This is a genomic window from Pseudarthrobacter sp. NPDC058196 (assembly GCF_042882685.1).
Classification (GTDB): Bacteria; Actinomycetota; Actinomycetes; order Actinomycetales; family Micrococcaceae; genus Arthrobacter.
This window is the reverse complement of record NZ_JBHVVN010000014.1, coordinates 33,726-90,686: the sequence shown is the minus strand read 5'-3', so window position 1 is coordinate 90,686 and position 56,961 is coordinate 33,726. Positions and strand designations below refer to the sequence as shown.

The following is a 56,961-nucleotide window of genomic DNA, read 5'->3' as shown; positions in this document are numbered from 1 at the left end:
GGACATCCTTGCCGCTGTCGAGGCCGGGGCCAGCGGGTACATGCTGAAGGACGCGCCCCCGGAACAGCTGCGGCAGGCGGTGCTGCAGGCCGCGGCCGGCGGCACGGCCTTGGCGCCGCGGGCGGCAGCGCTGCTGATGGACCGGATCAGCAATCCGGGAACCTCGCTGACACCGCGGGAAGTCCAGCTGCTCGAACTGTTGGCCACCGGCCTGTCCAACCGGGCCATCGCCAGGCAGGTTTTCATCTCGGAAGCCACGGTCAAGACCCACCTGGTACACATCTACGGCAAGCTCGGCGTGGACAACCGCACCGCCGCCATCGCCGCAGCCACCCAGCGGCGCATCATCCGGCCGCCGGGCGCCAGGGGCTGAGCTGCAGTACGTTTATTCCACTGTGTTTACGGAGGGCACTGTTAACGTGGGCTGCCAGTCCCGTGCCACGCTGCTCAAAGGAGAACGAATGTCCCGTCCGGTTCCAGCCGTTGATGCCCTTCTTGCCACCTACGGCGCGGCCGATGCCTGCGCAGCGGAGCTCCTGTGCGACACCCACGATCCCGGCGCCGTTGCCTTTACGGTGATTGCAGCGGACCTCTCCGCGGAGGACATCACCTACGGGGAGCTCCGGCAGCGTTCGGAACGGGGAGCCGCCGCCTTGGCGGAACTGGGGATCGGGCCCGGAGGCGCCGTGGCCACCCTGATGGGAAAGTCGGCAGACCTGGTGGTCATGCTCCTGGCCATCTGGCGGCGCGGGGCAGTCCACGTGCCGCTGTTCACGGCCTTCGCGTGGCCAGCCATCGAACTTCGCCTCACGGCGTCCGGTGCCAAGGCGGTGATCACCGACGCCGACCAGCGGACGAAGATCCAGGAAACCGGGGCCGCCGTGGTGGTGGCCGGTGCGGAGGCCTCCCTTCCCGACGTGGCGCTCAGCCCCCTCCTGGCCAGGCAACAACCGGGCATCGCCGCCGAAGCCGTGGGCGGTGACGGTACCCTGGTGCTGATCTTCACGTCCGGGACCACCGGCGCCCCCAAGGGCGTGCCGGTGCCGCTCCGGGCGCTGGCCGCCTTCCGCCAGTACGTCGAACTGGGCCTGGACGTCAGCGAGGATGATGTGTTCTGGAATGCCGCGGACCCCGGCTGGGCCTATGGCCTGTACTACGGGATCCTCGGCCCCATGGCGGCGGGGCGGCGGAACCTGCTGCTGCGCCCCGGGTTCTCCCCGGACCTCAGCTTCAAGGTGGTGGAGGCGTTTTCCGTCACCAACTTCGCCGCGGCTCCCACGGTGTACCGCACCATGCGCGCGAAAGCCGGCGCCGGAACAGGTCCTTTCCACCTCCGGCGCGCCTCGTCCGCCGGCGAACCGTTGACCCCGGAGGTGATCAGCTGGGCCCGGGAAATGCTTGGGGTTCCGGTGCGGGACCACTACGGACAGACCGAACACGGGATGATGATCATCAACGCCTGGCAGGACGACGTCAGGACGGAGCTGCGGCCCGGTTCCATGGGCCGGCCCCTGCCGGGGTGGAGCTGCGCGGTCCTCAAGGACAACGCTGACGAACCGGCCGCGCCGGGTGAGCTGGGCCGCGTTGCCGTAGACGTCGCGGGGAGTCCCATGATGTGGTTCCGGGGGTACCAGGACGCGCCGGAGAAGACGGCCGAAAGATTCACTGCGGACGGCAAGTGGTACCTGACCGGTGATGCGGGCATGGTGGACCAGGACGGCTTCTACTTCTTCTCCTCCCGGGATGACGACGTGATCATCATGGCCGGATACCGGATTGGTCCGTTCGAGGTGGAGAGCGTCCTGTCCACGCATCCGGCCGTGGCGGAAAGCGCCGTGGTGGGCGCCCCCGACGAACTGCGCGGAGAAGTCCTGGAAGCCTACGTTGTCCTGGCCGGCGGGACCACCGGAAGTGACGCCCTGGTGGCCGAACTCCAGGCCCTGGTCAAGACGCAATTCGCCGCCCACGCGTATCCGCGCCGCATCCACTTCGTCGAGGACCTGCCCAAGACGCCGTCCGGAAAGCTGCAGCGCTACATCCTGCGGCAGCAGCGGGCCGCTTCCCCCGGCAGCTAGCAGGACCCGAACGGACGACGACGGCGGCACGGAACCCGTGGCTGGGAACCATGGGAGCCGCACACCGCCGTCGTGGTTTCCTTGCGGTCCCCTCAGCGTTCCCGCTCGCCCTGCCCCGTCAGGCGGCGCCGGGGAGCAGGCCCTGCCTGGCGAGGTCGCCGGCGACGAGCCGGGCCAGTTCGCCGGCGCCGGCCCGGTTGGGGTGCAAGGTGTCGCCGGTCATGAACAGCGCCAGCGTTGCCTCGGGACCGATTTCCGTGAAGTACGCGGAGGACAGGACGTTGAGGTCCACCAGCGGGACGTTCTCCTCTTGGGCGAGGGCCACCGTGGAATGCCGGTACCAACGGTCCACCGCAGAGTGGACGCCGTCCACGAAGTCCGTGGCACGTCCTTGGGGCGTGACCAGGACCGGGGTGGCGCCGGTGGCCGCCACCTGGCGGACCATGTCCCTCATGATCTCCTTGAACTCGGCCTCTGTGGTCGCGTTCTTGGCGGCGGTATCGTTGATGCCCATCTCCAGCAGGAACAGGTCGCCGGGCTTGATGTACGTCAGGATGGCCTCGAGCTGGCCGTCGTTGCGGAAGCCGCGGGCGATCTGGCCGCCGGTTGCCATGTTCCGGATGTCGAAGGCCGCCGGGTCAGCGTACTGCGGGAGCAGCTGGCCCCAGCCGCCCTGGACACTGGACTCCAGGGGGTAGTAGTTGGCCACCGTCGAGTCGCCGCCCACCCAGATGGTTGGGTCCATGGCCGGGTGGCGGGACACCTTCTCGATCTCCAGTGAGCTGAGCGTGAAAGCTGTCCCCGCCTTGCCCTCGGTGACCAGGAGGTTCAGCTGGCCGTCGGTCACGGGGATCTCGAAGGAATCGGTGGCCCCGTTGCCGGTCATGTTCATGACCTGGAAGACGCCTTCGGCGGCGACGCTGGCCCGTGCCGTGTCGCCCAGGGTGACCGTGACCTTATAAAGGCCTTCCTTCAGGTCCACATTGAAGGTGTTGGTGCTTTTGGTGCCGTATTCAAGGAAGCGCACGGCGTCGCTGCCGGCGCCGGTTCCCTTGGCCGGGACGTTGGCCATGTGTTCCGGGGTGTTGAAGCCGTACCGCTTCCCAGGGCTGTATGCGTCAGTTGCGCTGACACCGGTGTATCCCTGTTCCACCGAGCCGCCGCTAAAGTCGAAGCGGTAGTTGCTGGGCTCCGCGTTCGCGGCCGGGGCAACGAAGGTCAACCCGGCGCCTGCCGCGAGGACCGCCGCCGCAATGCCGCCGGCCCAGGTGCGTTTCGCCGTCGAACCTCTCCGATCACCTTTGTTGGCGTTCACAGGCATGGTCATCTCCCTTGATGAGCGTGATGGATGGGCGCCGGCGCACGATTCGGATTTGTATCGATTCAACCGGCGTGTTACAGCAGTTGTAACAGTGTTCGCCAAGATTCGTCAAGGCCCTGCGCCCTGCTGCCCCTGCAGTCGTTGCCGACTGATGTGACGGGCTCGTTTCTCAAGAAATCAACGCGCTACCGGCGGAAATTTCCCTTATTACGCGGTCTTCTTGACTCAACATTGCAGTTTCGTTTCCGCTTCTTTGCCGCTCATTTGAGGTCCGGTTGGAACACTCAAAGAAACCGATTCAACGAATATTGGGGTGGTCGAATTGATGTGCCTTGCGGCGAAATCCAGGGGAATAGGCAGCCCGTGGCTTTCCCGGCAGATGGTGATTGCGTGATTACCGTCATAATTCCAGCCCACAATGAAGAAGCGGGTATTGGCGAAACCCTTAGGTCGCTCCGGAACCAGACGGTTGTTCCGCACCGGGTCATTGTCGTGGCGGATAACTGCACCGACGCCACCGAGGAAATATCCCTGGCTGCAGGTGCGGAGGTGGTCAAGACCAAAGGCAACACTGACAAGAAAGCCGGAGCGTTGAACTTCGTTCTGGCGGGCTTGCTGCCGGACGCAGCGGCGGAGGATCTGATCCTGGTACAGGACGCGGACTCGCAGCTGAGTCCGTACTTCATTGAACGCTCCGTGGGCTATCTGTCGGCGGATCCGCGGCTCGGCGCGGTGGGCGGCGTCTTCAGCGGCGGCAGCGGCGGTGGCTTCGTGGGGCACCTCCAGCGCAATGAATACGCCCGTTATGCCCGGGACGTCCGCCGCTTGAAAGGAAAATGCCTGGTGGTCACGGGCACGGCGGCCCTGTTCCGGGTGCGGACCCTGCGCGACGTGGTGCAGGGTCGCCTGGCAGGTGTCCTGCCGCCGGGAAACGGCAGGGGCGGCGTGTATGACACCTCCGTCCTGACGGAGGACAACGAACTGTCCTTTGCGCTGCTCACCCTCAAGTACCGCATCCGTTCCCCGGCGGACTGCACCCTGGTCACGGAAGTCATGCCCACGTGGCGTGAACTGTGGGCCCAGCGGCTGCGCTGGAAGCGCGGCGCCGTGGAGAACTGCGTCCAGTATGGGTGGACCCGGGTCACCCGCCCGTATTGGGGGCGGCAGTTCCTCTCGGCGGTCGGCGTCGTGGTGACGATCGCCTATCTCAGTACGGTGGCGGTTGCACTGGCCACGGGCGCGGGAATGCAGATTCAGCCTTTCTGGCTCGCCGTGACCGGTGTCTTCGTGATCGAACGTGTAGTGACTGTGCGCCTGCGGGGGTGGCGGTACATGCTTGCCGCCCTCACCATGTACGAGCTGGTCATCGACCTGTTCCTGCAGGCAGTCCACGCGAAGGCCTATGCAGATGCAGTATTCAACAACAAGAAAGCGTGGTAACCCATGTACAACAATCCAGCCATTCCCGCGGCAGCCGGTGCCGGGTCCGGAACCCTGGCCATGACCGGCGCGGGCGATGTGTTCTGGTTCGCCCTGGCAGCCTTTGCGCTCCTGGCACTCGGCATCGCCATCAAGAGGATCCTTCCCGTCCGCAGTTCCAGGTAGTCGCCGCTGCCGCGGGCCATTGGACCTGCGACATCGTTCCACCCGGCGGAGCCGCGGACACCGGTCACGGGAAATGCGGCATACCCTCGCGGTGCGCCGCATTTTCCGTGCCAGGGCATGGGACACGGCGGAACTGCACGCCTACGTGGTGACGCTGACCGGGCTGGAACACGCTGAGGGGTCGCAGATCTTGTAGGTGGTGGTGATGCCGCCCTTGACGCTGGTGGTGTAGCTCCCCGTATTGGGAACGGGCTTCTGCGTGTTGTTGGTCCACAGGGTGACGTTGGCGCCCGCCGCTCCGCTCCATGCCAGGGTGGTGGACCTGGCGGACTTGGACTTGGTGGTGGAGGCGCTGAGTTTGATGGCAGATACGGGCGCCAAGGGTGCAGGCGCTGCGGCGGCGGTGAAGGAAAAGTCCCGGACCACAACGCTCTCCGGCTTCACGTGGGCGGGATCGCCGCCCCCTCCGCCGGTTACCCAAAGGTTGAAGTGGATCTGTTCCTTGGCCGGGACCGGCACGGTGGGGCCCTCGAGGACCGTATGCTTCAGGAGCGGGCCCGTGTAGCCTTCGCCGGCAAACGTGTCGAACGTAATCCGCCCCGGTTCCCAGACCATCCGGTGCGTGGTGATGGGGCTGTTCGTTACGCCGAAGGTGACGGTGTTGTTGCCCTGGCCTGCCGGTTTGGTGGCATCAAACCAGTAGCCGTGCCCCTGCGTCACCGGCCAGGACTGGCCGTAGGCCGCTCCTCCACCCCAGGCCGACGCCTCGCACAGGTCAATTTCGTTGTAGCCCGGAGCCGCGAGGGGGTCATACGTGAAAAGGCAGCCCCAGACGACCTCCTTTTGAAGCGAGGTCAGGTCCTTTGCCACCGTTGTGCTGTAGGTGCCGTAGCCAAACCCCTGCCGGGTGGACTGGAACTCCGCCCCGACCGGTGCATCCCCGGTGGGATTCGTGAGGTTCAGCGTGACGTAGCCATTCGCGTCAGGGTTGCTGACGTTGGCTGCGGCGAAAAGCTTGTTGTACTGGGGCGCACCGCCCCAGAATCGCTTTTCCCAGTTGAAGCCCTTCCACGTGAAGTTGCCGGCAGGCCCCGGGTTGGGATCGAGCGGGGTGGTGTCCGCGGCCTGCGTGGGAGCCATGCCTGCCACTGTAGCCAGGGCAACAGCCGCGAGCACTGTCCATGCTTTGCCGCGGCGGGCGGGACGGGAGGAGGAAAAGCGGAGACAAGTCATGCGAACGCCCCTATCAGATGCTCCCAGCGAGCAACTTTGCGCCCCCAGTTGAGCACAGGTTGATCATCAGGCACCCGCTCGGATAAAGGCAATAGTCAGTCCCAAATTTCCAGGGCAGCCTTATTCTCAGCAAAGACGCATTTCTCAATCAAGATCAAGATGCGCGCACAGTATCCGAAAGAATGGCAATTCAGCCAGACGATTGGGTAATCTCCTTGGAGACGCAATGGCGCGATTCGCCGGCCATCCACACATCATTTGACTCCGAATTAATTCTGGCTGTTTGTTTTACTGCATCAGGGGCATGCCTTGGGCTGCTGCCCGGTGAGCACCGAAAGGCGCCGAGGAGTGCGGTGCACGCAGAACCCGGCCGGCAATCACAACTTTTTAATGGGGGCATGGATGGTTGAGCGCGGCGTTGCCGTGGTGGTGGAAGACGACGACGATGTGCGCACCGTTTTGGCGGACGTCCTGTTGCAGTCGGGATTCGCTGTCAAAACCGCATCCACGGGAAAGGATGGAGTGGAGGCCGTGCGGAGCCGCCATCCGGACATCGTCCTGATGGACGTGGGCTTACCCGACTTTGACGGCTTTGAGGCGTCGCGTCGGATCCGGACCTTCAGCGACGCCTACCTGATCATCATCACCGGCCGGGTGGATGAGGCGGATGCCTTGATGGGTTTTGAAGCCGGCGCGGACGACTACCTGCTGAAGCCGTTCCGGCCCAGGGAACTCCGCGCCAGGATCGGTGCCATGCTTCGCCGGCCCAGGAGCCTGGGGCCATCCGCGCCGGAAGCACCTGCTCCTGAAGTCCGCCCGCCGGCCGGCCATCCGGACCCGGCGCCGTCCCTCCCGGCACCCGGCGGACCTGCAGGTGCGGGCAAGCCCGCGAACCAGCGTTACGACTTCGCGCACAAGGGCCTGACCCTGCACGAGGACTCGCGGCAGGCGGCCATCAACAGTGTGCCCGTTGAACTCACCCGTACCCAGTTCGACCTGCTGCTGGTCCTCATGGAAAACGGCCGGACGGTCCAGACCAAGGCCGACCTCGTTCGAAGGCTGCGGAACGAGCCGTACAACACTGGTTCGTTCGTCACCGCGGGCGAGGAACGGACGGTGGAGGTTCATCTTGGCAACCTTCGACGGCGGCTGGGCGACAGTTCACGCCGGCCCCGATGGGTGGAGACCGTCCGTGGTGTCGGGTACCGCCTCACGAGCGAGTGAATTCTTGCCCTGTCCCGGCGGGACGCATCAGCGCAGCCGCTCAAGGTTGGCTCAAGATTGGCCAAAGAAGTCCGGGACACGGGTTGGGGCCGCCCGCCGGCCGGTAATTCTTAAGAGCTTCCAGGCCAGTTCCCCGGCAGGAAGTACTGGAAGCCCCCGCGCTGGAGCGAGACTCGCGCGGGGGCTGTCCCAATGTTCCTGACCTCACTGTCCTGCGGAGGACACCGCCACGAAGTGCTCCACCACGGGAAACGGCTGGTAGAAGTGGTGCAGCAGCTGGCGCCATTGCTGGTACTCGGGGGATCCACGGAAGCCGAGGGTATGGTCCTCCAGGGTCTCCCACTCAACGAGGAGCAGGTAAGTGCCAGGCGACTCAACCGACCGGGAAAGCGACAGCGTCCGGAAACCGGGCATTGAAACGATAATCGCCCGGGCCTGGCCGAAAGCGGCCTCGAATTCCTCTTCCCGGCCCGGCAGGACCGGAAGCAGGGCGTGTTCGGTAATCACCGGGCAAGCCTGGCAGAACCTGCCGTCTCTCCGGTGCCGATCCAATAGCGCCGTTTGCCGCTGCGGGAGTCCTCGTAGCGGCCGCCGTTCTTTTCGATCGTTGCCTGTGACCCGGCGTTGTCCTCGTCGCAGGTCAGGAGAACCCGTTCGATTCCGAGCGCCCTGGCCACCGGGAGGGCATCAGCCAACGCCTTCGCAGCGTGCCCGTGGCGCCTTGCCGACGGCCGGACGCTGTAACCGATATGGCCGCCCTCATTGAGGAGGTAGTCGTTGAGTTCATGCCGGATGGCCAGTGAGCCAATGACCGTAGCACCGTCCACGATCCACAGGTAGGTGCAGGGGACGTACCCGGGTTTGCGCACTGTTTCCGGTTTGGCGTCGTTTGCCAGTGCTTGGACCAGCTGCGCAAAAACGGTGGGGTCCTTGAAGTCCTCCAGCTCCCAGCCGTCAAGGCCGGCGCCATCCATGCGGGCTCCGTCGAATTCCGTGGCGGCCTCCAGCCAGGAAGCTTGCAGGCCGGTGTCAGGGCTGGTGAGATGGGCCATTCAACGATCGTAGCCGAGCCGCAGGGGCGGGTGCGGTGGGCCCGGAGCAACGGGCCGGGCACGCCTGCATTCACCATGGACAACAGAACGCGCCGAATTTTAAAATTGAGAGCTGGGACCCCCGAGAAGAATGACGGAAAGGGTTCGAGATGGGAATTGAAGAAGACGCGGCAGTGGTGCGGCGCGGTTACGAAGCCTTCAACACAGGCGACGTGGAAACCCTCAAGGGGCTGTTCGCCCCTGATGCCGTCTACCGGGTTGGCGGCAACGGCGGCCTTGCGGGTGACAAGCATGGCCAGCAGGAAGTCATGGGCTATTTCGGCGAACTGTTTTCCCGGTCCGGCGGAACGGTCAAAGTTGAGTTGCGGGACGTGATTGCCGGTGAACACCACACCATTGGCCTGCAGACCGCTGAAGCGCAACGCAACGGGCAATCGATGAAGCAGGACGGCGTCCTGGTCTTCACCTTGAAGGACGGGAAAGTCACGGAGGTGAGCGAGTTCCAGGAGGACACCGCCACCGCCTCGGAGTTCTGGTCCTGAACCTTCGCAGCCGCCCAGAAACCGGCCGTAGTTCCGGGCCGGCCGCACCGGCGGCCGGCCCGGAACACGGGCCCATCAGTTCAGGTCGAAGCGGTCCAGCTCCATGACCTTCGCCCAGGCGGCAACGAAGTCGTTGACGAACTTTTCCCCGGCGTCCTCGCTCGCATAGACCTCGGCCAGGGCCCGCAGCTGCGAGTTGGAACCGAAGACCAGGTCCACCGCGGTGGCGGTCCACTTCAGCTCACCGGTTGCGGCATCCGTGATCTCGTAGGCGTTTTCCTCCGATTCTGAGGCCTTCCATTTAGTGCCGGGCGAGAGCAGGTTGACGAAGAAGTCGTTGGTCAGCACCTGTGGCCTGTCGGTCAGCACGCCGTGGCTGGAGCCGCCCACGTTGGTGCCCAGGGCACGCATGCCACCCACCAAAGCCGTCATCTCCGGCGCGGAGAGGTCCAGCATGTACGCCTTGTCCAGCAGCAGCGTCTCCGGCTGGAGCTTGACGCCGGCACGCAGGTAGTTGCGGAAGCCGTCTGCCCTGGGCTGCAGGTACTGGAAGGATTCGACGTCGGTCTGCTCCTGGGCGGCGTCGGTGCGGCCGGGCCGGAACGGCACCGTGACGGGGAACCCGGCGTCGGCTGCTGCTTTTTCCACGGCGGCGGCGCCGCCGAGGACGATCAGGTCCGCGAGGGAGACCTTCTTGCTGCCGGTTTGTGCCGCGTTGAACTCCTCCTGCACGCGCTCCAGCACGGGGAGGACGGTGGCCAGCTGCTCCGGTTCGCCGGCTTCCCAGCTGCGCTGCGGTTCCAGCCGGATGCGGGCCCCGTTGGCGCCGCCGCGCTTGTCGGTCTTCCGGAACGTCGCAGCGGAGGACCACGCCGTTCCGGCCAGCTGCGGAATGGTCAGGCCCGAATCCAGGAGCTCGGCCTTGAGCTGGGCGATGTCCTGTCCGTTGACCAGTTCATGGTCGACGGCGGGAACAGGATCCTGCCACAGCTGCGGCTCCGGAACCCACGGGCCAAGCATGTGCGGACCCACGGGCCCCATGTCGCGGTGCAGCAGTTTGTACCAGGCCTTGGCGAACGCCAGCGCAAACTCGTCCGGGTTCGCCAGGAAGCGCCGTCCGATCTGCTCGTAGGCGGGGTCGAAACGAAGCGACAGGTCCGTGGTCAGCATGGTGGGGCGGTGCTTCTTGTGCGGATCGTGGGCATCCGGGATGATCTCCGGGGCATCCTTGGCAACCCACTGGTGGGCGCCGCCCGGGCTCTTGACCAGTTCCCACTCGTATTCGAACAGGATCTCAAGGAACCGGTTGCTCCACTGCGTGGGCTTGTCCGTCCAGGTGACCTCCAGTCCTGAGGTGATGGTGTCGCCACCGTTGCCGCTGCCGTAGGTGCTGAGCCAGCCCAGGCCCTGCGACTCCAGGTCGGCCGCTTCCGGTTCAGGGCCAACATGGGCGTCGGCGGGGCCGGCACCGTGGGTCTTTCCGAAGGTGTGGCCCCCGGCGATCAGCGCGAAGGTCTCTTCATCGTTCATCGCCATCCGCTTGAACGTCTCGCGGATGAACGAGGCCGCAGCCACCGGGTCCGGGTTGCCCCGGGGACCTTCAGGGTTGACGTAGATCAGTCCCATTTCGGTGGAGCCGACGTCCTCGGCCATCGTGGCGTCGCCCGTGTACCGCTCGTCGCCCAGCCAGGCGTCCTCCGGCCCCCAGAAGATCTGCTCAGGCTCCCACACGTCCTCCCGGCCGAAGGCGAACCCGAACGTCGTGAAACCCATGGACTCGAGGGCCACGTTGCCGGCCAGGACCAGCAGGTCCGCCCAGGACACCTTCTGGCCGTACTTTTGCTTAACCGGCCACAGCAGCCGCCGGGCCTTGTCCAGGTTGGCGTTGTCCGGCCAGCTGTTCAGCGGGGCGAACCGCTGGCCGCCGTCGCCTGCCCCGCCGCGGCCGTCGTGGACGCGGTAGGTACCGGCGGCGTGCCAGCTCATCCGGATCATCAGGCCGCCGTAGTGGCCGAAGTCCGCCGGCCACCAATCCTGCGAGGTGGTCAGGACCCCGGTGATGTCCCGCTTGAGGGCCTCGACGTCGAGCTTTTCGAATTCCTCGCGGTAGCTGAACGAGGATCCCAGCGGGTTGCTGGCCCGCCCGTGGGCGTGGAGAACGGAAAGGTCCAGCTGGTTGGGCCACCAGTCCTGGTTGGTCCGCGGCCGGGTTCCCTTGGGCTGGGGTGTGTCGATTGCAGGGTTTTCACTTTCGCTGCCCTGGGCCGTGGCGCTTCCATGGGCCACCGGGCACCCGTCGCCGGCATTCTGCTCCGGGCTTTGGGCGCTTCCGGGAGCGGGTACCGGGGGATGGTCTGGGCGTTCGGTCATGTGCTTCTTCCTTCCGTGGGGCCGAGGCCGCGGTTGGACTCGGGCAGCCGGTGCAACCCTCCCATTGGAACATAGACGCAGGAGAGGAGAAGCCCCTTTTTTGCCGGGATATGGCTCCGCCCGGGAGCATCCGTAACAGTTGGTCAACCGGTTGTGGGACATCCGCCGCCTTATTTCATAATTAAAAGCGCGGATTCCGGGGGGCAGATCCGCGCGCCAGCCATCCGGTCCCACCTATTGCCTGCGGACTTTCAAAATTTCAGGAAACAACTCCATGGACGGTTCAAGCCTTGTAGCCCTCTTCCTTGCGAGGAGCGACGATACTGCCACCAGCGCGTTGCCGCGTGCGCCCAAGAGGGTCCGGGTGAAGAAACCGGGCCTGTCGCGCTGGTCCGTCCTGCGCGGCCGGCTGGCGAGTGCACTGCACCGGATTGCCTGGGCGGTCGAGCCCGACACGAAGGGCACCTTCTAAGCCCTGCCCGTCTACCTGCGGATGGCGTGGCCGGGGGACTCGGACAACCCGGCCCTGCCGCCGGTCATCGCGCTCGCCGAACGGGTCTGGCCCGATGCCCCCGGAACAGCTGCCGGCTAGGGACGGAATATCTGCCGGAGGCTGCGGCTTGTCGCAAGAGGGCCGTCGTCGGCACAAGCATGCCGGCCCAACCTCCCGGCGCGATGCAGCGCGCGGGCCTTCCGCCACAGCGGAAGGCCGCGCTGGCGCGCGGAGACTCCCGGTACCTAGAGAAGGAGCACCATGACCATCGGATCAGGAACAACGGCAGGCAACGGACGGACCGCCCTGGTGGTGGGTGCCACCGGCATCGCAGGGTCCGCACTGGAGGATACCTTGGTGGGCGAAGGCTGGACAGTCCTCGCCTTGTCCCGCAGGCCCGGAGCCGAGCGCCCCGGCGTCCGGTGGCTCTCTGCAGACCTGACCTCGGCTTCATCGTTGGCCGCTGTACTCGGTCCGGAAAACCCGTCCCACGTCTACTTCACCGCCTGGTCGCGCCGGGCCACCGAGGAAGAGAACATTGCCGTCAACGCGGGCATGGTGCGTGACCTCCTCGCGGCGCTCCGGGGAAAGGACGTGGCCCACGTCGCCCTGATGACCGGACTCAAGCACTACCTGGGGCCGTTCGAGGCATACGCCGCAGGGGAAATGCCGGACACGCCCTTCCACGAGGAGGAACCGCGCCTTCCGGTACGGAACTTCTATTACGCCCAGGAGGACGAGCTCTGGGCGGCAGCGGCCCGGCAGGGATTCACCTGGTCCGTGCACCGCGCGCACACAGTGATCGGGCACGCGGTGGGCAACGCCATGAACATGGGCCTCACCCTGGCGGCGCAGGCCACGCTCTGCCGGGACAGTGGGGAGCCGTTCGTCTTCCCGGGCTCCGAGACGCAGTGGAACGGCCTGACCGACATGACGGATGCGGGCCTGCTTGCCGAGCACATGCTCTGGGCTTCCACCACCCCGGCGGCGGCCAACGAGGCCTTCAACATCGTGAACGGCGATGTGTTCCGCTGGCGCTGGATGTGGCCGAAACTCGCGGCGTACTTCGGTATGGAGTGGGAGGGCTACCAGGATGCGCCCCGTCCGCTCGAGCAGTCCATGGCGGGACGGGCGGACCAATGGCGGAAAATTGCCGCTGACCACAACCTCAGCGAACCGGAACTGGACCGGGTGGCGTCCTGGTGGCACACGGACGGTGACCTGGGGCGCGGCATCGAAGTGGTCACGGACATGGGCAAGAGCAGGGATGCCGGCTTCACGGGATACCGGCGGACGCTGGATTCCTTCACGGCACTGTTTGACCGTTACCGCGCCGACAATCTGATTCCCTGAGCGGGACGAAAGGGCTCACAAAACGGCCTGCCGTACGCCGTCAGTGAACCCTGAAAGTTCTGGCGAATACCCCCGGTCAAGTCCCAGTTTCCGGACGTACACTGACTGTCGCACCACGTTTGTGGACACACCGTCAGGTTGGAGCCGCCCATGCTCTGGAAGCTACTCGTTGAATACCTCCGGCCGCACCGGCCGCTGCTGGCCGCCGTCGTGGTTTTCCAGCTGGCGCAGTCCATTGCGTCGCTTTACCTGCCCACGCTGAACGCGGACATCATCGACCAGGGCGTGGCCCGGGGCGATACCGGCTACATCCTGTCCACCGGCAGCTTCATGCTGCTGATCACGCTCGCGCAGATCGTGTGTGCCGTCATCGCCGTGTACTTCGGCGCCAAGGCGGCGATGGGCCTGGGCCGGGACCTGCGCGGCGCCATTTTCGAACGGGTGGGTGAGTTCTCCGAGCAGGAAGTCACCAAGTTCGGTGCTCCCAGCCTCATCACCCGCTCCACCAACGACGTCCAGCAGGTCCAGCAGCTGGTGCTGATGTCCGCCACGCTGATGGTTGCCGCGCCCATGCTCAGCATCGGCGGGGTGATCATGGCCATCCGGCAGGACGCCCAACTGTCGTGGCTCATTGCGGTGTGCGTCCCGGTGCTGCTGATCGCCGTCGGGCTCATTGTCATCCGGATGGTGCCGCTGTTCCGCAAGATGCAGGCCCGGATCGACACCGTGAACCGGGTGCTGCGCGAGCAGCTCACCGGTATCCGGGTGGTGCGGGCGTTCGTGCGCGAGGACATGGAGACGGAACGGTTCGTCGGTGCCAACGGGGATGTCACGGAGGTTGCCTTGCGTGCGGGCCGCCTGATGGCGCTCATGTTCCCCGTGGTGATGCTGGTCCTGAACATTTCCAGCGTGGCGGTGATCTGGTTCGGCTCGTTCCGGATCGAGGACGGGTCCATGCAGGTGGGCACCCTGATCGCGTTCCTGAGCTACCTGATGCAGATCCTGATGTCCGTCATGATGGCCACGTTCATGGCCGTCATGATCCCGCGCGCGTCGGTGTCCGCTGACCGCATCGGCGAGGTACTGGGCACCAGTTCCAGCGTCCTGCCGCCGGAGAACCCGGTCACCAGCGCGGCGTTCGCCGGCAAGCCGCGGCGAGGCGAGCTGGAAATGCGCGACGTCGGTTTCGCCTACCCGGGTGCCGACCAGCCCGTCCTCTCCGGGATCAGCTTCACCGCCCGCGCGGGGGAGACCACGGCAATTATTGGCAGCACGGGCTCGGGCAAGACCACCCTGGTGAACCTGATGCCGCGGCTCTTCGACGTTACTTCCGGGGCGGTCCTGATGGACGGCGTGAACGTCAGGGACCTGGATCCGGACCTGCTCTGGGGGCACATCGGCCTGGTGCCGCAGCGGCCGTACCTGTTCTCCGGGACTGTGCGCAGCAACCTGCTGTACGGCAACCCCGACGCTACAGAGGACGAGCTCTGGACAGCGCTGGAGATCGCCCAGGCGCGCGACTTCGTGGAGCAGATGGAGGAGGGCCTGGATGCGCCCATCTCGCAGGGCGGCACCAACGTCTCCGGCGGGCAGCGGCAGCGCCTGGCCATCGCCCGGGCCCTCGTGAAACGGCCCGAGCTCTACATTTTTGACGATTCGTTCTCGTCCCTGGACACCGGCACGGACGCCCGGCTGCGCCAGGCGCTCAAGCGCAACACCGCGGGGGCCACCATGGTGATCATCGCCCAGCGCGTGTCCAGCATCGTGGAAGCGGACCAGATCCTGGTGCTCGACGACGGCAGGATCGTTGCGCACGGCACGCACCACGAGTTGCTGGAGACGTCGGAGACGTACCGCGAGATTGTCTCGTCCCAGCTGGCAGCGGAGGAGACGGTATGAGCACGCACCGCGCAGGAACCCGCCCCGCCGGAGCCGGCCCGGGCGCAGGTGCGCCCGCTGGAACCGATGGTGGCGGCAAAGGCGGCCAGGACGCCGTCGTACGCATTCCGCGCCCTGCCGGCGGACCTGGACGTGGCGGACCGTTCGCCGGGATGAACGTGCCTGCGGAGAAGGCGATGAACTTCAGCGGCTCGGCCAAGCGGCTGCTGGCTACCCTGCGGCCGGAACGGCTGTGGCTGGTGCTGGTGCTGGTCATGGCCGTGGCGGGCGTGGTGTTGCAGGTGATTGGTCCGCGGCTGCTGGGTGAGGGCACCAACCTGATCTTTTCCGGCGTGGTGTCCAAGCAGCTGCCGCCGGGCGTGACGCAGGCGCAGCTGATTGCGCAGCTGCGGGCGGCGGGGGAGAACCAGAAGGCGGACATGCTAAGCGCCATGACGCTGACGCCGGGTTCGGGGATCGATTTCGCGGCGCTGGGCAGCGTGCTGACCTGGGCGCTGGTGCTGTATGTGCTGGCGTCGGCCTTCATGTGGGGGCAGGCGTATGTGCTCAACGGCGTGGTGCAGCGGACGGTGTTCGGGCTGCGCGAGCAGGTCGAGGCGAAGATCAACCGGCTGCCGCTGCGCTATTTCGACTCGATCCAGCGCGGTGAGCTGCTGAGCCGGGTCACCAACGACGTGGACAACATTTCGCAGAGCCTGCAGCAGTCCATCAGCCAGGCGGTGACCTCCGTGCTGTCCGTGGTGGGCGTGCTGGTGATGATGTTCATCCTCTCGCCCACGCTGGCGCTGATCGCGCTGGTGACTATTCCTTTGACGTTGGGGATCACCGCGCTGATTGCCAAGCGCTCGCAGAAGCTGTTCGTGCAGCAGTGGAAGAACACGGGCGAGCTGAACGGGCAGATCGAGGAGACCTACACCGGGCATGCGCTGGTGAAGGTGTTCGGCCGGCAGCGCGAGGTGGGAGAGCGGTTCCGGCAGAAGAACGCGGAGCTGTATGAGGCGAGCTTCGGTGCGCAGTTCATTTCCGGGCTGATCATGCCGGCCATGACGTTCATCGGGAACCTGGTCTACGTGGGGATCGCGGTGGTGGGCGGCCTGCAGGTGGCGTCCGGGGCGATGCAGCTGGGCGATGTGCAGGCCTTCATCCAGTACTCGCGCCAGTTCACGCAGCCGCTGGCGCAGCTGGGGTCCATGGCCAACCTGCTGCAGTCCGGTGTGGCGTCTGCCGAGCGGGTGTTCGAGCTGCTGGATACGGAGGAGCAGTCTGCTGATCCTTCTGGTTCTTCGCTGCAGAGTCCGGATGGTGCCGGGCGCGGGCGGCTGGTGTTCGAAGATGTTTCCTTCTCCTACTCGCCGGACAAGCCGCTGATTTCCGGGTTGTCCTTGGTGGCGGAGCCGGGGCAGACGGTGGCGATTGTGGGGCCGACCGGGGCGGGCAAGACCACGCTGGTGAACCTGATGATGCGCTTCTACGAGCTGGACGCCGGGCAGATCACGCTGGATGGCGTGGACATCACCACCATGACCCGCGACGATCTGCGCTCGCGGATGGGAATGGTTTTGCAGGACACGTGGCTGTTCGGTGGCACCATCCGGGACAACATTGCGTACGGCCGGCCCACTGCTTCCTCGGACGAGATTCTGGAGGCGGCGCGGGCCACGTACGTGGACCGGTTCGTGCACTCGTTGCCCGAGGGGTACGACACCGTGCTGGACGACGAGGGCGCGAACGTGTCCGCGGGTGAGAAGCAGCTGTTGACCATTGCCCGGGCGTTCCTGGCGCGGCCATCGGTGTTGATCCTGGATGAGGCGACGTCCTCGGTGGATACCCGGACCGAGGTGCTGGTGCAGAAGGCCATGAGTGCTCTGCGGTCCGACCGTACGTCCTTTGTGATTGCGCACCGCCTGTCCACCATTCGCGACGCCGACCTCATCCTGGTGATGGAGGCCGGGCAGATCGTGGAGCAGGGAAACCACGCGTCACTGCTGGCCGCCGGCGGGGCTTACGCTCGCCTGTACGAGGCCCAATTCGCGGCGCCGGTGGCGGAGGTTTGAAAACCATGGTGCTCTCACTCCCTTGTCTTTCTGCCGGGACGTATGAATTCCAACATCCTGCTGAATGGGTGGAAACGGCATAAGAAGGGAGATCACCACGAGGGTGCCGGTCGTGCAACGTTGTGCTTCTTTGGCGTAATGATATGGCCGATTTATTGCCGGCAGTTCTCGTATGGGACCCTAGCTAGGTGGGGGACACTACAGAAATTAAGACAAGCGGATTCAAGTGGCGTGTGGGTCAAGTTGCGCTGTTTCTTCGGGATCACTGGATACTGACCGCAGCTATTGCTTTGGCAGCAATAGCGTTGGCCACGCTTCCGCGTCTCGCGCTGGATGCTAATGGCAAGTTGCTGGACTGGGCTGTGCCGCTTCTCACGGGTCTGGGTATAGCCGCTGCTCTTGCGGCCGTGGCCGACAAGCTGGCAGACCACCACAGCAAACAGCTGGACAAGATTCAACTCTTGGGGCAGCAGGAACTTGGACATCTGGCCCTGGCCCCGATGATTTCACTGCTCGACACTGTCCACGACGGTGCCTTCGTTGGAGGTAAAGCTCGTCAGGAGCTGCTGACCACCCTCCGCACAACTTTAGCGACCGCAGCAGCGGCGATTCCCGCGGCTGATGATATTCGCGCCACCTATTACCCCCTTACTCGCGACGCAAAAAATTGGCGGGTACTCAAGGACCCGAAAAGCCGGGGGCGGATGGATGAGGCCTCCAGCACGTTTCTGGAAAGTCAGGATCCGGACCATCCGATTTGGAAAATCCTGGATGCCAGGGATACGGATTGCGAAATCGTCTCAGCACCGGACCCGGACCGGGGTGTGAACTGGAAAACGAAGCCCTACCAGACTTTCATTTCAGTTCCGGTGAAGGTAGGAAACATACAGTTTGGGCTTCTTTCCGTTAACGCTCCGAATGTAGGCGACCTTACCGAGCTTGACCGGGTTGCGATGATCGCCCTCGCCCGGATCATGGGCGCTGTTCTGGCTTTGAATACGGGTCCTACTAAGTTGAGGCACGAACGAGATGGGCAGCGCGTCGACACCGAGGAGGATGCTCTTGGTGCGGATGTGGACAGCGGTTATTCTGAGGACAGCAAGGACCAAAGCGACGAGGTAACCGAAGGAGCGGGTGTTTGATGTCGACGGACCTAAACGCAGAAGAAGTAGCGGCCGCTAACCGAACTGAAGCCTCGATCCGTTCACTTCGATCCGCGAGTACGCAGCGAATCCTCGTTGAGTCCAGCAAGCTTTCCCCAAGGGCGCTATCCCGGAGACGTGAAAACATTTTCAAGGTTTACGTTAACGAGGTAGCTAAGAAGAAAAACTCCCGCGGGAAATCTGAGTAGCGGGCTGGGCTGAAAGCCCTTTGCTAATAGGCCCCAAACCTAGTTGGCTCAAATGACAAAGACTTTTCCAGTTGCTTGGTCAGGCTATCAATCGACTTCCGTACCATGTGCAGGCTGCCGTGGGGGCTGTCGCGCATAAGTCGCCAGTCGTCGAGGCTAACTGTGTAAGTTAGCGGGTCCACTGCACCAAAGGGCCCGTCAGCGTGGATCGTGAAGGTAAACGACTGCTCGCCGGCCTTCGCCAAAATTTGGTGCCCAACGCCCAGTGGCCACCTGATAATGCGACCGGGAGCAAGCGATTGTAGCCCGCACTTCATGCGCTCCTCCAACTCCCGAAGACGCTCCTCGATCTGGGCATTGGAACTTGGTAAGGGTGAACTCACCGTTACTCGGACATTAGTCGCGACTGTATTGCCGCTGTTGCCAATCTCGAAATTCAGCATAGAAGCGGAGGCGTTGTCCTCTCGGATGTCCACCCATACATAGGGCTGGGCGGCGTCAATTCGCAACTGTCTTTGAATTTTGGTTTGATCCCTTGCTGCCTTCGCCGCAATGCCCGTGAAGAAAAGTGCTACAAGAGCTACAACCGCGGCAAAAAACGCAATCCATGCTTCTGCGGTAAATTCGCTGAACCAGCCGATCAACAATTCCATTGAATTAGCCTCTCACGAGTTCGCCGGGGGGCCGGGCGGAACAATCCCTTGCGCGCACACGCGCCCGACCCCCCAGCCCTCTCGGGGGCAGACGGATAACTGCCGGCAACAGGGGGCCGGCTGTGTTCTCACAGCAATCTGGACGCCCTTCCCCGCCCTATAGTCTGATTTATGAGAACTGAAGTTATCCAGGTTGAACTGCTCAACCCATGGTGGGAAGACCTGTTGCCGTTTGTGGCCATAGCGATATCAGTTGGGACACTGGTGTGGACAATGTGGGACAAGTACCGCGACAAGGCACGTCTCAAGGTTGTGGCTACTCCGTTTACCGTGCTCGGCCCATGCAATACTTGGTACCTTGGTGTTGACGTCACCAACGTCGGGCACAGTGGATCCACGGTTGTTACCTCTGTTGCCATTGAACTGCCCACCAAGCAGTACCTCCACCAGCCAGACAGCCCCGCCCCGACTGTCACACTGCCCAAGAAATTGGAACCCGGCGATTCGTTCACGTATGCCTTTAGCCTCGACGCCATGGCACGCGAACTAGTGGCACGGAACATAAACCCTTCCAAAATCCGGCCCTTTGCGAACTCTGGTCATGGGAAAGCGAGGGGCAAAGTTTCTGCAGCGGCGCTGAAGATGCTTCTGCGTGAAATGGAAACAATGAGGGAACGCGCCGCCGCTGAGGCGACGGAGGAAGCGACAAAGTAAGCCCCCTTCAAAGCCTTGGGGGTCGAGTGCGTTTATTCAGCCGCACTCGACCCCACGACGCTGGGAGCATCATCGCCGGAAAGGTTGCTCCGTTCCCGTCCATCCCGCGCACCGCGAAAGCTCAGAAAAGCCGGTGCCGGCAGGTGAGGTTGACGCCGTCGCGCCTGGCTACGCTGCCAGCACGACTTCTACAAAGGCGTTTGGCCGCTTCACAGCGAACCCGAAGCGCCCCTCAAGCCTCATGGTCATTAGGTTCTTGGTGAAGTTAACCCCTGGCCGGTCCAGGGCCAGGGTCGCGTCTTCCCGGACAATGACCTGTGCCTGCTGCCAATCGCCCAAGAGCGTCGTGCCGGCCGGGACAGCAGTGGTAGGGACACGCGGGACCTTCCATAGCTTCTCCACGCCGTCGCCGCCCGGATCTCCAGCAGGTACTTGCCGGTGGCCCCGGAGTCCCGCAGAAGGTCCAACGCTTCGGCGTCGACCGGATTCAGGACGAGAGCCGTCGGCGTAATGCCGTAGACCTCCAGGCTTGTCATGGCCTTACGGATGGAGGTCAAAGCGTCCGCTGCGAAAGTCTGGACAATGATTCCGGACGTGTTCAGCAGGCCAAACAGGTTTCCCCGGTGCCGTCGCCGTGGACGACCTGGTTTTCCAGTGCCAAGTAAAGGCCGGCCTCCATCTCGGTGCGCAAAAAGTTTTCAAGGTTGGCATGGTCCGCGAATTACCGCTCCGGGACCGGCTCCGACAGGTGGGCAATAACCCGGACCCGGTCCTCAACTTCCGCCAGTGAGTAAACCGACGTCGGTTTGAGCGCCCCGTCGGCGACGGGGCGGTGTTGTTGGTCCGAACCGCTTGCCGCAGGAAGCTGAAGCTGTTGCCGGTGCCGTAGCCTCCGTTAAGGCCCTTGGCCGAGATCAGTTCCAGGAGGGAACGGGGGCCTCCGAAATAGTAACGATGTCTGTTTCGATCGGTGCGGGTACGCCGATATTGCCCCTAATGAGCGACTTCTGCCCGTCGGCCTCAATTGTCATGGTCTTTGCCATGCGGTCCGCGGTGGCCTTGGCCCAGGAACCCCGGCGACGGCCGCGCTGCTCCGCCCCGGAGAAGCGGACTGGTTCTCCGACTTCCGCCACCAGCGTCTTCACTTGCGCCAGAATCTCCGCCTCCGATTTTGCCCGTTAGAGCTCTTCGAGGGCCTCCCGGCCCTTGGTCATGTGCCGGTCACATGCCGCCTTTTCCTCTGCCGTGAGGTCACGGCCGGCAGCGTTCGCCTTCTCCGCAATCGTTCGGGCGTCCTGCGCAGCTGCGGTAGCGATTCCGCGCCACATTTCCATACGTTGTGTGCTCATGGGATTGCCCTCCAGGGCAGGAAGGTACGCCAAAGTAGGCGCGCTCAAGTGGATGAGGGGACACCGGGCGGGCTCCTACGGACGGCGTCCCGGTACAAGAGGCCCTCAGACTTACGCTTCCACGCCTCATCCTTGGCCATGCACCGGTGCCGCTGGTGGGCACACATTCCACGGCTGGACCTATAGACGGGCGGATTGACCCGAGAGACTCCGGTATGACCGTTGGCCGTATCCCTCACACCGCGCTTCCACCTACCCGGAAGGCCCTCAGACTTGAGCCGCTAAAGCCGCCGTCATGTTGCGGCGTACAAACAAAAGCGGACGACGACGGGTGCCCACCCGCCGTCGTCCGCTCCGCTCAAGCCGCCCGAAGGACGGCTGCTAGAAGCTCAGTGCCACAGCCCCAGCGCGAACTCGGCAATGACCGTTGCCAGCAGGAACGACGCCGTGATGGCCACCAGTCCCACCGGGATGATCTTCCAGCCGATGTTCTTCAGCAGCGGGATGTCCTTGCCCAGGGACAGGCCGGCCAGGGTCAGCATCACGGTGGCGATGGAAAGGAAGTCCACGGTCTTAACCGCCGCGTTCAGCGCCTCGGCCCCGAAGAACCACGGGCTGGAGATGTACGCGCCGATGGTCGTGATGAACACAATCGCCGAGATCTTCCGGGTGACCTTGGCCAGCCCAATGCTCACCAGGACCAGCGCCAGCAGGACCACATACCCCAGCACAATCGAGAGCGACAACCCCTTCGCCGCAACGGAAGCAGTTCCAATACCCAGCACCGTCAGCACGGACAGGGAGAGCCACAGCGGCAGCTTCATCTCGGCCGAGGACTCCGCCACCCGCTCACGGAACAGCCGGTTCTCCTCAGCCTGCGCGGCCTCGCGCTCGGCGTCGGCAGCAGATACAGCGGGAGCACCAGCACCAGCACCAGCACCTGCACCGGCAGCAACCACCTCACGGCTCGCCTGCTTCCGCGTCAGCACCCGGTAGAACTTGTCCGCCAGCGGCAGCGCAATGTAGATGCCCACGTACACACCCAGCACCGTGGTGATCAGGTTGGACACGGCGGCCATGCCAAGGACAGCGTCCTGGTCGCCCGGGTACGCGGCGGTGATGCTCGCGACGGACGCAGCCATCATGGAACCGGACCCCACGCCGGCACCCATGGCCAGCGCCAGCGGATCGAAAATCTTCCAGTTGGCCACCAGCGAGGTCAGCAGCGTGATGAACACGGCACCGAACAGCGTCCCGAACACATACATGGCCAGCACGCCGCGGTACTGGTCCGAGTCCGGCCCGTACTTCTCGGACACCATGGCGAAGGACGGCTCACGGTCCAGCGAGAACGTGGCACCCACCGTCGCCTTGCCCATCCGCAGCAGCACAGCCAGCGGCAGCGCCAGCACGATGGTGCCCAGCAGGTGCCCTACCTCCTGCAGCAGCAGCGCCGGGCCCGCCTTCAACAGGGTGGGCAGGCTGGGGCCGATGTTGAACGCCAACCGCGCCACCAGCAGCAGCACGGCCACGCCCACCAGCGCCGCCGCCACCCGCTGCAGGTCGATGCCCAGCGGCTTGAACTTCTGGATGGACACCAGCAGGCCCAGGATCAGGCCCCACACCATGGGGAAAATGATGATGGCGCCGATGCCCAGGTCGATCTTCGCCTGCCCAATGAACTGGACGGCGAGGGCTATCACGAACGCCAAAGCGGCAATGGGGATGGTCAGCCTGGTGCCGGCCTTATCGGTCCGGGCTGTTTTGACAGTGCTCATGATGCGCCTTCCTGGGTGAAAGTACGACGGCGGTACGCCGCTTGGGTGAAGCGTTGACGTTGGGAGGGGGTCGAGGCAGCCGCGGCAACGGTCCAGGCCAGCGCGGTGCCGGCCTCGAACATCACCCCGTACGCCTGGGGAGTGTCCGCCAGGGCGGCGAACGCGTGCGAATGGATGGGAACGTCCGCACCGGGAATGCTCAGCCACGGGTGCAGGGACGGGATGACCTGGGAGATGTTGCCCATGTCCGTGGAACCGCCGCTCAGGCCGGCGGCGGGGGAGGTGTCCTTGCTGAACGCGTCCATCGCCGCCGTCCAGTGCGCGGCGAGGTCGTCATCCTGGATCAGCGGCTCGTACAGCGGTTCGGTGTCCTCGAACGCCAGCGTGGTGCCGGTGGCCAGCGCCGCCCCTTCGAAGCAGCGCCGCACCCGCACCAGCAGCGCCTCGAACTCGGGCAGGGTGAAGGCCCGGCACTCGAACTCCACCACGGCCTTCTCCGGAATGATGTTGGTGACGTGGCCGGCTTCCGCCACAAAGCAGGCGATCCGGTGGTCGGACGGGATCTGTTGGCGCAGCAGGCCAATCGCCACCTGGCTCAGCACCGCCGCATCGGCGGCGTTGACGCCCAGGTGCGGGGCGGCCGCCGCGTGCGCGGCCTTGCCGGTGAACGTCGCCTTGTAGCGGCCCACGGCCTGGGCGCTGGTCCCGGCCGGGTTGTAGGTGACCCCGTCCTGGACCGGGTGGACCATCAAAGCCAGCCCCACGCCGTCGAACGCTCCCTGCTCCAGCATCAGCGCCTTGCCGCCGCCGTGTTCCTCCGCGGGGGTGCCGATGGCCTTGAGCGTGATGCCAAGGTCATCCACGTACGGCTGCAGCGCCAGGGCCGCGGCCACGGACGCGCCGGCGATCAGGTTGTGCCCGCAGGCGTGCCCGATCCCCGGCAGTGCGTCATACTCCACGCAGAGCGCCACGGTCAGGTCGCCGCTGCCGGCGGTCGCCGTGAACGCGGTGGGCAGCCCGGCGGTGCCGTGCTCCACCTCGAAGCCGCCCTCAGCCAGCAGTGCGGTGATGGCCTCGGCAGACTTCACTTCCTCGAAGGAGAGTTCCTTGAACCCGTGGATGCCCTTGGCCAGCGCCTCCACGCGGGGCTTCCAGCGTTCGACGCCGTCCGCCAGGGCAGTGCGCAGCGCACCAGCAGCGGGGGTTGTGTCAGTCGTGTGCACGGGTCTCCTAGTAGGACAGTGAGGGGAAGGGGGAACCGGCGGCGCGCGTTGGCACCCACACGGCCTTGGTCTGGGTGTACTCGTCCAGCACGCCGGGGCCGGAAGAACGGCCGTGGCCGGAATCCCCGAACCCGCCGAACGGCACCGCCACGTGGATGGTCTTGTAGGAGTTGATCCAGAACGTGCCGGCCTTGACCTCGCGGGCCACGTGGTGGGCGCGGGACACGGCCGAGGTCCACACCGCCCCGGCCAGGCCAAAGCTGGTGTTGTTGGCGCGGCCGATCGCCTCGGCCTCGGTATCGAATGCGTCCGCGCCCACAACGGGGCCGAACACTTCGGTGGTTTCCAGCCGGTTCTGCGGAGTGACGCCGTCCAGCAGCGTGGGCATGACCCAGTGCCCGCCCTTCAGCGCCGAGCCGCTCAACGCCTCCGGCAACGCGGCCCCGGTAAGGCGACGGCCGCCGTCGTCCATTCCCGCCTCAATCAGGCCGGTGACGGTGGCGAACTGCTGCGCGGTGATGATGGGGCCCACCTCGGTGTCCGCGCTGAGCGGATCACCCACCCGGAGCCTTGCGGCCTTGGCGGCGACCATCTCCACGAACTGGGCGTGCACGCTCCGCTCCACCAGGAGCCTGGACCCTGCCACGCAGGACTGGCCCGCACCCGAGAAGATGGCGGAGATGGCGCCGTCCGCGGCGCGGTCCAGGTCGGCGTCGGCGAAGACGATATTGGCGCTCTTGCCGCCAAGCTCCAGCAGGGCCGGGATGCCGGCCTGGGCCGCGGCCACGGCGACCCGTCGGCCGGTGGGGACGGAACCGATGAAGCTCACTTTGCCCACGCGGGGGTTGGTGGTCAGTGCCGCGCCAACGGTCTGGCCCAGGCCCGCGGCGACGTTGAAGACGCCCGCCGGCAGGCCCGCTGCATGGGCGATCTGCGCCAGCCGGACCGACGACGCCGGAGTGAATTCGCTGGGCTTGATGATCACCGCGTTGCCCGCGGCCAGCGGGGCGGCTGAGTTCCAGCCGGCGGTGAACAGCGGAGCGTTCCAGGGGGTGATGGCGACGACGACGCCCCACGGCACGCGCTCGGTGTACGTGTGCCAGTTGCCCGGGACGGGGATGGTCTGCCCGGTGAGCTTGTCCGCCCACCCGGCGTAGTAGCCGAACATTTCCGCCACCTTGGCCGCCTCCGCGCGGGCGTCCCGGATGGGCTTGCCGGTGGTGGCGGACTCCAGGATGGCCAGTTCCTCGGCGTGCTGCTCCACGGCGCGGCTGACGTTCCGGAGGATGGCGGCCCGCTCGAAACCGTTCAGTCGCCCCCACAAGGCGGCTCCCGCCGTCGAACTTTCCAGGATGGCGTTGGCACCCTCGGCGCCCGGGTCCGCGTAGGTGGCGAACGGCTCGCCGGTGGCCGCGGCGGTGAGCGTGATGCTGTCTCCACTGCCGGTGGCGACGCGGCCGTCAACGAAAGCGCCGAGGCCCGCCGGGAAGGCGGCGTCCAGGACCGACCTGGCGGTGGCAGTGGAGGAGGAGGTGGGTGCTGTGGTGATACTCAAGATATCTGTTTCCTTCGGGGGACGTAGTCGCGTGGGCTCTAGGCCGCGGAGTTGGAGGCCGGGGCGCCGGCCGGGGTGATGGCGGGGGCCACGGTGCGGGCGATCTCGGTGAAGTCAGCCCGGGGTCCGAGGACTGCCAGGGCGTCCTGCCACTGGTTGGCGACGGCGGCCAGGAGCGCCGGCTTCTCGCCGATCTGGGCGGCAACGTCCACGGCAAGGGCGGCGTCGCGGGCCATCAGGCCCATGGAGAAGCCGGAATCGTGCGTGCCGGTGAGGACCCAGTTGGGGTACATGGCGGCCGAGACTTTGCTGCCGCCGGAGGCGCCGCTGATGCTGGCCGCTGCCGTGGCGGGGTCGATGCCGTAGGCCTTGGCCACGCCCAGTGCCTCGCCCACGGATGCGAGGTTTGCGGCGGCCAGGACGTTGTTGAGGAGCTTGACCACATTGCCGCTGCCGGGGCCGCCGATGTGGCTGTAGTTTCCGCCGGTGAGCGCCAGCAGAACTGGTTCGGCGGCTTTCAGCGCGGCATCCGTGGCCCCCACGAAGGCGCTGAGCGTTCCCGTTGCGGCGCCGTCGCGGCCTCCGGAAACGGGGGCGTCGATGAACGCCGCACCGGCGGCTTCCGCAAGCTCGGCCATGCGCTTGCTGGTGGCGGGCTCGGAGGTGGTGGTGTCAATGATGGCGACCGTTCCCGGGCCGGCCAGGAGCTGCGGCACAGTGGTTTCGACGATGCCGGCAGCGGGGAGTGAGAGGACTGCGTAGGGTGTTCCGGCCAGGCTGGACAGGGTGTCCGTGGTTCCGATGCCGGATGCTGCGGCTGCTTGGCGGGCGGCTTCCGAGGGGTCGAAGCCTGTGACGTCCCAGCCCGCCTTGTGCAGGGTGGCGGCCATGGCTCCGCCCATGGCGCCGAGGCCGATGACGGCGACGCGGTTGTTTTGTGGCTCGTTCATAGAGGTACTCCTGGGTGGCTGTTGGTGGTTCTGCGTGCGCGGTTCTGTCTTTGCGGCGCAGCTAGTCGAGGTAGATGTCCAGGTCTTTCCAGAGCTGCTGGGTGCGGCGGATGGTGGCCCGGCTGCGCTCCGGATGTGCTGCCTCCATGCCGGCCAGCAGGCCGTAGACCAGGGAATTTGCGGCGGTGACGGACTGGAAGAAGGAGATGCCTTCGGAAGCCACCACCAGGAGGTGGTCCGCGGCGGTGGCCAGGCGGCCGCGGCGAAGGTCGCTGATGGCAATGACCGTGGCGCCCGCCTCTTTGGCGGCTTCGGCGGCGATGATGATCTGTTTCACCGAACGCCACATGTTGATGACCACCAGGACATCACCGGGGCCAAGGCTGTTGGTGCTCGACGCCAGGTGGGGGCCGGCGCGGTTTTCCAGGCTGATCGGGTAACCCATGGTGGAACCCAGGTGGGCCATGACGCTGGCGGGGCCGGCAAAGGAGCCAATGCCGACGACGGTGATGGACTTCGCTGCCGCCAGCGCGGCGATTGCCGCCTCGGCTTCCTCGGGGGTGTTCGAGTCCAGCGTCAGGCGGAGGTTTTCGATGTCGTGGGTGATGGCCTCGTACAGCGGGCTGCGGGTTTCGCCGTGCTCGGTGAGGGTGTCCTCGGTGGAGATCTTCACCAGGTAGCGGGACCTGAGTTCCCGCTGCAGGTCAGGCCAGCCGCGGTAGCCCAGGTGTTGTGCCGTGCGGACCACGGAGGAACTGTTCACGTCCGCGCGCTGGGCAATCTCGGCGATGTCCGCGTAGGAGGACAGCTGCGGGTTGCGGCGGATGACCTCCACCACGCGGCTCTGGGCCTTGGTCAGCGCAACGTCCGGCAGGGCATCGCCGAGCCATGCGTGGGAGCTGATGCCGGAGCCGTTGCCGTCAGTTTCGGCGGCGTGCCCGGGTGCCGGCTCTGCTGCTGACACTGCTGCCGGCTCTGTTGCCTGGTCTGTTGAAGCGCTGGGGTTCACGGTGGGGCCTGTCCTGTAACGCAGATCACTCTGCAAACGCAATTGCATCTAATGTACTCTGCAATTTCGGTTGCGAACAGGGTTTTGCGTTTCGGGGATGTAAAACCTCGCGGGGCGGCCGCCAGCGGGCTCCCGGGCGTACGCATGGCAAGGGTTGCTGCGGGCGCCACGTCCTCCGGGGTTGGCTACTGCGGCTGGTCAATCGCCGGGTTCACAGCGCGTCCTTCAGGTTGCTCGGCATGACCAGTTTCGTCAGCCGCCTAACCTGCGGCGGCTGTTTCGACCGACAAGAGCCTTGCGTAGTTCAAGCACATGCTCGCAACCTCATTGGCCGGAACCCTGTTCCCGTCCAGGCTTACCTGGTCCCCGGCGGTCAAGACCGAGCCGTCCGGCAAAACCGCCGCTTCCCCATCCAGGCTGGTGCCCGCCGGAAAGATCAAGGTCCAGTCGGTGCCGTCATTCCCAAGCAGGATGACGCACCCCGCGCCGTCCCTGGAAACCTTTCCCGCCACCTTGGCCTCCACCCGTGGCCCTGACGGTGCATTCTCGACCGTGAGTGCCTTGGTGCCCCCGTCCGAGACGAGCAGCCTGGTGGTGAGCTCCTGCTGAACTGCGGTCGCGGTGCTCTGTGCCGCCGGCTGCGCGGGCTCCTCCGCTGAACAGGATGCCAGGGCGAAAACGGCCGCAACGGCCGTGCCAAAGGTAATGCTGTGCTTCATCTCTGTTCCCCCTACAGAAAGCTGAAACCCCAGCCTACGGCCCAAAATCCTGATTCCTCAGGCGCCTTTCGCCAGAAGGATCACCGTAACAAGGCGTACGACGGCGGGTGGGCACCCGCCGTCGTACGCCTCCGTGACGCGGGACTTCTTAGTTGCCCGGCGGGTTCCAGGTTCCAGCGGGTTGCTGGTCCTGGCGTCACCTCAAAATGTCAGACCCCCCTGCGAAGATTTTGGTTATGGATACCGGTGCGGTGGCAGGTGGGGGAGGCAGGGCCGCGATGGCCTCTGCGGTCGCCTCTGTGGCCGGGCTTGTCGATGAACTGGCGCGGCTCGTGGCCGGAGGCAGTACGGCTGGTGCGGGCAGTGAGGAGACCGGTTCCTCGGCCAGCCGCGGCAGGCCTCTTCCAGATTCTGATCCGCTGCGGGAGTTGTCCGAAGCCTCCCTCGACGGACTGGAACTGCTGGCCCGGATCGAGGCGGCGACAGCCGCGGCCAAGGTCCGGATGATCGCCGTCCACGCGGACGCGGCAACCTTGCTGGCGGCACCTCCGGCCGGCGCTTACAGGGAATCGGCCCAGGAAATGACAATGGTGGCGGAGATCGCGTGCGTACTCACCATCGGCGAACGCGCCGCATCGGCCCTGCTTGGTCAGGCCCAAGCGCTGACCACCACGTTGCCGGCGGCGCTGGATGCGTTGCAGGCGGGCACGATTTCATGGCAGCACGCCCGGGCCGTCGTGGACGAAACCACGGGGCTCGAACCCGCCCATGCTGCGGCTTTGGTGGCCCACTTCTTCGACCCCCAGGATCCGAACCCTGCCCGCGGCGCAGCGCCCGGCGACCTTGTGCCGTGGCGCTTCCGGCGGAAGATCCGGGCCTGGCGGGAGCGCAGCTATCCGGACTCGCTGGAAGAGCGGCACGCCATTGGCGTGGCGGACCGGCGGATGGAATACCGGCCGGACGTGGACGGCATGGCCTGGCTTTCCCTGTACCTTCCCGGCGACACGGCATGCGCGGTGTGGAACAAGGCGTCCGCGATGGGCCGCGGGTTGCAGGGCCCCGATGAGGACCGCACCCTGACCCAGTTGCGTGCCGATATCGCGGCCGCACTTCTGATGGGTGCCAGGGCTGGTGGCGCGGGTGGTGCCGCCTCGAACCGCGGTGCTGCCGGCGACTCCTCGAACCCCGGTGCCGCCGGCGACGTCGGCCACGATGCCGGCCGCTCGTTCGATGCCGGCAACGGCCCCCATACCGAGGACGGCAACCCTTACGCCGTTGACCTGGGCAGGATTCCTGCGCCAAAAGCAGACGTCCTGGTCACCGTGCCCGTCTTTTCCCTGCTGGGTCTCACGGATGAACCGGCCGACCTTGACGGGTTCGGTCCCATTCCGGCGTCCATGGCGCGCAGGCTCGTGGCGGACGGGGCTGGCTCGTTCCACCGGGTTCTGGTGGACCCGCGGGACGGGGCGCCGCTGGAGATCGGACGCACCAGCTACCGGCTTCCGGAAAGCATGAAGCGGTGGATCAGGATGCGTGACGGCAGGTGCACCTTCCCCGGCTGCAGCAACCACACCCAGGACAACGAAACAGACCACCTCACCGCCTGGCAACACGGTGGAACCACCGGAATCAGCAACCTGGGCCAGCTGTGCCCCAAGCACCACCGGCTAAAACACGGCTCCACCTGGACACCCACCCCGGCAACCATGAAAGAGCCACCCGGGTGGACTTCCCCTGCCGGCCGTCATTATCCGGCCGAACAACCCGACTGGCAGAAACCGCAATGGCCACCCGGATGCCCGACAGGGGAATGGATCGTGGCACCTGGCTGCCCGCCGGGTGGGGCCAGTCCTTTCGAGGAAATCATCGTGGCGTACCTCGCCTCGTGACGCCACTGACCGCACCAAGCCAGGACCCTACTGTCGCGACACGGCAGCGAACCCGCAACGACACTGCAGCGAAGCGGACGGCTGCGGACGCGTGCCGGCCGTCGTCGTCGGGTCCTCGGGCCGGTGCCTGGAGGTGTCCCTCCGCGTGCGCGCCGTCGTCCGGTCCTCAGGTCCGTGCCCGGCAGTGTTCGTCCGTGTGCCCGCCGTCGACCGGTTGTTGCCCTGCCCATGCTGCCGCGCCGCTGCCATGTCCCGCCGCGTTCATCCCTACGCAACCACCACGTCCACCACCGTTCTTTCGGGCGGACAAGCCTTGGCAGGCACCCACTGCCCGGCGGCTCGCGATACGCAGGGCGGAAGGCCCACCGTCCAAGGAGTACCTCGTGTTCGTAAGATCCACCCTCGCCACGCTTGCCGTCCTCGCCACCCTTGCCGGAGCAGCCGCAGCTCCCGCCCAGGCTGCCGACAACAAGGGCGACAGCAGCCAGGCTTTCACCTTCGGCGTCATCGGCGACATTCCCTATGGTGCGGCCGAGATCGCCAAGTTCCCGTCGCACATCCAGGACCTCAACGCCGATCAGGACCTGAAGTTTGTAGCACACGTGGGTGATATCAAGAACGGTTCCTCCGTCTGCTCCAACGAGTACTTCTCCTACATCCGCTCCCAGTTCGACACCTTCACCCACCCGCTGGTGTACACGCCCGGCGACAACGAATGGGTGGACTGCCACCGGACCAACAACGGCGCCTACAACCCGCTGGAGCGCCTGGACAAGATCAGGGAGGTGTTCTTCAACGAACCCGGAAAGACCCTCGGCGCCACCATGCCCGTCAAGAGCCAGGAGAACCTGGGCCTGCCCGAGGACGTCCGCTTCACCAAGAACCGGGTGGCCTTCTCCGTGCTGAACGTCCAGGGCAGCAACAACTCGCTCCTGCCGTGGACGGGGTTGGGCAAGACTGCTCCCACGCCGGAGCAGCTCGCCGAGGTGGAACACCGCACGGACGCCGTCCTGGCCCAGATCCACCAGACCTTCGCCGATGCCAAGCGCAGCAACGACCGCGCCGTGGTGCTCATGCAGCAGGCGGACATGTTCGATCCCGCCCTGCTCGCCGACGCCACCGCCGACCCCAAGACCGTGTCCGGCTTCCGGGAGATCGTGCAGGCGATCATCGACGAAACGAACCACTTCGACGCCCCGGTCTACCTGGTCAACGGCGACAGCCACGTCTTCGCCCAGAACCAGCCCCTCGCTGCCGGCTCGCCCTGGCCGGGCATTTACGGTTCGCCGGCCGCGGACAACCTGCAGCGCATCACCGTCGACGGCGCCAACAACGCCGTCGACTACCTCCGCGTCACCGTGTCAGGCAACAGCACCAAGGGCGAAGACGTCCTGAGCTGGGAAAAGGTCCCCTACAGCGAGTAGCACCCAACTGAAGCGGACGACGGCGGGGCCACCCGGTGTCGTCCGCTTTCGTGTTGCCTGGACTGCTTTGACCCGTGAAGGGCTTGGGGGTGTCTATTGGACACTGCCACGAGGCGGCCTGGCTGCGTAGCGTGATGGACGTGGACAGAAAAGACGACATCCGGGAGTTCCTGATCTCGCGCCGCGCGAAGGTCAGCCCCGAGCAGGCCGGAATCCCCAACTACGGGGAGCTGCGCCGGGTGCCGGGACTCCGGCGGGAGGAAGTGGCGCAGCTTGCACGGGTGAGCACCGACTACTACACGCGGCTGGAACGCGGCGGCCTCCGCGGAGTCTCAGACTCAGTGCTGGAAGCGGTCGCTTCCGCGCTTCAATTGGACGGGGCAGAACGCGCCCACCTGATGGACCTGGCCCGGACGGCCAACGCCCCCAAACGGCGGGCGCCAAGGCGACCGCCGCAGCAGCGGGTCCGCCCCGGCGTGCTGCGGCTTCTGGACGGGATGGCCGGCGTCGCCGCCATGGTGCAGAACGGCCACTCGGACGTGCTCGCCGCCAACCTGCTGGGCCGGGCACTGTATGCCAGCGTGTTCAACTCCGACGTGTCCTTCGGCCCCGACGTGCCGGGCAAACTGCCCAACCAGGCGCGTTACCTCTTCCTCGACCCGGGCGCCGGCGACCTTTACCCGGACTGGAACGCGGTGGCGGCCACCACCGTGGCAATGCTCCGCTTGGAATCAGGCCGGAACCCGCATGACCGGCTGCTGCATGAGCTGGTGGGCGAGCTCACCACCCGCAGCGGGCCGTTCGCCGCGCTCTGGGCCGGGCATGACGTCCGGATCCACACCACCGGAACCAAGCGCTTCCATCACCCGGTTGCCGGGGACCTGTCCCTGCAGTTCGAGACGCTGCACCTGCCCGGCGACCAGGGGCAGACCCTGTTCACCTTCACCGCAGAGCCCGGCTCGGCCGCAGGGGCAGGGCTTGCGTTCCTTGCCAGCTGGGCGTCGTCGCCATCTTCCGCCCCGGCCCGCGCCACCGCGCAGGCAGAAACACCTACCAACGAAAGACACAACAACCCCATGACTGAACAGACCCTCCCCATGAAAACGGCCACTCGCAGGACCGGCAAGAAAGTCTGGTTCATCACCGGCGCCGGTCGAGGCCTGGGAACCGACATCGCCAAGGCTGCACTGGCGGCCGGGCATGCCGTGGTCGCCACCGGCCGTACCCCCGAAAAGGTCGCACTGGCTGTCGGCAGCCACGAGGATCTCCTCACCGTGAAGCTCGATGTCACCGACCCCGCCAACGCGGCTGCCGCCGTACAGGCCGCGGTGGACCGGTTCGGCGGGATCGACGTGCTGGTCAACAATGCAGGCAACTTCTTCGCCGGTTTCTTTGAGGAGATCAGCCCGCAGGACTTCCGGACCCAAATCGAAACCACCATGTTCGGGCCCATGAACGTCACCCGGGCGGCCCTGCCGGTCCTGCGGGCCCAGCGGTCCGGCCTGCTGGTCACCATCTCCTCTACGGCCGGGATCGCGGGCGGGGAATTCCTGACTGCGTACGCCGCGTCCAAGTTCGGCGTTGAGGGCTGGGCCGAATCCCTGGCACCCGAGGTCGCGCCGTTCGGAATCCGGTCCACAATCGTAGAACCGGGTTTCTTTCGCACGGAACTGCTCACCCCGGAATCCACCAGGTACGCGGATTCCACCATCGAGGACTACGCGGACCGAACGGAGCAAACCGTCACAACGTGGAAGAGCATGGACGGCCGGCAGGGCGGCGACCCGGCCAAACTGGCCGACGCGCTGATCAAGCTGGCGGCGCTGGACGAGCCGCCGCTGCGGTTCGCCGCCGGGGCCGACGCCGTGGGCACCTTTGAGGACCGGGCCAAGCTGCTTCAAGAGCAGGCCGGCGCCCACCGTGAACTCTCCAGCAACCTCGCCTTCAGCGACTCCTGACCCCCCAAAGGTCCTGGCAAACAGGACAGCGGACGACGGCGGGTGCCCACCCGGCGTCGTCCGCTGTCCTGTTTGCCGGGTATCTCCGGTCCTACAGCCGGAGCTCCATGAAAACGCTGTTGGGATCAAGCACATAGTCGGCGAACGGTGCGCACTCCGTGAATCCGTGGCGGGCATAGAGGCGTCGGGCCGGGGCGAAGTATTCCTCGGTCCCGGTCTCAAGGTAGACGCGCTCCAGGTTCCGGGACCGCGCGTCGTCGAGGATGTGCCTGAGCATGAGGGTGGCCACGCCCCGTCCCCGGGCCGCTGCGGTGGTGCGCATGGACTTGATCTCGCCCATCCCGGCTGCGCCGGGTGTGGGGTCGAGGAGCTTAAGTGCCCCGCACCCCAGCAGCGCACCCTCCTCGCGCGCGGTCCAGAACGTGATGGCCGGGACGGAGAGGGCGGAGTGGTCCAGGGCGTGGACGCTTTCGGCCGGCGAGGTGGCGTACATGTCCGCCAGGTGTTCGCTCAGGAGGCGGTGGACGTCGTCGCGCGTGGGGTTGTCCCGGTCTATGGAAATCATCGCTTCAAATTTACCGGTTGCCTGCCGCGGCCCCATGTGCGAGTATTCGGGTGATCGTGATCCGTATACAGGAGGTGAGCCCCATGAATGCAGTAACCGCAATGGGTGCTCCCCCGCAGTCCACGATCGCGCGGCTGGACTAGCCGCCACCGGGAGCGCCAACCAGGCAATTCGCGAAAGGCGACTCCCATGAACACAACACCTTCCACCAATCCACGCACCTCCCCGGGTTCACTTCCCGGCCGCGCACTGGTCCTTGGCGGCGGCGGATCAACAGGCAATGCCTGGCTGATCGGCGTCCTCGCCGGCTTGGCTGATGCCGGGCTGGACGTGACCCGGGCCGACCGGGTCATCGGTACCTCCGCCGGATCCACGGCAGCAGCCCAGATCGCCGGGGCGCCCCCGGCTGAACTGTATGCCGCCATCGTGGACGCACCGCTACCGCCACAACGCCGCCCTGCAGCCGGCCACGCCCCCGCCAAACCGGTGTCCGACCATCTGGAGCGGACCGGCAGGATCATTGCCGCCGCCAAGGATGCGGCCGACATGCGCCGCCGGATGGGAGTGGTTGCCCTTGAATTGGCAGCTGCCCGGGACCCGTCAGCGCAGGGCGCTGCAGTCCAGTCCAGTTCAGCGCAGGGCGGTTCACTCCGGGAGCAGTGGCGCGTAACGGTTGCCACGCGGCTCCCCACGCTCGAATGGCCGCAGCACGAGCTGCTGATGACCGCGGTGGATGCCCACACCGGCGAACCGGTGGTGTTCCACCGGCACAGCGGCGTGGACCTGGTGGACGCCGTGGCAGCCAGCTGCGCCAGCGGCTTCGCCTACGGGATCGGGAACAGCAGCTATATCGACGGCGGCTACCGGCGCAACGAGAACGCCGACCTGGCTGCCGGGTGCGGGCGGGTGCTGGTCCTGTCGCCCTTCGGCGGCAGGACACGGATGCCGCTGGAGTGGAACATGCAGCTTGCAGCGCAGGCCGATGAGCTGCGGGCCAGCGGCAGCGTGGTGGAAACGGTCTTCCCGGACGCCGGCTCGGAACACATGTTCGGTGCCAACGCCATGGACCTGCGGTTGCGCCCCGCCGCCGCCCAGGCAGGCTACAACCAAGGAGAGGCCCTTGCCGGGCGGCTTGCCGACTTCTGGAGCTGACGCCTCCGGGGACGCGTTCGTCCCCGGAGGCACGTTCGACGGCGGGTGGGTGCCCGCCGTCGAACGTGCCCCGCTACATCGTGGCCAGGAAGTCCTCCGCGAACCTCTTCACGCCGTCCCACTCGGTATAGACGTAGTCCCGGGACGTATCGGTGTCCAGGGAGCCCTTGTCGCCTGCGATCTTCTTCATGATGAGGCGCTTGATGAACCCGTAGTGCGTGTACAGCAGGGCACCCCCGAACAGCGCCACATGGGCCGGCCGCCAACCGGTTTGCTCCTCGAACTCCCGGACGTAGCTCTCGGCGTTTTCGGCATCCCCGTGCGCGGCCAGGCTGACGGAGAACAAAGCGGATGGGAGGCGCTCCAGGGTTTCCCGGTTCTTCCGGACAAAGTCCTGGACGTACTCCTCGTGCTTGCCCATGTGCACCGATGCCCCCACCAGGACCGCATCACACCCGGGCGGGATCGAGTCGCCTGCCTGCTTGATGTCCGCAACACGGGCCTCGTGCCCATGCGCCTGGATCACGTCCCCGATGAACTCGGCGATCCGGGCCGTCTGGCCCTCGGTGGTCCCGTACGGGATATAGATGCTGCCCATCGTGGGCCTCCTGGTGGTGTCCGGATCGGTCCTGTATAACCTTGCCGAATTCCGGGTGTGTGGCGTAGGGCCCAACGTCCCGGAAGTTTTAGCGCCTTAGCCTTTGGCATTTCTCCGCGGGGATGACAAAAGAAGCAAAGAATTTCGGAGGCGGTCAAAATTATGAATTCGCCATAACTGGCCAGGTCATGTTGTTGGGCCCCTATTTTGCTGCCGTGCCAGGCCTCAGGCCGGGCGGGACGGAAGGACTGGCTAAAAAGGTAAAAGAGCGTATGGTGGCCGTTAACGCGAGAGAAGGGCGTGGTTCCGGTGTCTGGAAAATCAAAAGGCGGAGCGGCCAAAAAGGTCGGAAAGTCGATCCTTGAGAAACGTGCCGAAAAAAAGGCCAAAACCGAAAGCAGTGAGCTTCACGTCATAAAGCAGCGCAAGAACCACCGCTGACCGGGCGGCCGGCCAGGACTCCTAGCCCGGCTGGCTGCCTGTAGGCCGCCCGCGCTACTCCGGGCCCTTGTCGATGACGCAGAACCGGTTGCCGTCCGGGTCCTCGAGCACCACGAAGTCCGGGTCCTCCGGATACATGTCCCAGTCCACGCGCTTGGCGCCGAGGGAGACCAGCCGCTCCACCTCCGCGGCCTGATCGTCCGCGTACAGGTCCAGATGGATCCGCGGGTAGGCCTGGACGCGGGTTTCGCTCAGCATGAGGGACAGGTGTGCGCCAGGGCCCGACGGCGGGGCCAGGGTCACCCAGGTTTCGTTGCCAAGTTCCCGGGGGACATAGCCGAGGGCGCCATGCCAGAACGCGGTGGCGGCGGCAACGTCGTTGACGCCGAGGACGATGGTGCCGATGGTCAACATGCGCCCAGCCTAAACCGGGCTGCTGCGGCCCGGCTAGACTCGCCTGCATGGGGGAAAACAACACACCTGGGGAAGACCGACCGTCCAAACGCGCCAAACTGCCCGCCGCCGTCGTGCCCTGCCTGGGCCTCGCGGCAGTGCTGATCGGCTGTCTCGTCGCGTTCCTGAACCGCGACTTTACCGGCTGGGTTGCCTACGCTCCGCTGAGCAACCAGCCTTTCAGCGCCAACGGCGCTGCGTTCATCACGCAAGGCACGCAGGTGGGCCTGGCGGTCGCCGGCGTGGGACTGCTGGTGCTCGCATTCTGGGCAGGTTTAAGGGTGGGCCGCCGGCGCAGCCTTGACACTCGTTAGAGACGCAGTAGCGGAAGTTGCTCGAACGCCGGCCTTGCGAACCAATAGCCCTGGAACAGGCGGACCCCGGTTGCCTGCAGGACCCGGTATTCCGCCTCCGTTTCAATGCCTTCGGCAAGCACCGAGATGTTGAGGTCCCCGGCGATGGCCACGATCCCGGCGACCACTGCCTGCCGGGCGGGACTGGCGTCGATGCCGCGGATGAGCTTCATGTCGATCTTGATCAGGTCAGGCTGGAAGTCGACCAGGAGTCCCAAGCCTGCATGGCCGGCCCCGAAGTCGTCGATCGCCGTGATGAAGCCGTGCTTGCGGTATTCGGTGATGATGTTGGTCAGGTGGGCGGTGTCTGTGACTTCTTCGTTCTCCGTGAACTCGAACATGATCGAGGACAACGGGAAGTCGGCTTTCGCGGCCGCAAGCAGCGTCGCGCGGAGGCAGGCGGCCGGTTCGTAGACCGCGTTGGGCATGAAGTTGATGGAGAGCATCAGGTCCTCGCCGGCCGGGAAGAGCCGCGCCGCCAGTTCGATGGCCTTGACGCGGCAGTCCTGGTCGAAGCGGTACTTCTGCTCCGGGGACACCCTCCGCAGGACCTCGTACGCGCCTTCGCCCGCCACGCCCCGGACCAGCGCCTCATAGCCCCACACCCTGCCGGCAACAGCGTCATAGATCGGCTGGAAAGCCATGCTGAATTCAAAATCAAGCCGTGAAGATGCGGTGCAGCCGTCGCATGCCAAGGTTGGGGTCCTCTCGAATGGTTACCCAAGAGTAGGACACAGCCGGGCAGGAGCGGCGTCAGCGCTCCGGATTGTTGTTGGGTTTGTCCAGGGCCACGCTGATGGTCTGGCCCGCAGCAAGCTCGCCGCTTGGCAGGTCGGTGAATTCGTACCATGCCCCGCCGGTGCCCTTGCTCGGACGGTTGGCCGATCTCAGTTCAGTCACGCCAAACCGGAATGAAATTTGCTGCTCGGTATCCCCCGGGGCGGTGGCGTACGTCTGCGGAATCCCTTGGGCATCGGTGGTTACCCCTCCCAGGCCTGCTGGCGCGGATTGACGGGCTGCTCGCCGAGGTCTCCTGAGATCGGCGCATACCTGCTACGCTCCACGTAGTTGGCCCCTCGATGAGCCTTCAGGCCGGCCAACAGCCACCAGCAGCTTCAGTTGTGAGCGGGGTATCCAGCATGGCCGTCGCGGAAATCCAGGTGGACCAGCGCGTGATCGGAATCGACTCCCGGCGGTTCGCCTCGGTGGAGAAGGCACTGGTGGAGCTGATCACCAACAGCGATGACAGCTACGCGCGCCTGGAAAAGGCCGGCGGCCGGGTCACCGGCAGGATCGTGGTGGGCTATGAGCGCCACCACGCCGGCGCGGTCCTGATAGTCAGCGACCAGGCGGAGGGAATGTCCTTCGATCAGGCGGGCAGGATCCTCAGCTACGGCGGCGCACACAGCCCCCTGGCCCGCGGCGAGGGCGCCGGCCGCGGGTACTTCGGACGCGGACTCAAACAGGCCATCTTCGGCCTGGGCCACGGCTGGATCGAAACCATCCAGGGCGGCAGGTTCACCCGCATCGACGTCTTCCGGGGCGAGAACGGCGGCTACCTCTACGACGACGACGGCGCCGACCGCCAGGTCTTCCCGGCGGATTACGCCCGGCTGGGAATGGACGACGGCGGGATCCCCGCCGACGCACGGAACGGCACCAAGGTGACCATCGTCGTCGACAATCCCCGAGCCACGATCACGCAGCAGGCGACCCTGCTGCAGCTGCTCGCGGACAACATCTACCTGCGCGACGTGCTGGCCCGCCGCGACGTGGAGCTGGTGCGCGGGACCGCGGGCACCGACGGTTACAGCAGGGATGCCATCCGCTTCGAAGAACCCCCGGCCACCACCCTGATTGGACCCGACCGTCCCGGAACCTTCACCGTTGACGGCGTCGACTATGCCTTCACCGTCACGCTCAAGCGGGCCAACGGCGTTGAACTGGCCATGAAGGGCGACGAGCGTACCGCCGGCCTGGTGGTGGAATCCGGTATGGCCGTCCTGGACTGCCAGATGTTCGACTACGAAAACCAGGTGGGCACGGAGTACCTTTTCGGCACGGTCAGGTGCCCGGCGCTGACTGAAATGCTGGGCAGGGGCAAAGCAATCATCAGCGACGAACGCGAGGGGCTGAACCCCAAAGATCCGTTCGTTGCCGCGTTCTCCGCCGCCGTGAGCCGGATGATCGCCGGTGCCGTGCAGGCAGAGAAGGAAAAACTCACCCACCTGGAACGCGCCACCACCTCCGGACGCACTGCCGAGATGATCGAACACCTGCTGCAGCACATGAGCGCCGCAGCGGTCCTGGACCTTGGCCTGGACACCGCACCCGTGCGTCACGACGACGGAAGCCCGGCAACGGAGGAGGCAGCGTCCGCGGCGCTGCGGTTCACCACGCCGTTCTACTACCGGCCGCCGGGGCATCCGTTCCATGTGGCCCTGCTGCTGGATCCCAGCCAGCTCCCCGCCGGCGGGACCTTGGAATTCGATGTGGACCTGCCGGCGTCGATCCGGATGGCCCCGTTTCCGGTGTCCACGCCCGTTTCCGGTGTGCGGGACACGACCCGGCTTGAATGGATGGTTACCGGGGACCGTCCCGGCGACCAAGGGGAAATCACCGTGCGGGCCGGGGACTACTGGGCGCTCAGCGAAATCGTCATCGCCGAACACGCCTCACGTCGAAGCGCGGACCAGCCGCCGCATCCTGCCGTCCCTGGTGCCGGCACCCCGCCGGGCGCGCACCACCAGGCCCACCGTCCCGGCCGGGACCATGGCGTTGACCTCTTCACCGGCTACGACTTCCGCAACCTCCACAACAGCACGGACCGGGCCGTTTACAGCGAGGCGGAGCGCAAGGTCATCATCAACACCGCCGCACCCACCGTGCAACTGTACGTCGATGGCCGCGGCCGGTTCCGTGACTCCGCCCGGCTGTTGCTGGCCGAGTTGTTCCTCGACGTGATCTCTGAGGAACTGGCACGGCGCCGGGTGGAGCAGAACGGCCACGCCGGTGACCTTGACGCCTTCCGGAAGGCCAAGCGCAGCATCATCGGCCGCTACGGCAGTGAGGTCCACCGGACGTTCCTGGGGTAGCGGGAACGGCGGGATTGCGCAGGCAGCTCAGGGCCAGTCGGCGCGGGTGAACCGCACCTGGCTGTGCAGCGTGAGGAGGCAGTCGGATGACCACTCGGGGACGGTACCCTCAGCGTTGACCTCAGGGGTGGAAACCCGTGGGGCGTCCTGGGTTGTGGTGCCTTGAAGATCTTCGACTGAGCTTTTCACGCGTCCCCCTCGACAGGCCTGTGTGCCCACATTAGGAGCCCCCGAATGGCATGGGAAGGGGGTTAATCAACCAGCCGGATAAACTGCGCAAATCTTGAGGATCGCGGGCAGGCCCGGGGTTGGAGGTATCCGAAACTTAGCGCCCGGCACGCGCGAAAACGGTCTCGAAGAAGGCGGCAAGGGCATCCGCTTTGGACTGTGTTGCGGGCTGCGAGGTGGTCCTGCTGGCCGCCTCGATCGACAGGGTGCCCCTGCGCGCGCCGGCCCGGACGTGCCATTCGCCGGTGCCGTCGGAGAGCTGATAGGCAAGCGCGTAGCTCGAATCTGCGGCGATGCCGAGGTTCAGCGGGGAGACCGAAGACCACGCCCGGGTGCCACTCCCAGGCAGGCCTTCCTGGACGCTGGTGCATCCCCGGAGCTGCTCGGTGCGGGTGTCGAACGGAAACGGGGGTGCCTGTGTCGAGGGCATGCTGATGACCGTGAAGTCCGTGTAATCGAGCTTGCCGGCCCCCTGTATTTGGCCTTGTCCGTAAACGGAACCAGCCAGCGACGCTGCGTAGGACTCGTCACTGATGGTGCAAGGGGAACCGGGTGTCCGGGACGTGGCCCGGGGCGTAAAGCCGGGGGATGCGCCCAGGACCGTCGCCTGGGGCAGGCGCACGGGCTCTCCATCGGGGCCGCTGACGCCTTTGAAGAGGGCAACCAGCTGGTCCGGCGTTAGGGAATTTGGCGGCGGTGCCGCCATTGACGGCGTGCTCGTCAACGCCCGGTCCAGGAGTTCCTTTGCCAGGCCTGCCATGGCATCAAGGGCGGGCTTGGCGTCAGTCTCCGAGCTGAGGTTCGCGACGGCAAGGCTAAGAGTGATGGACAAGGTCCCATTCAGGACGCGCAACCCCACTGACCCGAAGTCTCCGGGCCCCTTGGGCTTGGTGACCTGCATGAAGGCGTGCCGCTTTTCCCCCACCAAGGGAGCGGCCAGCAGTTGGACAGCGTACGTGGAGGTCCGGCCCGACTCGGTATACGCCAGGTCGAACTGGCCGCAACGGGAGGCCAGATCGTCCTGGTAGCCGAAATCAGCCGTGGCGATGGCGTCCTTTTCCGCGCTCCTCAGCACCACCATGATGGTACTTGTGGGGCCGGACTGGCCACCCGCCGGCGGCATGGCACCGTCAGCAAAATTGACGGCCTTGTCCGCCCACCGGGTGAATGGATCCTGGGGAACGAATGCGAGGCATTCGCCGGGCGTCGCTGCCATGCTCGTCGGCGGAAACGATCCGCCGGATGCGCCACTGCGCAGGCGGGTTGAATCCTGGGCTGCGGGAATTGGCAGGTTACGGGCTTGGCCCACGCCATTGATGATGGCAGCGAGTTCGGCATCCGTGAAGGGCCGTGAGGGCGATTCCGGCGATTCCGTGCCGGGGCCGGTGCCGGTACCCGTGGACAGCGCCGGCGAAGGTTGCGGGCTGTCCGGCGGCCGGCTGCTGCCCGGGGTTATGCTTCCCCCTGATGAACAGGCTGCCAAGGTCAGCAGGACCGCCATTAGGGGGCCGAGCCAACGGCGGCTGGTTCCTGCCGGCATCGCGCCACCCGTCCTCATTCCGCGAACAGCCATTGCCCGGCTGCCCTGCCGGAACCAACGTAGGCTTGCGGCGCCGGGTGGGGCTAGGGCCGTAGGACCCGGCTGGACGCCTCGCCACCAACAACCACTGCGCCGCCCGGGGCCGCGAGCGGGATGATTTCCATCTTTCCGCCGGGGCCGGCCAGCACCAGGACGTGCCGGGCCGCCACGCTGTCCAGCGCTGCCGCCGCCTCTGCCGTGAGCTCCTCCAGGGAGGGCGGAAGGGCGGACGACGGCGTTGGGCCGGGACCGCCGTCGTCCGTCCGCAGCCAGGTGGTCACCCTGGCGCCCCCGGCGGCGGCAGCGATCCCGCGGGCCAGTGCCTCGGGGTCCACTGCGCCCGCCGGGTAGCCGCTGACCAGGGTGATGTGCTCGATCACCCGCTTGCGCGCCGGGGCGGCGGCGGCGAGCAGCGTCCGATCATGCCGCCACAACGCAAAGTGGTAGCCCGCCACGAGCCCGGCCGCCACCAGGAGGCCCAGGGGTGCGCGGATCCGGTCCAGGACGCTCCCGCCCGTCACGTCACTGAGCAGCAACTCAAAGAGCCGGTAGCCGATCACCAGCAGCGTGATCAGGGCAACGACGGCACTGACACCGAAGAACGCCACCAGGTAGACCCGCCGCCCGGGCGGGATCTGGTCCGCCGCCCGCGGCTGGTGCCTCGGCTTCCAGGCCAGCCACCAAACCGGCCCGCCTACTGCCAACGAGCTGATGCCGCCAAGGAGCAGGGTGCGGGTTGCGCCGCCCGCCAGCGGGGAGACGGCGGCTGCCAGCAGGGCGTTGACCACCACTCCCACCCCGGAGGCTGCTGCCGCCAGGGCAACGGCGGATGTCACCAGGAGGCTGGCACGCCGGGTCCGGGTGGAACGCCGGACGGAGGCGGTGCGGTGGTAGCGCCAGATCACGGCTCCGATAACGGCAGCCGCGATGGCCGGGGCCAGCGGCTCCAGCAGGGCTGTCAGGGGATCGGTCCGGTCAAAGGCAAGCCGCAGCAGGACGAACACGGCCACGCCCAGGCCACCCAGGGCGGTGATGCCGGCAACGAAGATGCCGACGGCGATGATGGCAACGTCCACCAGGCCGGTCCGGAAACGCCGGCCGCCCTCGTGGAACCAGTGCCACCACCACACCAGTGCTCCGCCGGCCGCCCACAGCACTGACCGCAGGACGTCGAACCACCAGGGCTCAAAGGACGCTGCTGCCGTGAAACCGCGGATAGCGATGTCCAGCAGGGCGCTCAACGCCGCAATCGCCGCGCCGGCGCCAAGCAGCAGGCCAAACACAGAGCCGACGACGGCCCGCACGTCCTCGAGGTGGGACGACGGCTTGCGGGGGTGCTTCCACATCCAGCGGTGCCACACCCAGATGGCGGCCCAGACCAGTCCGTTGGCCAGCGGGGACGGCCACTGGCTGTCCTGCGAACCGATGAAGGAGGAGGCGAGGTCCAGCAGGGAGGTGGTGGCGATGATGAGCGACACGGCGTACATCCCGGTCAGGTAGAAGCCCCAGCCCGCGGCGGTGCGCTCGGCTTCGTCGTCCAGGCGCCGCCACACGAGCCACCACAGCAGCAGCGCTAGCGGGCCGCCGATCAGGGTGAAGGCGAGGGAGAGGGCCAGCGCGGCCACATCACCCGAAACCAGCGTGGACGCGGTCCGGAACAGCCGCTCGAGCAGCCCGCCCAAGCCCGAGGCGGCAATGACCACCAAGGCAAAAAGCAGGCCGTACATGATCAGCCGGCGGAGGGTGGCCAGGCCGCCGGCCGGGGCGGGGGCAACAGTTCCCGCCGGGGCGCTCACGGCTTCACCGGAACTGCCGTGCAGGCCGTCAGGGGATACGGCACCTGGTCGATCATCCATTGTCCATTCACCTTCAGGAGCGAGAAGGCGTCCTCCATCTCATACTCGGACGGACCGAACGGGCCGCGTTGGGGGGACTGGACGATCGAGACCCGCACGGTGGCTGAATCGGTGCGCTCCGTCGTCGAAATCAACACGATGCGGGACGGGCGGGGTTCGCCGGAATAGGAGCCGTAGCACCTGCTCCGGGCGCCGTCCGTCAGGAATGTCTGCGCGGTGGGAGTGTCGCCGTCGATCACTGCCTTGCTGTACCGCTGGACCACTCCGGCGGGGCTGACCTGGTCCAGCGGGGCCGGCTCACCGCGGGTGAACACCACCGCCAGGGCAACCACCACCAGCAAGGCCACCACGCCCATTAGCGCGAGGAGGATCCGGTCCGGTCTTCGTGCTGCGTCTTTAAGTGCTGCGTCCTCCATGGCACGAGTATGGATCCGTGCAGGCGCTTTCACCTGTGCCTTTAGGCCCGTTTCAGGCAGAGCCTAGGGCCAATATTCAACATAATTAAGAATAAGCGTTGACTGGGCAGATATCTTCACTATAGTTATGTGAGTTAGCTCACCCAGTGAAAGACAATCGATGACCACCGAGAGTAGCACCACCGCACCTCCAGCCACCAGCGAACTGCTGGCCACGGTTGGAAACAAGGTGCGGGCAATGCGCAAGGAGAAGGGCATGACCCTCGCCAAGCTCTCGGACATTACCGGGCTCAGCCAGGCGATCGTCAGCCAGATCGAACGCGGCATGGCCAACCCGTCCTTCACAACCCTTGCCCAGCTGGCGCATGGACTGGACATTCCCGTGGGAAGGTTCTTCATTGGCCAGGAACAATCCAAATCCCCCGTCGTGCGCAGGTCGGCACGGCGCAACCTGAAAAACGTCACCCGCGAATCCGTCGGCGAAGCAGTCCATGAACTGCTCACTCCGGACCGCGACGGCACCATCGAAGCGCAATGGATCAGTACGCCCCCAGGGCACGACACCAGCGCAACACCCTTTACCCACAGCGGGGAAGAGTTCTGCTACATCATTTCGGGCCGGAAGGACGTCTACTTGGACGGCGTCTGCTACAGCCTCGAAGAGGGCGACTCCATCACCTACCCGGCAGAGACCCCGCACTGGTACAAGAACAGCTACGAAGAGGTATGCGTAGCCATCTGGGTGAACGCACCACACAAGTGGTAGGCGTCCCGGTCCCCGCCGGCGCCAACGTCCACCCCTGACTGCCCGGAACCCACACGTGGCCCCGGACAATCCTTGCCACCTTCGCAGCATTCGCCTCCTCCAACAGGCGCCGCTGCGTCATACCCTCCTGCGCCGTCCGCGGCGCCAGCGTAAGGACACTTCCATGCTCGACATCCAAGCGACGGACAACGCCGTCCCGTCACCCCGTCCCACCACGTCCTCCCCCCGCAACCGCGAAAAATTCACCCCCGAGGTCCGCCGGGGCCTCCTGGGCCTTGGCCTGGGCAACGCCCTGGAATGGTACGACTGGATGGTCTTCGGCCTCCTGTCCGCCTTCATCGGCCCCAACTTCTTCCCCAACGACGAGCCGCTCTCAGCCACCCTGAACGCACTGGCCGTGTTCGCCGTCGGATTCGCCTTCCGGCCGCTGGGCGGTATCCTGCTGGGCACCCTCGCGGACCGCATCGGCCGCCGCCGCGTGATGCTGCTGTCCATCATGCTGATGGCCGGCACCACCCTGGTCATCGCTGTCACCCCCAGCTACGCCACCATCGGCGCCTGGTCCGGCATCATCCTGGTGGCCTGCCGCGTCCTGCAGGGCATCTCCACCGGCATCGAAGCCCCACTCTCCACGTCCCACGCGGTGGAACTCGCCCCGGAGGGCCGCGAAGGCTACGTGGCCGGCATCATGTCCTTCTACGTCAATATCGGCATCCTGCTCGCATCCCTGGTCAGCTTCGTCTGCAGCCTGGTAATCGGCGGCGCGGCCATGGGGGAGTGGGGCTGGCGCGTCCCGTTCATCATCGGCGCCGTGTTCGGCTTCGTGGTGCTCTACCTCCGCCGTTCCCTGCCTGAAACCCTGAAGGCCGAGGAAATGGCCTCCACCACGGCAAAGTCCGTGTGGTCCGGAGTCGGCAAGCACTGGCTCTCCGTCCTGGCCATCGTGTTCGTGGTGGGCGCTGCCCAGGCCTACAACTACGCCTGGAACGTGGGCCTGCCCAGCGCGGCACGCAGTGGCTTCAAGGAAGATCCCACCGCCGTCTTCGCGATCACCACCATTCTGGGCGCCATCCTGGTGGTGGGCAGCTGGCTCATTGGCAAGTTCGCCGACGGCCGGTCCATGTCACGGTGGTTCCTGGTGACCCGCGTCCTGGCCATCCCGTCCGTGTTCCTGATGCTCCTGTACGTACAGCCCGGCATCGGCGGGTTCGCGGCAGTCCTGCTGGGCGGCTCGATCGTGCTGGTCCTGAACATGACCCTCTACAACGTGGTCAGCTCGTCCCTGATGCCCAAGAACATCCGTGGCACCGGCGTGGCACTCGGATACGGCATCGGCGTCGCAATCTTCGGCGGTACGGCCTCCTACCTGCTGGTATGGCTGCAGTCCCTCAACCTCACCTGGGTCTTCCCGGTCTACGTGGCAGTCCTCTCCGTCCTCAGCATCGTTTTCTACCTCGCCGCCCGCCGCTCCAACGGCATCTTCGTCGGAAAGTAAGGACTTCCCCATGAACAACCCACCTACCTTTGCCGCGCCCAAAACCGGGTCCCTGGAACTGAGCACCACCACCGCGGACCTCACCGCCCCGGTGATCTCCCGTTCCGACGTCCTGGTGGTAGGCGGTGGCCCCGCCGGCGTCGCAGCCGCCGTCACCGCAGCCCGCTCCGGCGCCAAGGTCACCCTCCTGGAGCGCTACTCCTCCCTGGGCGGCCTGGCCTCCGGCGGCATGGTGCTGGTGCTGGACGACATGATCAACGGCCAGGACATCACCGTCACCGGGATCGTCTCCGAGTACGTGCAGCGGCTGCAGAAGCTGGGCCTGGCCATCGTTCCGCCGGCCGAGGACCGCCGCACCTCGGAGGAACTCTGGAACAAGTGGGGCCGCTACGGTACCTTCGACTTCCACTCCCACACCACCCCCAAGCCCATCTGCTACGCCGCAGCCTTCGATCCCGACGGCTGGAAGCGCGTCTCCAACGACCTGGTCCGCGAAGCCGGCGTGGACCTGCGGCTGCACTCCTGGTTCTCCCGCCCCATCGTGGACAACGGCGTGATCAAGGGCGTCATCTGCGAAACCAAGCTTGGCCCGCAGGCCTTCACGGCGGACGTGGTCATCGACACCACCGGAGACATCGACGTCGCCTCCCGCGCCGGCGCCGCCTACGCCAAGGACAACTACCTCACCACCCTGGTGTTCCGGCTGGGCAACGTGGACACCGCGGCCGCGGAGGCCTTCGAACAGGCCAACCCCAAGGAAGCCCGCGCCATCAACCGCAAGATCAAGCGCCTCCTCGGCGGCGCCTGGGAACTGTGGTGGCTCAAGACCCCCATCGACGGCGTGGTCTGGTGCAACGCCCCGCACATGACCGGCTACGACGGCGTGGACCCGGCAGACATGACCGCCGCGGAATTCGCCGCCCGGGACAAGATCTCCGAAGCCGTGGACTACGTCCGCGCCAACCTCCCCGGTTTCGAAAAGTGCTACATGCTGGACGTCGCCTCCCAGATGGGCGTCCGGCAGACCCGCCTGCTGCAGGGCGAATACGTCATGACCAAGGATGACGTCACGCAGCGCCGGCACTTCCAGGACAGCGTGGCCCGCGGCCGGGACTACTACTACCCCTACCGCTCGCTGCTGCCCAAGGAAGTGGACCAGCTGCTGGTGGCCGGCCGCCACTACTCCGCCACCCCCGAGGCGCAGAAGATGTCCCGCGAAATCCCGCCGTGCATGGCCATGGGCCAGGCCGTCGGCGTCGCAGCAGCGCTCGCCGTCCAGTCCGGCGTGCTGGTCCGCGACGTCGCGGCAGCGGAGATCCAGCAGGGCATGCGCCGGCACGGCGCGGACCCCGGCGACGTCCCGTCGTCGAACGCCACCATCGATGCCGACGCGGCGGTGCCGGCATGAGCATGGCAACGGCAGAACGTACGACGACGGCACCCGCCGCCGCGGCTGAACGCACCACCACCCCGCTTCCGCTGGACGGCATCAAGATCGTGGACTTCACGCAGGTGTTCATGGGCCCTTCCTGCACCCAGTTGCTGGGCGACTACGGCGCCGACATCATCAAGGTGGAACGCCCGGGTGCAGGAGACATCTCACGGAACTCCTTCCCGGACAAGGACGGCCAGGACAACCCGATCTTCCTCTCCATCAACCGGAACAAGCGGAGCGTCTCCATCGACACCCGTACGGAGGAGGGCCGCAATGTCCTGCACGCCATCATGGCGGACGCGGACGTGGTGGTCAGCAACTTCCGCTCCGGTGTGATGGAGCGGATGGGCTTTGGCTACGAGGAGCTCAAGGCGGACAACCCAGGAATCATTTGGGCCTCCGGAACCGGGTTCGGGCCCGTGGGACCGTACTCGCACAAGGGCGGCCAGGACGCGATCGCCCAGGCTTACTCCGGGGTGATGTGGCGGCGCGAATCGGACGACCAGAAACCGGCCATCTATCCCACCACGCTTTGCGACTACATCACCGGCATGCACCTGATGCAGGGCATCCTGCTGGCGCTGCGCACCCGGGAAACCACCGGAACAGGCCAAAAGGTGGAGGTGACCATGTACGACTCCATGCTGCACCTGCAGATGCAGGAAGCGTGCATGCAGCTCAACCGCGGCTACGAGGTCAACTGGGGCGCCATGCCCCTGAGCGGCGTCTTTGAAACCACCGACGGGGCCGTGTGCATGGTGGGCGGCTTCACCCCGGACCCGCTGGCCCGCATCTCCGAGGCCCTCGGGCTGGACGAGGACCTCACGCAGCGGCCCGAGTTCGCCAACCTGGAGCAGCAGTTCAAGCACAAGCCGGCGCTGCAGGCTATCTTCCGGGAGCGCATCGCCACCAACACCACCGAGTACTGGACCGGCCGGCTGGAGGACCAGGGGCTGCTGAACGCCCCTGTCCACACCCTGGAGCAGGCCTTGGCCGACGCCCAAACCGAGGCCAACGGCATGATCGTGGAGGCCGAACACCCCGGCGTGGGCACCGTGCGCATGCTCAACGCGCCCATCCGGCTCTCCGCCACCCCGCCCACCGTCCGCCGGGTGGCACCGCGCCTGGGTGAACACAACGTGGAGGTGCTGCTGGAGAACGGCTTCGACGAGGCCACCATCAAGCGGCTGCAGGAACTCGGGGTGCTCCGGTGACAGCGGTTGCAGCGGACCCCCAGGCACCGGCGGAAACTTCCGCTCCGGTGGACCAGGTCACCCTGGCCATCGAGAACCAGGTGGCCACGGTGGTGATCGACCGGCAGCACGTGCTCAACGCTGTGGACGGCACCGCGCAGGCCCGGCTCAACGAAATCTGGGACCAGCTGGAGGCTGATCCGGACGTGCGCGCCGTGGTCATCACCGGCGCCGGCACCCGCGCCTTCTGCGTGGGGGCGGACATGTCCGCGGCCGCCGTGGACAAGACCGGCCTCGAATACTGGGCGGGCCTGGACCCGAACGGGTTCGGCGGCCTGAGCCTGCGGACCACGCTGCATATCCCCGTGATTGCCAAGGTGAACGGCTACGCACTGGGCGGCGGCATGGAGATCGTGCTGGGGGCGGACATCGTGGTGGCGTCGGAGAACGCCAAGTTCGGGCTGACGGAACCGCGGGTGGGGCGTTTGGCGCTCGACGGCGGCATCCACCAGCTGGTACGCCGCGTGCCCTATACCCAGGCGATGGGCATGCTGCTCACCGGCCGGAAGGCTGACGCCGCAGAGATGCACGCCATGGGCCTGGTCAACGAGGTGGTCCCGGCAGGAGAGCTCGACGCCGCCGTGCAGCGCTGGGTGGACCAGATCCTGGCCTGCGCCCCCACCTCGGTCCGCGCCGTGAAGCAGATGGTCACGCAGACCGGGCACCTCACCGCCACGGAGGCCCGCGGCCTGCGGCTGCCGGCCCTGATGGCAGCCCTGGATAGCGAAGACTCCGCCGAGGGCGTCCGCGCCTTCCAGGAAAAGCGGAAACCGGCCTGGCCCGGCAAGTAGGGAAAGCCCTCAGATGAACAACAAACCAAGGGAGAAGCCGATGCGGGAGTCATTGACGCCGGGCGTGTGGGGCGTTGTAGCCACACCGTTCCAGGGCAGCACGCTGGACCTGGACCTGGACAGCCTCTCGGACCTCGTGGAACGTTACGAAACCATCGGCGCCACGGGCCTGACCGTCCTGGGTGTCTTCGGGGAGGCCGCCGCGCTGACCCCGGAGGAACGCCGCCAGGTCCTCGAAATCGCCGTCGAATGCACGGACCTGCCCCTGGTGGTGGGTGTAACAGCCCTGGCCACCCGGCCGGCCATTGAGGAAATCCGCGCCGCCCAGGAGGTTGCCGGGCAGCGGCTGGCCGCGGTGATGGTGCAGGCCAACTCGGCGAAGCCCGAGGTGGTCAGCGCCCACCTGGACGCCATCCACCGCGCCACCGGAGCCAAGGTGGTGCTGCAGGACTACCCGCTGGCCAGCGGCGTCGCCATCTCCACCGCCGCCCTGGTCACCGTGGTCACGGCAAGCCCCTGCGTCATCGCCATCAAGGCTGAGGCGCCGCCCACCAGCGTGGCCATCGCCGAACTTCACGCCGGCACCGGGGTCTCGGTATTCGGCGGACTCGGCGGCCAGGGACTGCTGGACGAGCTCCTGGCAGGCGCTGCCGGTGCCATGACCGGGTTCTCCTACCCCGAGGCGCTGATCGCCTGCGTCCGCGCCTGGCGGGAGGAAGGGTATGCGGCGGCCGCCGGGCAACTGCTGCCCTACCTGCCGCTGATCAACTTCGAGCAGCAGGCCAAGGTGGCCCTGGCCATCCGCAAGGAATGCCTCCGCGAGCGGGGCTGGATCAAGGACCCGGGCGTCCGTGCCCCGGCCGCCGGCTTTCCCGAAAACCTGCGGCACCCCATGGAGGTCCATCTCCGCGAAGCCGCCATCGCCCTGGACCTGAACCGGGCGCCCGCCCCTGCGGGGAGGAACTGATGGACCTGGGAATCGCCGGCAAGACGGCGCTGGTGGCCGCCTCCACGGGCGGCCTGGGACTCGCCGTCGCCCGCGCCCTCGCCGCGGAAGGCGCCAGGGTGGCCATTGTGGGCCGCCGCGGCGTCCGTGCCAAGGAGATCGTGGACGAACTGCAGGAGGCGTTCGGCGGCCTGCCGGGCTTCGCTGCCATCGCCGTCGAGGCTGACCTCACCGGCGCCGAGGGCGTTGACACCGCGGCGGCGCAGGCCGAGGCCGGCCTGGGACCAATCGACATCCTGGTCCTGAACGGCCCCGGCCCCCGGCCCGGAGCCGCCGCGACCCTGGGCAGCGAGGACATCGCCGCGGCGTTCGACCTCCTGGTCAAGCCGCACCACGCCCTGGTCTCCCGCACCCTGCCCGCCATGCGGGAACGGCGGTGGGGACGGATCCTTGCCATCGGCTCCAGCGGCGTCGCAGCACCGCTGCCCAACCTGGCCGTCTCCAATACCGGCCGCGCAGCCCTTGCCGGCTACCTCAAAACGCTCGCCGCCGAGGTGGCCTTGGACGGGGTCACCGTGAACCTGCTCCTGCCCGGCAGGATCGCCACGGACCGCGTCACCGAACTGGACCAGGCAGCCGCAAAGCGCCGCGGCACCACGCTGGAGGACATCCGGGTGGAATCCCGCAAAACCATCCCCGCCCGCCGCTACGGCGAGCCCGCCGAATTCGGTGCGGCCGCAGCCTTCCTCTGCAGCGCCCCGGCGTCGTACGTCACCGGAGTGGCGCTGCGGTGCGACGGCGGCCTGATCCGCAGCCTCTAGCCCCAACTTCCAAAGGAATGCCATGACCTCCACCGCCCTGGACCCCAACACCACCGCATTGGATCGCAGCAAAACCGCCCAGCACCTCATCAACGGGCAATGGCTGGGAACCGCGAATACCCGCCGCACCAATCCCGCACGCCCGGATGAACTGGCTGCCCTGTCGCCCAGCGGCAACGCGGCGGATGTCGATGCCGCCATCACCGCGGCCGCGGCAGCGCAGCCCGCCTGGGCGGCCCTGCCGGCGCCCTCCCGTGGGGCCATCCTGATTACTGCAGGCAACCTGCTGATCGAACGGCAGTCGGCGATCGCGGAGGACCTGGTCCGGGAGGAGGGCAAGACCCTGGCCGAAGCCAAGGGCGAGGTGAAGCGTGCTTCGGACGTGCTGCGCTTCTTCGGCTCCCTGGGCTGGGCCGCCACCGGAGAGGTGCTGCCCAGCGGACTGCCGGACACCACCATCACCACCCGGCGCGAGCCGCTGGGCGTGGTTGGCTTGATCACCCCCTGGAACTTTCCCATCGCCATTCCGGCCTGGAAGACGGCGCCTGCACTGATCAGCGGCAATGCCGTGGTGATCAAGCCCGCCGAACTCACCCCGCTGTCCGCCACCCACCTGGCCCGTGCCCTGCAGGACGCAGGACTGCCGGCGGGCGTGTTCAACCTGGTGCACGGCAAAGGCCGGGTGGTGGGTGATGCGCTAGCCCGCGACCCGCGGATCGCCGGGATGTCCTTCACCGGGTCAACCAACGTGGGCCTGGGACTGCAGGAGATCCTGAACGGCCGGCGTGCCCGCGTCCAGCTGGAGATGGGCGGCAAGAACGGTGTCCTGGTCCTGGACGACGCAGACCCAGCCAAAGCCGCACAGGTGGTGGCTGCCGGCGCGTTCGGCCTCACCGGCCAGGCCTGCACCGCAACGTCGAGGGTGTACGTCACCCCCGGCATCCGGGCCGCATTCCTCGACGCCTTGGTGGCAGAGGCGGCAAAGTACACCCCCGGAGACGGCCTGGAATCCGCCATGGGGGCCGTGGTGAGCCCGCAGCAGTTCGAGCAGGACCAGGCGGCGGTGCGTGGCGCCGTTGAGCGCGGCGCCACGCTCCTGCACGGAAAGTACGACGGCGATTCCTCCGACGCGCTGTTTTTCCCCGCCGCCGTGCTCACCGGCCTGGACTTCGACGATCCAGCGGTGACGGAGGAGATCTTCGGCCCGGTGGTTGCCGTCCTTGAGGTCCCCGACTACGAGGCAGGCCTCGCCGCGATCAACGATTCCCGCTACGGCCTCACTGCCGGCATCTGCACCGACTCCCTGGCGCTGGCAACCGACTTTGCCGCCAGGGCCCAGGCCGGGGTCATCAAGGTCAACCGGCCCACCGCGGGCCTGGACCTGAACGTGCCGTTCGGCGGCGTCAAGGATTCCTCCACGAACACGTTCCGCGAGCAGGGCAGGTCCGCCCTGGAGTTCTTCACCTGGGGCAAAACCGTCTACACGGGCGTGTAGTCCCATGGCGTACGTGATCGCGCAGCCGTGCGTGGACGTCAAGGACAAGGCGTGCATCCAGGAATGCCCCGTGGACTGCATCTACGAGGGCGACCGGTCACTCTATATCCATCCGTCCGAATGCGTGGACTGCGGTGCGTGCGATCCGGTCTGCCCGGTGGAGGCCATCTACTACTCGGACGATGTGCCGGACGAATGGGCAGACTACGTCCGCGCCAACGTGGAGTTCTTCCACGAACTGGGCTCGCCGCAGGGTGCCTCCGCCTTCGGAAAACTGCATCGGGACCATCCCGTCGTTGCTGCCGAGCCCGTCCCGGCACGCTAGGGCATCCAACCCTTTCAATGGCCGCCAAGCCTTCGCTTGGCGGCCATTGCTGCGTTAATGCCTACATTTCACGCGTGCCACAACCGCGTTGCTGTGATTGCAACCAGCGCCTGACCTGCGCAGCGATGGTGCGAAGGTGCGGCTGACACTCCTCGGGCTGGATGAATCCCAGATTAAAGCCGCAGAAAAGTCTTGACTGTGTTGCTCGTCACCCCCTATGTTGAAACAACCACGTTGCAAGGAATGCAACTCATACTTTTGATGGTGGTTCCATGAGTACCAATTCACACTCCAGCGGGGCCGTTGCCGCTGACGCCAACGGCCCCGTCACGGCAGGCAAAGGCGCCGGCAGCGCCGTGGTGAGCAAGGATGTTCGACGCCGGGTGGTCACGGCCAGCTTCATCGGCAACTTCGTCGAATGGTTCGACTACGCCGTGTACGGCTACCTCGCAGCCGTCATTTCATCCGTCTTCTTCCCCGAGGCAGACCGCCAGACTGCGCTGCTGGCCACTTTCGCGGTGTTCGCGATTTCCTTCTTCGTCAGGCCCCTGGGCGGCTTCTTCTGGGGCCACATCGGCGACAAGCTGGGCAGGCGCAAGGCACTGTCCCTCTCGATCGTCATCATGTCCGTCTCCACCTTCTGCATCGCCCTCATACCCGGCTACGGAACCATCGGCATGCTGGCCCCGGCCCTGCTCCTGCTGGTCCGTGTCGTCCAGGGCTTCTCGGCGGCGGGCGAGTACGCCGGGGCATCGGCCTTCCTGGTGGAATACGCGCCGGCCAACCGCCGCGGACTCTACGCCGCCGTCGTGCCCGCCAGCACGGCCGCGGGCCTCCTCCTGGGCTCGCTGATCGCGGCACTGCTCAGCTCGGTGCTCAGCACCGGGCAGCTGCACGACTGGGGCTGGCGGCTCCCGTTCCTCCTCGCCGCCCCGATGGGACTGATCGGCCGCTACATCCGCACCAAGCTGGAGGACACTCCCGCCTTCCGCGCCCTGGCGGAGCAGGAAGAATCCGCTCCCAAGGCGCCGGCGCTGGACATGTTCCGGACCTACCGGAAGCAGCTCCTCATCGCCTGCGGGGCGGTGCTGCTCAACGCCGTCGGCTTCTACGTCATCCTCAGCTACATGCCCACCTACCTGTCCGAGGAACTGGGCTTCGGCCCCACCGAATCGTTCCTGGCCACCACCATCGCCCTGGCCAGCTACATCGGTTTCATCTTCCTGACCGGCATGGCCTCGGACCGGTTCGGCCGCAAGCGGATGCTGATCACCGCCTCGGTGCTGTTCATGCTCCTGACCGTCCCGGCGTTCATGCTGCTGGACACCGGCAACTTCCTGGTGATCGTCCTGGTCCAGATCCTGCTGGGCGGCATGCTCACCCTCAATGACGGCACCTTGCCCAGCTTCCTGGCCGAACTGTTCCCCACCAAGGTCCGGTACAGCGGCTTCGCCGTCAGCTTCAACCTCTCCAACGCGCTCTTCGGCGGGACCGCGCCGTTCATGGCCACCCTGCTGATCGGCATGACCCAGAGCAAGCTTGCCCCGGGCTGGTACCTCGTGGCCGCGTCCGCCGTGTCCCTCGCGGCCGTCCTGTTCGCCGCCGAAACCTCGCGCAAGCCGCTCAAGCACCTCTGATCCCGCAGAGGCCCCGGACCTTTCTTCCTTCCCACCCAACCCACGTGCGGCCAATACCTGCCGCAATATCGAAAGGCACACCTGTGACCATCACCACCGATACCGCCTCATCCATCGCCGAGCTGGAGCGCCTCAAGGTCCTGCACAACGGCACCAAGGGCAAGCTCACGTTCTCCGACGCGGAGTTCGAGCGGCGCCTGGGCGGCCTGCGCCAGATCATGGCCGCCAAGAGCCTGGACGCGGTCATCCTGACCAGCTACCACGGCATCAAGTACTACTCCGACTTCCTCTACACCACGTTCGGCCGCAACTACGCCTTGGTGGTCACCGCAGAGGACTCTGTCACCGTGACCGCGAACATCGACGCCGGCATGCCGTGGCGCACCTCCTACGGCGAGAACATCGTCTACACCGACTGGCGGCGGGACAACTTCTACTTCGGACTGCAGGAGGCCCTGCGCCAGCGTGGCGTCAAGGCCAGCCGGCTCGGCGTCGAGGACGACTTCCTCCCGGGCCTGACCCGGGAGAAGATCGCCGCAGCGTTCCCCGGCGCCACGCTCCTGGACGTCTCCCAGGACGCCATGCGCCAGCGCATGATCAAGTCCGCCGAGGAAATCGAGGTCATCAAACACGGTGCCCGCATCGGCGACCTCGGCGGCGAGGCCATCCGCAAGGCGATCCGCGAGGGCATCACCGAGTACGAGGTCGCCCTGATCGGCACCGAAGCCATGGTGCACGAGATCGCCCGGACCTTCCCGGACCGCGAGGTCCGCGACACCTGGGTGTGGTTCCAGTCCGGCATCAACACCGACGGCGCGCACAACTGGGCCACCACCCGGAAGCTGCAGCAGGGCGACATCCTCTCCCTGAACTGCTTCCCCATGACCTCCGGCTACTACACGGCCCTGGAACGCACCCTCTTCCTGGGCCAGCCGGACGAGCGGTCCCTGGAGCTGTGGAACATCAACGTGGAGGTGCACAAGCGCGGCCTGGAACTCATCAAGCCCGGCGCCGTCTGCAAGGACATCGCCGCCGAACTCAACGAGATCTACATCAGCCACGGACTGCTGGCCAACCGCACCTTCGGCTACGGCCACTCCTTCGGCGTCCTCAGCCACTACTACGGCCGCGAAGCCGGCCTGGAACTGCGCGAGGACATCGACACCGTCCTGGAGCCCGGCATGGTGGTCTCCATGGAGCCCATGATCACCGTGGCGGACGGCCAGCCCGGAGCGGGCGGCTACCGCGAGCACGACATCCTGGTGATCGGCGAGGACAACACGGTGGAGAACATCACCAAGTTCCCGTTCGGTCCCGAGCACAACATCGTCCAGGCCTAACCATCACCACAGGGAAGCGGGGGGGCGGGGGGGGGGGGGCGCGGGGGGCGGGCCGGGGGGGGAAAGGTTGTGCCCCCGCGACCAGCCACAACCACCCCAAACAAACCCCCACCCCCCCCCCACCCCCC

Annotated in this window: 53 protein-coding genes (1 of these 53 cut by a window edge); 29 read left to right on the top strand and 24 right to left on the bottom strand. The window is 66.3% G+C overall.

Features of this window, described 5'->3' with window-relative positions; translation table 11 throughout:
* Nucleotides 1–373 carry the 3' portion of a response regulator transcription factor gene (locus ACFVVC_RS19070; protein ID WP_018760925.1) on the top strand. 287 nt of this gene lie to the left of the window's left edge, so 373 of the gene's 660 nt are visible here — the last part of the coding sequence; the start codon falls outside the window, past its left edge; it ends in the stop codon at nt 371–373.
* An 88-nt stretch (nt 374–461) separates the two neighbouring features.
* Nucleotides 462–2,075, top strand: coding sequence for an AMP-binding protein (locus ACFVVC_RS19065; protein ID WP_387456864.1), 1,614 nt, complete (start codon nt 462–464; stop codon nt 2,073–2,075).
* Nucleotides 2,076–2,193: 118 nt separating this feature from the next.
* Here the strand turns inward: ACFVVC_RS19065 and ACFVVC_RS19060 are convergent, their stop codons facing one another.
* Nucleotides 2,194–3,396 carry a rhamnogalacturonan acetylesterase gene (locus tag ACFVVC_RS19060; RefSeq protein ID WP_387456861.1) on the bottom strand — a complete coding sequence of 401 codons (1,203 nt, stop codon included), beginning with the start codon at nt 3,394–3,396 and terminating at the stop codon, nt 2,194–2,196.
* A 390-nt stretch (nt 3,397–3,786) separates the two neighbouring features.
* Between ACFVVC_RS19060 and ACFVVC_RS19055 the strand changes: the two genes are divergently transcribed.
* Both ACFVVC_RS19055 and ACFVVC_RS19050 read left to right on the top strand, forming a co-directional pair.
* The gene (locus tag ACFVVC_RS19055) at nt 3,787–4,836 is read left to right on the top strand and encodes a glycosyltransferase (RefSeq protein ID WP_387456858.1); all 1,050 of its coding nucleotides are present in this window, start codon (nt 3,787–3,789) and stop codon (nt 4,834–4,836) included.
* 3 nt (nt 4,837–4,839) lie between these two features.
* Complete coding sequence (locus tag ACFVVC_RS19050; protein WP_387456855.1) at nt 4,840–5,001, top strand: hypothetical protein; 162 nt, start codon at nt 4,840–4,842, stop codon at nt 4,999–5,001.
* A gap of 141 nt (nt 5,002–5,142) precedes the next feature.
* Here the strand turns inward: ACFVVC_RS19050 and ACFVVC_RS19045 are convergent, their stop codons facing one another.
* On the bottom strand, nt 5,143–6,141 hold the full coding sequence (locus ACFVVC_RS19045) for a hypothetical protein (protein WP_387456852.1): 999 nt from the start codon (nt 6,139–6,141) through the stop codon (nt 5,143–5,145).
* A 495-nt stretch (nt 6,142–6,636) separates the two neighbouring features.
* Here ACFVVC_RS19045 and ACFVVC_RS19040 point away from each other — a divergent pair, with 495 nt between their 5' ends.
* Entirely contained in the window at nt 6,637–7,458 is an 822-nt protein-coding gene (locus ACFVVC_RS19040) for a response regulator transcription factor (RefSeq protein WP_387456916.1), read from the top strand.
* A 204-nt stretch (nt 7,459–7,662) separates the two neighbouring features.
* Here ACFVVC_RS19040 and ACFVVC_RS19035 read toward each other — a convergent pair whose 3' ends face one another.
* Together ACFVVC_RS19035 and ACFVVC_RS19030 are read right to left on the bottom strand one after the other, a co-directional pair.
* Nucleotides 7,663–7,965 carry an antibiotic biosynthesis monooxygenase family protein gene (locus tag ACFVVC_RS19035; protein ID WP_387456850.1) on the bottom strand — a complete coding sequence of 101 codons (303 nt, stop codon included), beginning with the start codon at nt 7,963–7,965 and terminating at the stop codon, nt 7,663–7,665.
* On the bottom strand, nt 7,962–8,510 hold the full coding sequence (locus ACFVVC_RS19030; RefSeq protein WP_387456847.1) for a GNAT family N-acetyltransferase: 549 nt from the start codon (nt 8,508–8,510) through the stop codon (nt 7,962–7,964). The genes ACFVVC_RS19035 and ACFVVC_RS19030 overlap by 4 nt, the downstream gene beginning before the upstream one ends.
* Before the next feature lie 149 nt (nt 8,511–8,659).
* Between ACFVVC_RS19030 and ACFVVC_RS19025 the strand changes: the two genes are divergently transcribed.
* Nucleotides 8,660–9,052 (top strand): nuclear transport factor 2 family protein, encoded by a 393-nt coding sequence (locus ACFVVC_RS19025; protein WP_387456844.1) that lies wholly within the window; start codon nt 8,660–8,662, stop codon nt 9,050–9,052.
* A 75-nt stretch (nt 9,053–9,127) separates the two neighbouring features.
* On the opposite strand, the gene katG is transcribed toward ACFVVC_RS19025, so the two are convergent.
* On the bottom strand, nt 9,128–11,422 hold the full coding sequence (gene katG / locus ACFVVC_RS19020) for a catalase/peroxidase HPI (RefSeq protein WP_387456841.1): 2,295 nt from the start codon (nt 11,420–11,422) through the stop codon (nt 9,128–9,130).
* Nucleotides 11,423–11,696: 274 nt separating this feature from the next.
* Here katG and ACFVVC_RS19015 point away from each other — a divergent pair, with 274 nt between their 5' ends.
* The 5 genes from ACFVVC_RS19015 (at nt 11,697) to ACFVVC_RS18995 (ending at nt 18,363) form a co-directional block, all read left to right on the top strand.
* A complete protein-coding gene (locus tag ACFVVC_RS19015; RefSeq protein WP_387456838.1) occupies nt 11,697–11,894 on the top strand; it encodes a hypothetical protein in 198 nt (65 codons plus the stop codon).
* A gap of 282 nt (nt 11,895–12,176) precedes the next feature.
* Complete coding sequence (locus tag ACFVVC_RS19010; protein ID WP_387456835.1) at nt 12,177–13,268, top strand: SDR family oxidoreductase; 1,092 nt, start codon at nt 12,177–12,179, stop codon at nt 13,266–13,268.
* A gap of 150 nt (nt 13,269–13,418) precedes the next feature.
* Complete coding sequence (locus tag ACFVVC_RS19005; protein WP_387456832.1) at nt 13,419–15,167, top strand: ABC transporter ATP-binding protein; 1,749 nt, start codon at nt 13,419–13,421, stop codon at nt 15,165–15,167.
* Nucleotides 15,164–17,221 (top strand): ABC transporter ATP-binding protein, encoded by a 2,058-nt coding sequence (locus ACFVVC_RS19000; protein WP_387456829.1) that lies wholly within the window; start codon nt 15,164–15,166, stop codon nt 17,219–17,221. Before ACFVVC_RS19005 ends, ACFVVC_RS19000 begins: the two co-directional genes overlap by 4 nt.
* A gap of 188 nt (nt 17,222–17,409) precedes the next feature.
* Nucleotides 17,410–18,363: a hypothetical protein gene (locus ACFVVC_RS18995; RefSeq protein ID WP_387456827.1), complete on the top strand. Its 954-nt coding sequence runs from the start codon at nt 17,410–17,412 to the stop codon at nt 18,361–18,363.
* Nucleotides 18,364–18,595: 232 nt separating this feature from the next.
* On the opposite strand, the gene ACFVVC_RS18990 is transcribed toward ACFVVC_RS18995, so the two are convergent.
* Nucleotides 18,596–19,225: a hypothetical protein gene (locus tag ACFVVC_RS18990; RefSeq protein ID WP_387456824.1), complete on the bottom strand. Its 630-nt coding sequence runs from the start codon at nt 19,223–19,225 to the stop codon at nt 18,596–18,598.
* A 171-nt stretch (nt 19,226–19,396) separates the two neighbouring features.
* Here ACFVVC_RS18990 and ACFVVC_RS18985 point away from each other — a divergent pair, with 171 nt between their 5' ends.
* Nucleotides 19,397–19,939 (top strand): hypothetical protein, encoded by a 543-nt coding sequence (locus ACFVVC_RS18985; RefSeq protein WP_387456821.1) that lies wholly within the window; start codon nt 19,397–19,399, stop codon nt 19,937–19,939.
* A gap of 168 nt (nt 19,940–20,107) precedes the next feature.
* Here ACFVVC_RS18985 and ACFVVC_RS18980 read toward each other — a convergent pair whose 3' ends face one another.
* The 9 genes from ACFVVC_RS18980 to ACFVVC_RS18940 form a co-directional block, all read right to left on the bottom strand.
* A complete protein-coding gene (locus ACFVVC_RS18980) occupies nt 20,108–20,341 on the bottom strand; it encodes a phage major capsid protein (RefSeq protein WP_387456818.1) in 234 nt (77 codons plus the stop codon).
* Between the two features lie 512 nt (nt 20,342–20,853).
* Nucleotides 20,854–21,084: a hypothetical protein gene (locus ACFVVC_RS18975; RefSeq protein ID WP_387456815.1), complete on the bottom strand. Its 231-nt coding sequence runs from the start codon at nt 21,082–21,084 to the stop codon at nt 20,854–20,856.
* Between the two features lie 33 nt (nt 21,085–21,117).
* The gene (locus tag ACFVVC_RS18970; protein WP_387456813.1) at nt 21,118–21,288 is read right to left on the bottom strand and encodes a hypothetical protein; all 171 of its coding nucleotides are present in this window, start codon (nt 21,286–21,288) and stop codon (nt 21,118–21,120) included.
* A 389-nt stretch (nt 21,289–21,677) separates the two neighbouring features.
* Complete coding sequence (locus ACFVVC_RS18965; protein ID WP_387456810.1) at nt 21,678–23,066, bottom strand: DUF3100 domain-containing protein; 1,389 nt, start codon at nt 23,064–23,066, stop codon at nt 21,678–21,680.
* Entirely contained in the window at nt 23,063–24,289 is a 1,227-nt protein-coding gene (locus tag ACFVVC_RS18960) for a M20 family metallopeptidase (RefSeq protein ID WP_387456807.1), read from the bottom strand. The genes ACFVVC_RS18965 and ACFVVC_RS18960 overlap by 4 nt, the downstream gene beginning before the upstream one ends.
* A gap of 7 nt (nt 24,290–24,296) precedes the next feature.
* Nucleotides 24,297–25,844, bottom strand: coding sequence for an aldehyde dehydrogenase family protein (locus ACFVVC_RS18955; RefSeq protein WP_387456804.1), 1,548 nt, complete (start codon nt 25,842–25,844; stop codon nt 24,297–24,299).
* Between the two features lie 38 nt (nt 25,845–25,882).
* Nucleotides 25,883–26,794, bottom strand: coding sequence for an NAD(P)-dependent oxidoreductase (locus ACFVVC_RS18950; RefSeq protein ID WP_387456802.1), 912 nt, complete (start codon nt 26,792–26,794; stop codon nt 25,883–25,885).
* A gap of 61 nt (nt 26,795–26,855) precedes the next feature.
* Complete coding sequence (locus tag ACFVVC_RS18945; protein WP_387456800.1) at nt 26,856–27,803, bottom strand: MurR/RpiR family transcriptional regulator; 948 nt, start codon at nt 27,801–27,803, stop codon at nt 26,856–26,858.
* Nucleotides 27,804–28,063: 260 nt separating this feature from the next.
* Nucleotides 28,064–28,522, bottom strand: a complete 459-nt coding sequence (locus tag ACFVVC_RS18940) for a hypothetical protein (protein WP_387456797.1) — start codon at nt 28,520–28,522, stop codon at nt 28,064–28,066.
* Between the two features lie 236 nt (nt 28,523–28,758).
* Between ACFVVC_RS18940 and ACFVVC_RS18935 the strand changes: the two genes are divergently transcribed.
* The 3 genes from ACFVVC_RS18935 to ACFVVC_RS18925 all read left to right on the top strand — a co-directional run bounded on the left by ACFVVC_RS18935 (nt 28,759) and on the right by ACFVVC_RS18925 (nt 33,793).
* Complete coding sequence (locus ACFVVC_RS18935) at nt 28,759–30,411, top strand: DUF222 domain-containing protein (RefSeq protein WP_387456794.1); 1,653 nt, start codon at nt 28,759–28,761, stop codon at nt 30,409–30,411.
* Between the two features lie 383 nt (nt 30,412–30,794).
* Nucleotides 30,795–31,835 carry a hypothetical protein gene (locus ACFVVC_RS18930; RefSeq protein WP_387456791.1) on the top strand — a complete coding sequence of 347 codons (1,041 nt, stop codon included), beginning with the start codon at nt 30,795–30,797 and terminating at the stop codon, nt 31,833–31,835.
* Between the two features lie 140 nt (nt 31,836–31,975).
* Nucleotides 31,976–33,793 (top strand): SDR family NAD(P)-dependent oxidoreductase, encoded by a 1,818-nt coding sequence (locus ACFVVC_RS18925; RefSeq protein ID WP_387456788.1) that lies wholly within the window; start codon nt 31,976–31,978, stop codon nt 33,791–33,793.
* A 91-nt stretch (nt 33,794–33,884) separates the two neighbouring features.
* Here the strand turns inward: ACFVVC_RS18925 and ACFVVC_RS18920 are convergent, their stop codons facing one another.
* Nucleotides 33,885–34,358, bottom strand: coding sequence for a GNAT family N-acetyltransferase (locus ACFVVC_RS18920; protein ID WP_387456785.1), 474 nt, complete (start codon nt 34,356–34,358; stop codon nt 33,885–33,887).
* A 189-nt stretch (nt 34,359–34,547) separates the two neighbouring features.
* Here ACFVVC_RS18920 and ACFVVC_RS18915 point away from each other — a divergent pair, with 189 nt between their 5' ends.
* Entirely contained in the window at nt 34,548–35,510 is a 963-nt protein-coding gene (locus tag ACFVVC_RS18915) for a patatin-like phospholipase family protein (RefSeq protein ID WP_387456782.1), read from the top strand.
* Nucleotides 35,511–35,583: 73 nt separating this feature from the next.
* On the opposite strand, the gene ACFVVC_RS18910 is transcribed toward ACFVVC_RS18915, so the two are convergent.
* Together ACFVVC_RS18910 and ACFVVC_RS18905 are read right to left on the bottom strand one after the other, a co-directional pair.
* A complete protein-coding gene (locus tag ACFVVC_RS18910; protein WP_387456779.1) occupies nt 35,584–36,108 on the bottom strand; it encodes a flavodoxin domain-containing protein in 525 nt (174 codons plus the stop codon).
* Nucleotides 36,109–36,603: 495 nt separating this feature from the next.
* Complete coding sequence (locus tag ACFVVC_RS18905) at nt 36,604–36,963, bottom strand: VOC family protein (protein ID WP_387456776.1); 360 nt, start codon at nt 36,961–36,963, stop codon at nt 36,604–36,606.
* Nucleotides 36,964–37,010: 47 nt separating this feature from the next.
* Here ACFVVC_RS18905 and ACFVVC_RS18900 point away from each other — a divergent pair, with 47 nt between their 5' ends.
* The gene (locus tag ACFVVC_RS18900; RefSeq protein ID WP_387456773.1) at nt 37,011–37,316 is read left to right on the top strand and encodes a hypothetical protein; all 306 of its coding nucleotides are present in this window, start codon (nt 37,011–37,013) and stop codon (nt 37,314–37,316) included.
* Here the strand turns inward: ACFVVC_RS18900 and ACFVVC_RS18895 are convergent.
* Both ACFVVC_RS18895 and ACFVVC_RS18890 read right to left on the bottom strand, forming a co-directional pair.
* The gene (locus tag ACFVVC_RS18895; protein WP_387456770.1) at nt 37,313–37,999 is read right to left on the bottom strand and encodes an EAL domain-containing protein; all 687 of its coding nucleotides are present in this window, start codon (nt 37,997–37,999) and stop codon (nt 37,313–37,315) included. The genes ACFVVC_RS18900 and ACFVVC_RS18895 overlap by 4 nt on opposite strands.
* Before the next feature lie 109 nt (nt 38,000–38,108).
* Complete coding sequence (locus ACFVVC_RS18890) at nt 38,109–38,255, bottom strand: hypothetical protein (protein WP_387456767.1); 147 nt, start codon at nt 38,253–38,255, stop codon at nt 38,109–38,111.
* 221 nt (nt 38,256–38,476) lie between these two features.
* Between ACFVVC_RS18890 and ACFVVC_RS18885 the strand changes: the two genes are divergently transcribed.
* Nucleotides 38,477–40,450, top strand: a complete 1,974-nt coding sequence (locus ACFVVC_RS18885) for an ATP-binding protein (RefSeq protein ID WP_387456764.1) — start codon at nt 38,477–38,479, stop codon at nt 40,448–40,450.
* Between the two features lie 27 nt (nt 40,451–40,477).
* Here ACFVVC_RS18885 and ACFVVC_RS18880 read toward each other — a convergent pair whose 3' ends face one another.
* The 4 genes from ACFVVC_RS18880 to ACFVVC_RS18865 form a co-directional block, all read right to left on the bottom strand.
* The gene (locus tag ACFVVC_RS18880) at nt 40,478–40,639 is read right to left on the bottom strand and encodes a hypothetical protein (protein WP_387456761.1); all 162 of its coding nucleotides are present in this window, start codon (nt 40,637–40,639) and stop codon (nt 40,478–40,480) included.
* A 136-nt stretch (nt 40,640–40,775) separates the two neighbouring features.
* Nucleotides 40,776–42,218, bottom strand: a complete 1,443-nt coding sequence (locus tag ACFVVC_RS18875) for a hypothetical protein (protein ID WP_387456758.1) — start codon at nt 42,216–42,218, stop codon at nt 40,776–40,778.
* 83 nt (nt 42,219–42,301) lie between these two features.
* A complete protein-coding gene (locus ACFVVC_RS18870) occupies nt 42,302–44,113 on the bottom strand; it encodes a DUF5671 domain-containing protein (protein WP_387456755.1) in 1,812 nt (603 codons plus the stop codon).
* On the bottom strand, nt 44,050–44,529 hold the full coding sequence (locus ACFVVC_RS18865) for a hypothetical protein (protein ID WP_387456752.1): 480 nt from the start codon (nt 44,527–44,529) through the stop codon (nt 44,050–44,052). The genes ACFVVC_RS18870 and ACFVVC_RS18865 overlap by 64 nt, the downstream gene beginning before the upstream one ends.
* A 160-nt stretch (nt 44,530–44,689) precedes the next feature.
* On the opposite strand from ACFVVC_RS18865, the gene ACFVVC_RS18860 reads away from it, so the two are divergent.
* The 11 genes from ACFVVC_RS18860 to ACFVVC_RS18810 all read left to right on the top strand — a co-directional run bounded on the left by ACFVVC_RS18860 (nt 44,690) and on the right by ACFVVC_RS18810 (nt 56,833).
* On the top strand, nt 44,690–45,295 hold the full coding sequence (locus tag ACFVVC_RS18860; protein WP_018760963.1) for a helix-turn-helix domain-containing protein: 606 nt from the start codon (nt 44,690–44,692) through the stop codon (nt 45,293–45,295).
* A gap of 163 nt (nt 45,296–45,458) precedes the next feature.
* A complete protein-coding gene (locus ACFVVC_RS18855; RefSeq protein WP_387456748.1) occupies nt 45,459–46,790 on the top strand; it encodes an MFS transporter in 1,332 nt (443 codons plus the stop codon).
* Nucleotides 46,791–46,800: 10 nt separating this feature from the next.
* The gene (locus ACFVVC_RS18850; RefSeq protein WP_387456745.1) at nt 46,801–48,198 is read left to right on the top strand and encodes an FAD-dependent oxidoreductase; all 1,398 of its coding nucleotides are present in this window, start codon (nt 46,801–46,803) and stop codon (nt 48,196–48,198) included.
* On the top strand, nt 48,195–49,439 hold the full coding sequence (locus ACFVVC_RS18845) for a CaiB/BaiF CoA transferase family protein (protein WP_387456742.1): 1,245 nt from the start codon (nt 48,195–48,197) through the stop codon (nt 49,437–49,439). Before ACFVVC_RS18850 ends, ACFVVC_RS18845 begins: the two co-directional genes overlap by 4 nt.
* The gene (locus tag ACFVVC_RS18840; protein WP_387456739.1) at nt 49,436–50,269 is read left to right on the top strand and encodes an enoyl-CoA hydratase-related protein; all 834 of its coding nucleotides are present in this window, start codon (nt 49,436–49,438) and stop codon (nt 50,267–50,269) included. Before ACFVVC_RS18845 ends, ACFVVC_RS18840 begins: the two co-directional genes overlap by 4 nt.
* Nucleotides 50,270–50,282: 13 nt before the next feature.
* On the top strand, nt 50,283–51,236 hold the full coding sequence (locus tag ACFVVC_RS18835) for a dihydrodipicolinate synthase family protein (RefSeq protein WP_387456736.1): 954 nt from the start codon (nt 50,283–50,285) through the stop codon (nt 51,234–51,236).
* Nucleotides 51,236–52,036, top strand: a complete 801-nt coding sequence (locus tag ACFVVC_RS18830) for an SDR family oxidoreductase (RefSeq protein WP_387456733.1) — start codon at nt 51,236–51,238, stop codon at nt 52,034–52,036. Before ACFVVC_RS18835 ends, ACFVVC_RS18830 begins: the two co-directional genes overlap by 1 nt.
* A 22-nt stretch (nt 52,037–52,058) precedes the next feature.
* On the top strand, nt 52,059–53,531 hold the full coding sequence (locus tag ACFVVC_RS18825; protein WP_387456730.1) for an aldehyde dehydrogenase family protein: 1,473 nt from the start codon (nt 52,059–52,061) through the stop codon (nt 53,529–53,531).
* Between the two features lie 4 nt (nt 53,532–53,535).
* Nucleotides 53,536–53,856, top strand: coding sequence for a ferredoxin (gene fdxA, locus ACFVVC_RS18820; RefSeq protein ID WP_387456728.1), 321 nt, complete (start codon nt 53,536–53,538; stop codon nt 53,854–53,856).
* Between the two features lie 272 nt (nt 53,857–54,128).
* Complete coding sequence (locus ACFVVC_RS18815) at nt 54,129–55,493, top strand: MFS transporter (RefSeq protein ID WP_387456725.1); 1,365 nt, start codon at nt 54,129–54,131, stop codon at nt 55,491–55,493.
* An 83-nt stretch (nt 55,494–55,576) separates the two neighbouring features.
* Nucleotides 55,577–56,833, top strand: a complete 1,257-nt coding sequence (locus tag ACFVVC_RS18810) for an aminopeptidase P family protein (protein ID WP_387456722.1) — start codon at nt 55,577–55,579, stop codon at nt 56,831–56,833.
* The last annotated feature ends 128 nt before the right edge of the window (nt 56,834–56,961 follow it).

Coding starts and splice junctions, on each gene's coding strand:
- katG (WP_387456841.1), bottom strand. CDS start 11,422: ATGACCGAACGCCCAGACCATCCCCCGGTACCCGCTCCCGGAAGCGCC.
- ACFVVC_RS19050 (WP_387456855.1), top strand. CDS start 4,840: ATGTACAACAATCCAGCCATTCCCGCGGCAGCCGGTGCCGGGTCCGGA.
- ACFVVC_RS18825 (WP_387456730.1), top strand. CDS start 52,059: ATGACCTCCACCGCCCTGGACCCCAACACCACCGCATTGGATCGCAGC.
- ACFVVC_RS18850 (WP_387456745.1), top strand. CDS start 46,801: ATGAACAACCCACCTACCTTTGCCGCGCCCAAAACCGGGTCCCTGGAA.
- ACFVVC_RS18965 (WP_387456810.1), bottom strand. CDS start 23,066: ATGAGCACTGTCAAAACAGCCCGGACCGATAAGGCCGGCACCAGGCTG.
- ACFVVC_RS18900 (WP_387456773.1), top strand. CDS start 37,011: ATGGGGGAAAACAACACACCTGGGGAAGACCGACCGTCCAAACGCGCC.
- ACFVVC_RS18970 (WP_387456813.1), bottom strand. CDS start 21,288: ATGAGCACACAACGTATGGAAATGTGGCGCGGAATCGCTACCGCAGCT.
- ACFVVC_RS18855 (WP_387456748.1), top strand. CDS start 45,459: ATGCTCGACATCCAAGCGACGGACAACGCCGTCCCGTCACCCCGTCCC.
- ACFVVC_RS19040 (WP_387456916.1), top strand. CDS start 6,637: ATGGTTGAGCGCGGCGTTGCCGTGGTGGTGGAAGACGACGACGATGTG.
- ACFVVC_RS18875 (WP_387456758.1), bottom strand. CDS start 42,218: ATGCCGGCAGGAACCAGCCGCCGTTGGCTCGGCCCCCTAATGGCGGTC.
- ACFVVC_RS18815 (WP_387456725.1), top strand. CDS start 54,129: ATGAGTACCAATTCACACTCCAGCGGGGCCGTTGCCGCTGACGCCAAC.
- ACFVVC_RS18910 (WP_387456779.1), bottom strand. CDS start 36,108: ATGGGCAGCATCTATATCCCGTACGGGACCACCGAGGGCCAGACGGCC.
- ACFVVC_RS18830 (WP_387456733.1), top strand. CDS start 51,236: ATGGACCTGGGAATCGCCGGCAAGACGGCGCTGGTGGCCGCCTCCACG.
- ACFVVC_RS18920 (WP_387456785.1), bottom strand. CDS start 34,358: ATGATTTCCATAGACCGGGACAACCCCACGCGCGACGACGTCCACCGC.
- ACFVVC_RS19005 (WP_387456832.1), top strand. CDS start 13,419: ATGCTCTGGAAGCTACTCGTTGAATACCTCCGGCCGCACCGGCCGCTG.
- ACFVVC_RS19000 (WP_387456829.1), top strand. CDS start 15,164: ATGAGCACGCACCGCGCAGGAACCCGCCCCGCCGGAGCCGGCCCGGGC.
- ACFVVC_RS19060 (WP_387456861.1), bottom strand. CDS start 3,396: ATGCCTGTGAACGCCAACAAAGGTGATCGGAGAGGTTCGACGGCGAAA.
- ACFVVC_RS18860 (WP_018760963.1), top strand. CDS start 44,690: ATGACCACCGAGAGTAGCACCACCGCACCTCCAGCCACCAGCGAACTG.
- ACFVVC_RS19015 (WP_387456838.1), top strand. CDS start 11,697: ATGGACGGTTCAAGCCTTGTAGCCCTCTTCCTTGCGAGGAGCGACGAT.
- ACFVVC_RS18940 (WP_387456797.1), bottom strand. CDS start 28,522: ATGAAGCACAGCATTACCTTTGGCACGGCCGTTGCGGCCGTTTTCGCC.
- ACFVVC_RS18835 (WP_387456736.1), top strand. CDS start 50,283: ATGAACAACAAACCAAGGGAGAAGCCGATGCGGGAGTCATTGACGCCG.
- ACFVVC_RS18915 (WP_387456782.1), top strand. CDS start 34,548: ATGAACACAACACCTTCCACCAATCCACGCACCTCCCCGGGTTCACTT.
- ACFVVC_RS19045 (WP_387456852.1), bottom strand. CDS start 6,141: ATGGCTCCCACGCAGGCCGCGGACACCACCCCGCTCGATCCCAACCCG.
- ACFVVC_RS19010 (WP_387456835.1), top strand. CDS start 12,177: ATGACCATCGGATCAGGAACAACGGCAGGCAACGGACGGACCGCCCTG.
- ACFVVC_RS19025 (WP_387456844.1), top strand. CDS start 8,660: ATGGGAATTGAAGAAGACGCGGCAGTGGTGCGGCGCGGTTACGAAGCC.
- ACFVVC_RS19030 (WP_387456847.1), bottom strand. CDS start 8,510: ATGGCCCATCTCACCAGCCCTGACACCGGCCTGCAAGCTTCCTGGCTG.
- ACFVVC_RS19065 (WP_387456864.1), top strand. CDS start 462: ATGTCCCGTCCGGTTCCAGCCGTTGATGCCCTTCTTGCCACCTACGGC.
- ACFVVC_RS18985 (WP_387456821.1), top strand. CDS start 19,397: ATGAGAACTGAAGTTATCCAGGTTGAACTGCTCAACCCATGGTGGGAA.
- ACFVVC_RS18935 (WP_387456794.1), top strand. CDS start 28,759: ATGGATACCGGTGCGGTGGCAGGTGGGGGAGGCAGGGCCGCGATGGCC.
- ACFVVC_RS18870 (WP_387456755.1), bottom strand. CDS start 44,113: ATGGATGATCGACCAGGTGCCGTATCCCCTGACGGCCTGCACGGCAGT.
- ACFVVC_RS18950 (WP_387456802.1), bottom strand. CDS start 26,794: ATGAACGAGCCACAAAACAACCGCGTCGCCGTCATCGGCCTCGGCGCC.
- ACFVVC_RS18905 (WP_387456776.1), bottom strand. CDS start 36,963: ATGTTGACCATCGGCACCATCGTCCTCGGCGTCAACGACGTTGCCGCC.
- ACFVVC_RS18845 (WP_387456742.1), top strand. CDS start 48,195: ATGAGCATGGCAACGGCAGAACGTACGACGACGGCACCCGCCGCCGCG.
- ACFVVC_RS18990 (WP_387456824.1), bottom strand. CDS start 19,225: ATGGAATTGTTGATCGGCTGGTTCAGCGAATTTACCGCAGAAGCATGG.
- ACFVVC_RS18895 (WP_387456770.1), bottom strand. CDS start 37,999: ATGGCTTTCCAGCCGATCTATGACGCTGTTGCCGGCAGGGTGTGGGGC.
- fdxA (WP_387456728.1), top strand. CDS start 53,536: ATGGCGTACGTGATCGCGCAGCCGTGCGTGGACGTCAAGGACAAGGCG.
- ACFVVC_RS18865 (WP_387456752.1), bottom strand. CDS start 44,529: ATGGAGGACGCAGCACTTAAAGACGCAGCACGAAGACCGGACCGGATC.